The following is a 56,265-nucleotide window of genomic DNA, read 5'->3' as shown; positions in this document are numbered from 1 at the left end:
GCGCACACGTCGGCGTTGTCACCACCGACGTCGGGAGAACGCCCTCGAGTTGGGCGGGCGTGGTCAACGGTCGGTCGTCGATCCTGTTCGCCGTCCTCGCCGGCATCTCGGTGGCCCTGCTGTCCGGACGCACCGTGCCGATCACCGGCGACGACCTGGTCCGTGCCCGGATCCGGATCCTCGTCCGGGCGGCTTGGCTGTTCGCCATCGGCGGCGTCCTCGAGGCGCTGGGCACCGACATCGACGTCATCCTCGGCGTGTACGCCCTCCTGTTCGTGCTCGCCCTGCCGTTCCTCCGATGGCCGCCCGGCCGGCTCCTCCTGCTGGCCGGTGCTCTCGCGCTGGTCACCCCTCCGATCGACCTCCTGCTGGCCCAGTTCTCCGAGGCCAACGACGCCTACGAGGCCCCGTTCGTCTGGCTGGCGGTGACCGGTTCCTACCCGGCGCTGATCTGATGGACGTTCATCCTCGTCGGGCTCGCCGTGGGCCGCTGCGACCTCACCGCCGCCCGGATGCGGTTGAGAATGGCGGCCGCCGGCGCGGGCCTGGCCGCCCTCGGCTATGGCGGCGGCTGGCTCACCACCCAGTGGTGGGCCGCAGGGCAACCGATCGAGGGGCCGGAGGGTTTCTCCTCGCGCCCCGATCAGTGGGACCCGGTCTGGCTCATCGGTGCCACCCCGCACAGCGGCACCCCGTTCGAGATCGTCGGCTCGGTCGGCGTCGCCCTGGTCGTCATCGCGGCGTGCCTGGTGCTGGCCGACTGCCTGCCGCGTGCAACCGCGCCCTTCGCAGCGGTCGGGTCGATGGCCCTCACCGCCTACGTCGGCGGCATCGTCGCCATGTGGGTCACCGGCACCCTCGACTACGACACCAACCGGCCCTGGCTGGTCTACGTCCTGATCACCACCGCCGCCGCCACACTGTGGCGGCTGTTCCTCGGCCGGGGCCCCCTGGAACGCCTGGTGACGTGGAGTTCCCTGCAAGCAGCCAGCGGTAGGGGGTCTCCGGAACGACGCGGACGGAGCCCAGCCCACACAGCCCCTGAGCTGCCCCGCGAGTCGGTTGAGTTCGCCAACGTGCAAGGGGATGCACGGTGTCCAGCGCGTCCGAAGACGTGAATGGAACAACTGTCGCTCGGTCGGAAGGTGGTGGTGAGAGTGAGCCTGCTGACGCTTGCCTTCGTGGTGGTGCTAGCAAGCCTGCTCCTGGTTCTCGGGTTCATGTACTGGCGGGAGAGCAGGCGGCCGGAGGCCCGCCGCCGACGGCAACCCGACGTCACGCAGCGGTCCGATCAACCGGCGCTCGGCGACCAGGCGGGTCGAGGAGGTCCGCCGCCACCTGCCTGACCCGGTAGCCGACCGGATCGGCGACTCGGAGCCACGTGCGGCCGGCGGCCGTGACCTGTGCCCCGCGGCGATCGCCTTCGCGGCGGCCCGCAGGTGCCGACTTCACTGAAGGACGACTGGAGACTGCGTCTGCGCTTCACGCTTCGGCCCCGCCCCGGCGGTCGTGGATCGAGGCCAGCAGGCCTTGCTGGTCGTACAGGGACGCGGCGGAGCCTGTCCTCGGGGTGCCGCCGACGAGGAGTCAGGCTCGCTGCGCGGGATCATGGGTGTCCTCGTAGTCGGCTTCTTCGATCCGCTCACCCACGAAGAACGTCGGGTAGATCTCCATCCCGATCCGGTCCATCCACGCTCGGGTACCCGCCTCCGGCGACGCCAGGAAGGCCTTCGCGTCCTCGAGGCTGGCCAACTCCATCACCATCATGACCTCGTTGGGATCATCCGAGCCGCGGTAGACCCAGTGGCGGGTGACCCCGTGCCGCCGCCGCCTCTCCGTTCCCCGGGCCAACTCGGTCTGCCACAGGTCGTAGTCCGGTACGGGGAAGATGGACACCAGGTAGACCATCGCTGCTCGTTCCCTCTGTCGTGGTGGGTGCTGCCGCCTCGCTCTCGCATTCCTGTGGGAGCCTCCCCCTGCCGCGAGGCCCGTGCTCGACGTCGAGCAGGGCCCGGACGTGGACCACGCACTTGCCGCAGTCCCGGCTCGCTCCGCATGCCTCGGCCACCTGCTTGACCGTGCGGGCGCCCTCGGCGATGGCCGCTCGCACGTCAGTGCTGCTGACGGCGCGGCAGATGCAGACGAACATCAGCGCACCTCCGCGGTCGCGGTGCAGCGGCGGGGTCGCCGCCCGGCCCTTCCCAGCACGCAGCCGGACGCTACTCACGCCGACCGTGCCTCGCTACGGACCAGCCGAGGGCGTTCGGCCCCATCCCCAGGCCACGTGGTCACACGAGTGCACCGGCCCTGTCGACGTCACCGGGTGACACATCCGTCGCTGAGGAGTGCACGCGTCGGCTCAGGCGTCGCCGGCGTCCGCGACCGAGTGGGTGAGTGTGCGCAACAGATCCGCCAACTGCATCCGCTCGTCGACCGCGAGTCCGGCGAGCAGTCGGTTCTCCAGGGCCACGTGCTCCTCGTAGAGCGCGTCGATCCGCGCCAGACCGGCTGGCGTCAGCTCGGCGTACACGACCCGCCGGTCCTCGTCCGACCGGACCCGGCGCACCAGGCCGTCGGCCTCCAGTCGGTCGATGCGCAACGTCGTGGCGGCTGACGTGAGCAGGGTGGCCTCGGCGAGCTCCCCGGTCGTGCGGCGGTGCGGGGGATCGGCGCGGCGCAACTGGGACAGCAGGTCGAACGCGGCCGAGTTGATGCCGTGCTGGTTGTGCAGGCGGCGGACCGCGGCCCGCCGCATCAGGTCCAGCCGGGCGATCCGGCCGAACACGCCGATGCTGGCCGGGTCGACGTCGGGCCGGACCGCCGCCCACCGGTCGACGACGTCGTCGACCTCGTCCGCCCGGTGGGCCTCGCCGGCCATGTCGCCTCCCCAGGGTCTCGCATCGAGAGCTTGCCTCCACTGTACGTAAGAGCTAAGAATATAAGAACTTACACATCTACCGGCGGCCACGTCGCCGGAGCGCATCGAGGGGTTCTCCATGAGCGCACCGCAGGTTGTCGGGATCGTCGGGGGAGGAGTCGGCGGGACGTGTGCGGCCATCGCGCTGCGCCAACTCGGGCGGGAGGTCGTCGTCTTCGAGCAGGCCGCCCGCCTCGGACGGGTCGGCGCGGACATCAACCTCACGCCCAACGCCGTGCTCGCGCTCGACGGGCTGGGGGTGGGGGAGGCGCTGCGCGCGACGGCCGCGCGGCCCTCGCACCGGATCAGTCGCACGTGGGACACCGGCGAGGAGACCTCGCGCCTGGAGATGGGGTCCGCCGCCGAGGAGCGCTACGGATCGCCGCAGCTCACCATCCACCGCGCCGATCTGCTCGACGCGCTCGTCGGCGCCCTGCCGGCGGGGTCCCTCCGTCTCGGGTGCGAGCTCGCGGCCCTGCGTGAAGACGGCGACCGCACCGTGCTCGAGTTCGTCGACGGCAGCTCCGAGACCGTCGACGTGCTCGTCGGCGCTGACGGCATCCACTCCCTCGTGCGGGAGGCTCTGTGGGGTCCCGAGCAGCCGGAGTTCACCGGGGTCGTCGCCTATCGCGCTGTCGTTCCCGCGGCGCGGCTCGACGTGCCCAACCTCGGGGCGTTCACCAAGTGGTGGGGGCCTGACTCGGCGACCCAGATCGTCACGTTCCCGCTCAACCGGGGGAGGGACGTCTTCGTCTTCGCCACCCGCCCGCAGGAGTCGTGGCGGGAGGAGTCGTGGACCTCGCCGGGGGACGTCGAGGAGCTCCGGCGCGCCTACGCCACGTTCCACCCGGAGGCGCGGGCGCTGCTGGACGCCTGCGGCTCGGTCATGAAGTCCGCGCTGTACGTCCGCGACCCGCTGCCGCGCTGGTCGATCGGGTCCCGGACGCTGCTGGGCGACGCCTGCCACCCGATGATGCCGTTCATGGCGCAGGGCGCCGGGATGGCGATAGAGGACGCCGTCGTCCTGGCGCGGTCGCTGGCCGCGCACCGTCCTGGGGACGCCGCCGCGGGGCTGCAGACCTATGAGCGGGCGCGGCAGGCGCGCACCGCGGACGTGCAGATCGGCTCTCGTGGCAACGACTGGCTGCGCACCGCCGGCAACGCAGACTGGGTCTACGCGTATGACGCCTGGACCGTGCCGCTCGGCTGATCCGAGCTGCCGGACGAACCCGCGCTGGGGCTCGTTCTCGTCGGCGCCGCGCTGCACCTGTCCGGGGACAGTGGGGGAGATGCAACCCTCGGCGCGGGCGCCGCCATGCGGTTGGGTGGGATGCCGGTGGGGGACCTGCTCGTCGTCTTCGCGGTCCTGGCCCCGGCCATCGCCGCAGCCTGCTCCGGCGGGCTGGCGTTGCAGACGTCCAGGGGCGCACGCCGTCGAGTCGCGACGTCCGTCATCACGACGCTGGGGCTGGTGCTGGGCGTCCTGGCGTTCCACCGCGTGCTGGTCGACTGGCTGGCTCTCCTCGCCGAGATCGGCCCACCGATCGCCGTGTCCTTTCGGTTCGAAGCCGCCCGGCAGCGCCGGGGACTCCCGCCCGGCTGATCCCCACAGGGATCTGGCTGCCTCCGGCGATCGCCGGCGGAGTGCTCATGGCGACCGGCGTTCCGGCGGCCCGCTGCTGGCGCTCACGGCCGCTCTCGTCGTCGCCGGCGTGTGGGGACCGGCCGGACGACGAACCGCGCTCGTGGCTGCCGGCCCGGGCGCGCTGGCGGATCCAGGGAACGTCCGGGGGCTCTGACGTGGGCGCGGCGCTCACGGTCGGTGGGCTCGTGTTGGCCCCTGGTTAATAACCAAGAATCTTTGCGCTCAACTATTGACTACTCGCGGAATTGCCCGGGACTATCTCTCCACGGATGTGGCCCACACCACTGTGGCGCGCACCACCACCACCAGGAGGGAGAACCCGGGTGAAACTCCTGCACGAGCCGCTCAGCGGTCGATCGCAGGCGGTCCTCGGCATCGTCGGTACGGTCGGCGCCGCGGCAGTCTGGGAGGGGGTCATCCGGTCGGGCCTCCTCGACGTGCCTGGCCTGCCGCTCCCCAGTGGCGTCATCGCCGGAGTCGCCGACCTGGTGCCGGACGGCACCTTCTGGGACCAGGTCCTCTTCACTCTGGGCGAGTGGATGCTCGGGCTGGTGATCGCCACCGTCGCCGGCGTGCTGGTCGGCGGCCTGATGGGTGCCTTCAGCAGCGTCTTCCTCGCCCTCGAGTGGCCGGTGGAGGCGTTCCGCGTCCTGCCTTCGGTCGCTGTCGGGCCGATCCTGGTGCTGCTCATCGGCCAGGGGATGTTGCCGCTGTCCCTCACCGTGGCGCTGTCCTGCGTCTGGCCCATCCTGCTCAACACGATGTACGGCGTCCGGGCCACCGACACCACAGCGGTGATGACCGCCAAGACCTTCGGCAACGGCGAGCTGGCGGTGCTGCGCAAGGTCAAGATCCCCAGCGCTCTGCCGTTCGCCTTCACGGGGGTGCGGATCGCTGCCTCGATCGGCCTGCTGGTCGCCGTCAGCGCCGAGCTGCTGATCGGGGGCGGGAACGGCATCGGCGGCTACATCCTCGAGAACAGCGCCAACGCCACCAACCTCGACCTCGTCTATGCCGCCACGCTGGTGGCCGGCCTGCTCGGAGTCCTGGTCAACCTCGTGATGGCCAAGCTCGACGACGTCGTGTTCGGCTGGAAGAAGGGGCTGGCCCAGTGACGACCCAGCAGCACAGCACCGATCAGCCGCACGTCCCGCTCAGCGCCCCCGAGTCCGAGGCGGTCGAGGAGCGCGACGCTCAGCCGGCCCCGTCGACCCGCCGGGAGCGGGCCGGCCTCTCCTGGCCGGTCAAGGTCGCCCTGCGGCTGGTGGTGCCCGCGGCCATCCTGCTCGTCTGGTGGCTGGTGTCGACCTCGCAGCGGATGGGTCTGTACGTCGTCGACCCGCTCACGGCGTTCGACCGCTTCGTCACCGACTTCCTGTCCGCCGACCCCTCGCGCTTCTTCCTCGGCGACGCGACCTACGACCACCTGTTCCCCAGCGTGGGCCGGGCTCTGGCCGGCCTGGCGATCGCCATCGTCGTCGGGGTCGTCGTCGGGATCGTCCTGGGCATCTCGCCGGTGCTCACCGGGCTGTTCCAGCCGATGGTCCACCTCGGGCGCTCCCTGCCGTCACCGGCGCTGCTCGGCGTCTTCTTCTTCATGTTCGGCACGGGCGACTTGCCGAAGATCTTCCTGATCGCCTTCAGCATCGTGTGGCCGATCCTGCTCAACACGATCGACGGCGTCAGCTCGATCGGTCAGGTGCGTGCGCAAGCGGCGCAGGTCTTCCGCATCCCCGGCAGGGACGTGCTGTTCCACATCGTCCTGCCCGGCGCCGCACCGAAGATCTTCGCCGGGATCCGGACGTCCCTGTCCCTGTCCCTCATCCTCATGATCATCTCGGAGCTGCAGAAGTCCGAGAACGGCCTGGGCTACCAGCTGATCCAGTCACAGCGGAACTTCGACTACGCCGGCTTCTGGTCCGTGCTGATCGTGCTGGTGATCCTCGGCGTGGCCTTCAACCTCATCTTCAAGTTCGTCGAGCGACGCGCGCTCGCCTGGCACCGAGGAGCGACCCAGCAGAATGACTGAGACCAGCGCGGCTACGGCCGGTACGAGCGCCGAGCTCCTGCTCGACGCAGTCTCCAAGAGCTACGGGGACAACCTCGCGGTGCGCAGCATCAGCGCCGAGGTGCCCGCCTCCAAGATCAGCGTCATCGTCGGCCCGTCCGGCTGTGGCAAGTCGACCCTGCTGCGGATCATCTCCGGGCTGGACAACCCCACCTCGGGACAGGTCCGGTTCGAGGGCGACCCCGTCGACGGGGTGCCCGAGGGGCTGGCGATGGTCTTCCAGGACTACTCGCGGTCGCTCTACCCGTGGATGCGCGTGGACAAGAACGTGGAGTTCCCGATCAAGCACCTGCCCGCGAAGGAGCGGGCGGAGCGGGTGCGCTTCGCGATCGAGGAGGTCGGGCTCACCCACAAGGAGAAGCTCTACCCCTGGCAGATGTCGGGCGGCATGCAGCAGCGCGTCGCCATCGCGCGTGCGCTGGCCTCCCATCCCAAGCTGCTCCTGATGGACGAGCCCTACGCCTCGGTCGACGCGCAGACCCGTGCCGACCTCGAGGACCTGCTCATGCGGATCCAGGCCGAGCTCGGCATCACCGTCCTGGTGGTCACGCACGACATCGACGAGAGCGTCTACCTGGCCGATCGGATCATCGTGCTGTCCTCGCCGCCCAGCGTCGTCGCCGAGGTCATCGACGTGGACCTTCCGCGGCCCCGGGATCACATCGCCACCAAGACCGACCAGCGGTTCGTGGAGATCCGCAGCCACGTCACCCGGCTGCTCCGGAGCAAGGAGCCGGCGGCCACCGCCTGATCCGCAGCCGGGGGACCAGCCGAGTCCGCCCACGGACGGTGCGGGTCCGTCCCGGTCGCGCGCTCGAACCGCTCACTGCTCAATTTCTGACTCCGGAGGTAACGACATGAAACTTCGTGGTGCGATCGCGGGTGCGACGGCGCTCGCCGTGCTGGGTCTGGCCGCGTGCGGCTCGGACGACGACAGCGCTGCCGGCGGCAGCGGCGGCTCGGCGGACGGGGGGCTCGAGACCACCGAGATCACCGTCGGTGCACTGCCGCTGGCCGACTACTCCGCCCTGTACTGGGCGCAGGAGAAGGGCTTCTTCGAGAAGGAGGGGCTCACGGTGACCCTCGAACCGGTGCAGGGTGGCCCGCAGGCCGCCCAGAGCGTGGCCGCCGGTGAGCTGGACGTGAGCTTCTCCAACACCATCTCGACGTCGATCGCCACGCAGCGGGGACTGCCGATCAAGACGGTCGTGCTCACCAGCGCCCTGGGGCCGGGCGGCCTGTCGGTCTACGTCAAGCCCGACTCGCCGATCCAGACCCTGGAGGACCTCGACGGCGCGACGGTCGGCATCAACGCCACCAACAACATCGGTGACGTCACCCTGCGGAACCTCCTCAACTCGGAGGGCCTGGAGGACGTCGAGCCCACCTTCGTCGAGGTGCCCTTCCCCGAGATGGCCGCTGGTGTCGAGGCCGGGTCGATCGACGCCGGCTACTCGCCGGAGCCCTTCTCCTCGGCCGCCCTCGCCGCTGGGATGCGGGAGGTCGTCGACCTGACCGACCCGGCGGGGCCGAACGTCGGGCTCGCGGTCTCGAACTTCATCGCCAGCGACCAGTACATCCAGGAGAACCCGAACACGGTCGCTGCGTTCGCCCGGGCGATGTACGCCGCCGGCCAGGACATCGAGGCCAACGAGGGTGAGTTCCGCGCCTGGCTGCCGAGCATCGCCAAGCTGCCCGAGGACGTCGCGCAGAACATGGCGCTGCCGGACTTCCTGCCCGAGACCGACGTGGACGAGATCCAGCGGGTCGTCGACGTCCTCGTCGAGCAGGAGCTGCTCGAGGAGGGCTACGACCCGGCCGAGTTCACGTACGTCCCAGAGGGCTGAGCGACCGGATGACGCACACCCCTGCCGATGACCTGGCCGGGATCCCCGGTCCGGCCGGCTCCGCGCACCCCGGCCCCCGCGCCGGTGGTCCGGGGGCCGGGCCCCGGGTGGCCGTACTGGGCTACGGGGCCATCGGCAGGGTCGTGGCCCGAGAACTCCTCGCGGGAGCGGTGCACGGCGCCACCCTGGTGTGCGTCGTCAACCGTTCGCCCGTGCCGGACCCGCCCGTGCCGCAGCTGTCCCTGACGGAGGCCATCGAGATCGCCGACGTCGTCGTGGAGTGCGCCGGCTCGGCCGCCCTGCTCGAGGCGATCCAGCCGGTGCTCTCCGCGGGCCTCGACCTGGTCGTGAGCTCCGTCGCGGGTCTGCTGCACCCGCGGCTGGCCGGCCGGCTGGACACGCTGGGGCCCGGCCGCCTGCGCTGTACCCACGGGGCGCTGGGCGGGCTCGATCTGCTCGCGTCCGCGGCCGCCGTGGGCGGCCTGGACCGGGCGGTCCTGCGGACCACCAAGAAGCCGATCGCCCTCATCCAGCCCTGGATGGACGAGCAGGAGGCGCGCCGGGTCCGGGGGGCGGGGGAGGACGTGCTCGTCTTCGCCGGCCCCCCGGCCGAGGCGGCCCGTCTGTTCCCCCAGTCGCTGAACGTGGCCGCTGCCCTCTCGCTCGCCGTCGGCGATCCCGACGTCGTCCGCGTGGAGCTGCACGCCGATCCCGCGGCCGATCTCACCACCCACCGCATCGAGGCGTCGGGACCGCAGGGCTCCTACGTCTTCGAGGTCCAGAACCGCCCGAGCCCGGACAACCCGCGCACCAGCGCGGTGGTGCCCTACTCGATCCTGCGCACGCTCAGCGGGCTGACCGCCCGGCCTCCGCTCATCGCCTGAAGTCGTCCGGTCCCACCCCTTGACCGTGTCGGGGGCCACACCTACATTCAAAGAGACATCTGAGCGCTAAGAAGATGAGTACTCAGATGAACGCCAGCAGAGGAGACACCATGACCGACCGGCTGGAACTCCGGCGGGACCTGCCCAACGCTGCCGCCACCACGCGGTCCTGCTCCCAGACGGACCTGCAGGCGTCGCTCCGGGACGAGATCCCCGTGGCTGGTCGCTGGCAGCGGGGGAGTGGCGACCTGATCGAGTCGGTCGACCCGGCCACCGGCAAGGTCTTCGCCACGCTCCACGGCGCCACGGTCGGCGACGTCGACCGCGCGGTCCGCGGCGGGTTGCAGGCCGCCGCCGAGTCGGGGTGGACGGCGATGCTGCCGCACGAGCGAGCCCGCGTCCTGTACCGCATCGGCGAGGCGCTGGAGCGCGATGCCGACACCGTCTCCGCGCTCCAGACGCTCGACACGGGCAAGACCCGCAGCGAGACGAAGGCGCTGTGCCTGAGCGCGGCCAACACCTTCCGTTACATGGCGTCGGCGCTGGAGACGATGGTCGGCGACGTCACCCCCTCCCGCGGCCCGTACCTGACACTCGCCACCTGGGAGCCGATGGGAGTCGTCGGCGCGATCACCCCCTGGAACTCCCCGATCGCCAGCGACGCCCAGAAGATCGCCCCCGCGCTGGCCGCCGGCAACGCCGTCGTCTCCAAGCCGCCCGTCTGGGCGCCCTGGGTGACGCTGCACCTGGCCCGCCTCGCGGAGGAGGCCGGACTGCCCGCCGGCCTGCTGTCGGTGCTCCCCGGCCCCGGCCGCACCGTGGGGGAGGCGCTGGTGGCCCACCCCGAGATCGGCAAGATCAGCTTCACCGGCGGCACGACCACCGGCAAGCACCTCGGCGAGGTGGCAGCTCGCAAGGTCATGCCGGTCACCCTCGAACTCGGGGGCAAGTCGCCCACGATCGTCTTCCCCGACGCCGACCTCGACCAGGCCGTGGCCGGGGTGGTCTACGGGATCTTCTCCTCGACCGGCCAGAGCTGCATCGCCGGCTCCCGGGTGTTCGTGCACCGGGATGTCGAGGAGGAGTTCGTGGCCCGGCTCGTCGCCGCCACCCAGCGCCTCGTGGTCGGCCCCGGGGACGACCCCCGCACGCACGTCGGGCCGATGATCACGCATTCCCACCGGGACGGCGTGGCCCGGATGGTCGACGCGGCCGTCGCCGCCGGCGCCACCGTCCTCACCGGCGGCCGGGCCCCTGAGGACGAGAGCCTGGCCGACGGGGCGTACTACCTGCCGACCATCCTCACCGGCGTCGTCAACGAGGACCGGATCTGCCAGGAGGAGGTCTTCGGTCCGGTCGCGGTGCTGCTGACCTTCGACGACGAGGACGACCTGGTCGCCCGGGCCAACGACACCGTCTACGGCCTCGCCGCCGGTATCTGGACCCGCGACTTCCCCCGCGCCTGGCGGATCGCCCGCGCCGTCAAGGCCGGGACGGTCTGGGTGAACACCTACAAGCAGTTCAGCATCTCGACCCCGTTCACCGGGCTCAAGGAGAGCGGCATCGGCCTGGAGAAGGGCCGCGACGGGATCCGCTCGTACATGCACCAGAAGTCCGTCTACGTCGACATCAGCGGCCGTCCCATCGCGTGGGGCGCCCCGGGAGGGTTCGAGCGATGAGCACGAGCACACAGATCAGCGGCGCACACCCCTACAGCCCGGCCTTCGCCGTCGGCGACCTGGCGTTCGTGTCGGGCGCGCTCTCGGTGGACACCGACGGCGTCGCCGTCCCCGGCCGCACCGAGGCCCTCGAGGCCGCGACCGCCCGCCTCGCCGAGCGGTTGGCCACGGTGGGCATGGGCCTGGAGGACGTCGTCAAGACGACGTACTTCGTCACCGACGTCAGCCTCCGCGCGGAGGCCAACGTGCACTACCAGCAGGTGTTCGCCGAGCCCCGGCCGGCACGCAGCTTCGTCGAGGTGGCGGGGCTGCCCTACGGGGCCACCGTCGAGATCGAGGCGATCGCCCACCGCGGCCGCGCCCACTGAGGGCCCCGCACGCCGACCCACCGAGCTCCCCCACCACGACGCACGGGACGACACCGAGTCCCGGCAGAACAGGAGAACCGCAGTGACCACGGAGAAGACCACCGAGCAGACGACCACGGCGCAGGGCAGCGACCTCGAGTCGCTCATCGACTCGTGCATCGCCAGCGCCGACAGCCGGTACGAGGACTGGGACACCCTCGGCTTCCAGGCGGAGAAGGGCGGCGACCGCTTCAAGCGCGCCCAGATCCGCTACATCGGTTCCGGCGCCACCGGGGACCACTCGGCCGACAGCCGGACCCTGCCGGCGGAGCACTTCACCTTCTCCAACATGCGGCTGCCCGCCGGCGCGGTCGGTCCGGAGCACACCCACCACGACGTGGAGGAGGTCTTCTACGTCCTGGAGGGCACGCTCGAGGTGTCGGTGCACGACGTCGAGGACGGCACCAAGAAGGCGACCCGCAGGCTGGGCTACCGGGACCTGATCCGCGTGCCGGCCGGAGTGCCCCGCTCCCTGGAGAACGTCGGTGACACCGACGCGCTGATGTGCGTGATCATCGGCACCCAGAAGCCGCAGCTGCCGACCTACCCGCCCACGTCGGAGATGTACGGCGTCACCCGCTGAGCCGGACCGCCACCATCCACAGGCACTGAACCAGGAGTCCGAGCATGGAGAGGAACCTCGCGGGCGAGGCCGGTCAGCACGTGCTGCGTGTCCAGCGGAAGGCCTGGGAGGCCGACGGGATCACGAGCGTGACGCTGGTCGACCCGTCCGGTGCGCCGCTGCCGACCTGGAAGCCCGGGGCGCACGTCGCCCTGCACCTGCCGAACGGCCTCGTCCGCGAGTACTCGCTGTGCTCGGACCCGTATGACTCGACGCAGTGGACCGTGGCCGTGCTGCACACCGCCGACTCCCGGGGCGGGAGCGCCTACATCCACGAGTCGCTGCCGGTGGGAGCGCACATCCCGGTGGACGGCCCACGGAACGCGTTCCACCTCGACGAAGGACCCAAGCACTTCCTCATCGCCGGCGGGATCGGGATCACCCCGATCCTGCCGATGGTCCGGGAGCTCCAGGCCCGGGGAGCGGAGTGGTCGCTGCTCTACACCGGGCGCAGCCGGCAGACGATGGCCTTCCTCCCGGCGGTGGAGCAACTGCCGCGGGAACGGCTCCACGTCCACGTCGACGAGGAGAACGGCCGGTACCCCGATCTCAAGGCCATCCTGCACAGCCAGGACCCACGCACGCTGGTGTACTGCTGCGGCCCGACGGCACTGATGGACGCGGTCGCCGAGGGCATGGAGGACCCGAGCCTCCTGCGGCTCGAGCGCTTCAAGGCCCCCGAGCGTGCCCTTCCTCCGGGCGAGACCGACCAGGCCTTCGACGTGGTCCTCCACTCCTCGGGCGAGCGCATCGCCGTCGGACCCGACGAGTCCGTGCTCGACGCGCTGGAGGCCGCCGGCGTCCCGGTCGAGTCCTCCTGCACGGAGGGGATCTGCGGCACCTGCGAGACCAAGGTCATCAGCGGCGACGTCGACCATCGCGACTTCCTGCTCACGCCGGAGGAGCACGAGGCCGCCGGAACGATGATGGTCTGCGTCTCCCGTTGCCGCGGTCGCGAGCTCGTCCTCGACCTATGACCGCCGGTGTGGCGCAACCCGCCGCCCATCCCGAACGAGGAGAAGCCATGCACTACGCCGACACACCCGTGGTCCGGCTCCGTGGTCTGCGCTCGGTCACCCTGGGGGTGCCCGACCCGGTCACCTCGAAGGACTTCTACAACGAGGTCTGGGGGCTCGGCCTCACCGAGGCCGACACCGACCGGTTCTGGCTGCGCGGCACCAGCGAGGAGCACCACATCCTCAAGCTGGAGAGCGCCGCGCAGAACTCACTGGGCGGGGTCACCTTCGCCGTCGCCACCCCGCGGGAGATCGATGACGCCGCCCGCGCACTGGAGCGCCTCGGCATCCCGCTGCTGCGTGAACCCGGTCGCTCCGACGACGCCGCCGGTGGCTACAGCATGGCGCTGGTGGACCCCGAGGGGCGGGTCGTGGAGTTGGCGGCCGACGTGCACGCCGTCGTGCGGCGGGACGAGGGCGGCTACGAGGCGCTGCCGCGCAAGCTGGCGCACGTCGTCCTCAACACCGTCGACATCGACCGGGCCACCGCCTTCTACACGCAGGTGCTCGGCATGCGGCTGTCCGACTGGTCGGAGCACCAGATGTCGTTCCTGCGGTGCAACCCCGAGCACCACGTGATCGCCTTCAACCAGGCCCCGTGGGCCTCGGTCAACCACGTCGCCTACGAGATGACGTCGGTCGACCACTTCATGAGGGGCATCGGCAGCCTCAAGGTGCACGGCATCAGCCCACAGTGGGGCCCGGGGCGGCACGGGCCGGGGGACAACACGTTCTCCTACTACACCGACCCGGCGCAGCTGGTCTGCGAGTACACCTCCGAGGTGATCCAGGTCGACGAGGACGCATGGCTGTGCCGGACCTGGAAGCGGACGCCGGAGCTGTCCGACCAGTGGCGCACCGCCGGCCCACCGACGACCACGGTCCGCTCGGCGATGGCCGGCATCCCGGACCCCGGGGCGCGGGGGCTCGTCGACGTCAAGCCCGAGTACTTCCTGCCCGTCGAGGCGGACAACGGGGCGGGACTCGGCGTCGGGGTCGAGGCCTAGACATGGCGGTCTCGTCGTCCTCAGCCACGCGCCGCCACGTCGCCGGCGGCCTGTCCCTCACCGACGAGGGGGAGGGGCCTGCCGTGCTGCTGCTCCACGGCATCGGCGGCAACGCGCGCTCCTGCACGGCCCTCGGCTCCGTCCTCGCCGGACGAGGGGTGCGCGCCCTGGCCTGGGACGCACCCGGGTACGGGGAGTCCGCCGACCCGGCCGGCGCCGACGACGTCGACCACGTCGCCCGGGTGCTCGCCGTCCTCGACGAGCTGGACCTGGACCGGGTCGACCTGGTGGGCACCTCCTGGGGCGGGGTCGTCGCCACAGTGGTCGCCGCCCGGCACCCGGACCGCGTGCGCACGCTCGTGCTGGCCGACTCCACCCGGGGCTCGGGGACCAGCCCGGCCAAGGCCGCGACCATGCGGGCACGCGTCGCCGACCTCGTCGCGCAGGGACCGGAGGCGTTCGCCGCAGCCCGGGCTCCGAAGCTGGTGGCGCCGGGCTGCGACCCCGCCGTCGCGGAGGCCGTCCGTGCCGAGATGGCCCGGGTGCGGCCGGCCGGTTACGAGGGGGCCGCGGAGTTCATGGCGGCCACCGACACCAGTTCCCTACTGCCGTCGATCACCGTCCCGACGCTGGTGCTGGTCGGCGAGCACGACACGGTCACCGGCGTCGAGGAGTCCCGACTGCTGGCCGACCGCATCCCCGGAGCTCGGTTCGTCCTGGTCCCGGACGCCGGACACGCAGCGGTCACCGAGCGGCCGGCCGAGGTGGCCGCCGCGGTGCTCGACTTCTGGAGGACCGTCGCATGACCCGCCTCAGCGTCGTCACGGGTGCCGCCCGCGGGCTGGGCCGGGTCATCGCCGAGACCCTCCTCGCCGAGGGGGACCGGCTGCTGCTGGCCGACATCCGCGGTGAGCTGCTGGAGAAGACCGCCGCCGAGCTCCGCGCCGAAGGGCACGACGTCACCGCCGTGGAGGTCGACATCGCCGAGCCCGACTCGGTGTACGCATTGGCCGAGGCCGCCGCGGGACTGGGCGGCGTGGACGCGCTGGTCAACAACGCGGCACTGGCCGACGGCGTCGGTGGAGACACCTTCTGGGAGCTCGACGCCCAGGCCTTCGCCCGGGTGATGACCGTCAACGCTCTCGGCACCTGGCAGGTGTCCGCCCGGTTGGTGCCCCAGATGCTGGCCAAGGGGAAGGGGGCGGTGGTCAACGTCGCCTCCGACACGGCGATCTACGGCTCCCCGCGCCTGGTCCACTACGTGGGCTCGAAGGGTGCCGTCATGTCGATGACCCGCACCATGGCCCGCGACGCCGGTCCGCACGGGATCCGGGTGAACGCCGTTGCACCGGGCCTGATCAGGGTCGAGGCGACCGAGACCGTGCCGCCCGAGCGGTACCAGCTCTACGCCGACAACCGGGTGCTGCCGCGCGAGCAGACCCCGCAGGACGTCGCCGATCTCGTCGCCTACCTGCTGTCGGACCGAGCCGGGTTCATCACCGGACAGGTCGTGGCCGTCGACGGCGGCTTCGTGATGCCCCAGTGAGCGGACAGGGGCGGAAGCCCGACAGCGAGGAACGAGCGAGGAGCGGAGCGCCCCGCGGGAGCGAACCAGACAGCGCAGTGACCGTGCGAGCGAACTCATCGAAGTGCAAGGGGAGGAGTTGACATGGACCTGCAACTGGGCGGCCGCGTCGTCGTCGTCACCGGAGCCAGCTCGGGGGTGGGTCTGGCCACCACCCGCTACTTGAAGGCAGAGGGCGCCCGGGTGGTCGCGTCGGCCCGTGACCTGGACCGCCTCCGGCGGGCTGTCGGTGACCTGCCGGGCCCCGGCCAGGTGCACGCCGCCGCCTGTGACGTGGTCGATCGCGATTCGGTCGAAGCCATGGTCGCCGAGGGCGTCGCGGCCTTCGGCGGTGTGGACGGCGTCGTGTGCAACGCCGGCCGATCGCTGATGGCCCCGATCGGCGACACCACCGACGAGCAGATCCGCGAGGAGCTCGAGCTCAAGGTGTTCGGAGCCTGGAACGTCATCCGGGCGGCGCGCAAGCACCTGGCCGCCTCCGACGCGGCCTCGGTGGTCAACGTCAACGCGATCCTGGCCCGCCAGCCGGAGACCCGCCTGGCGGTCACCTCTGCGGCCAGGGCGGCGCTGCTCAACCTGACCCGCACGCTGTCCCAGGATCTGGGCGCGGACGGCATCCGTGTCAACACGGTCGCCCTCGGGCTGATCGACACCGGGCAGTGGCGGCGCCGTTACGAGTCTGCCGGGACGGCGCAGAGCTACGAGGAGTGGGCCGCTGCGATCGCCGCTGACCGCGGCATCGCGCTGGGCCGGTTCGGCCGGGCCGAGGAGGTCGCCTTCCCGATCGTCAGCTTCCTCTCGCCGCTGTCGAGCTACTGCACCGGCGCCACCATCGACGTCGGTGGCGGCGTCTCCCGATACATCTGACCCGACTGCGACAGGACCACGGCCCATGACCACCATCCCTCGCCAGCCCACCGGCGGTGACGTCCTCGTCGCCGTCATGAAGCGGCACGGCATCGACACGGCCTTCGGCGTCATCAGCGTGCACAACCTGCCACTGGTCGAGGCCGTCTCCCGCGAGCTGCGCTTCGTCGAGATGCGCCACGAAGCCGCCGTCGTCAACGCTGCCGACGGCTACTCCCGCGCCACCGGCCGCATCGGCGTGGCGCTCACGAGCACGGGCACGGGCGCCGGCAACGCCGCCGGCTCGATGGTCGAGGCCCTGACCGCGGGCAGCCGGGTCCTGCACATCACCGGCCAGATCGACTCCGAGCACTATGACGCGTCAGCGCCCGGCCCCTCCCGAGGCGTGATCCACGAGTTCCCGGGCCAACTGCAGATGCTCGAGGCGATCTCGGTGTTCGCGGCGACCGTGCCGTCGGCCGACCGCGCCGAGGCGGTCCTCGAGGAGGCGCTGGCCGCGATCACCGGAATCCCCGGCGGGCCGGCGAGCGTGGAGTGGCCCTCGGACCTCCAGTACCTCGCGCGGCCCGACGAGCAGCAGCCCCACGCCGTCGAGCCGGGCTCCGCGCCGCGGCCGGACGGGGACGCACTGGACGCCGCCGCGGCGCTCCTGGCCACCGCGGAGCGGCCGCTCCTCTGGGTGGGCGGCGGTGCGGCAGGAGCCCGCGCGGAACTGACCGCGCTCGCGCACCGGCTCGGCGCCGGGGTGCTCACGAGCAACTCCGGACGGGCGATCATCCCGGAGGACGACGACCTGGTGGTCGGCAACTTCGCCAGCACCCCCGCCGTCGCGCCGCTGCTGGCCGAGGCCGACCTGATGCTCAGCATCGGCACCCACTTCCGGTCCAACGAGACCAAGAGCTACCACCTGGAGCTGCCCAAGCGGCACGTCCAGATCGACGTCGACCCGGCGGCCGTCGGACGGGTCTACCCCGCCGAGATCGGCCTGGTCGGTGACGCCTCCGCCGTGCTGGCCGCCCTGCTGGAGCGGCTGCCGGAGACCACTACCGACGCCGGCTGGCCGCAGCGGGTCCGCGCTGTCCGGGAGGGGGTCCGAGCCGACCTGTACGGGTACATCGGCGGCTACGCCGACATCTGCCGGGGGTTGCGCACCGTCCTGCCCCGCGAAGCGGTCGTGGCGCGAGACGTGACCATCCCGTCGAGCCAGTGGGGTAACCGGCTCCTGGAGTTCTACGACCGCAGCTCCAACATCTTCCCGCTGGGCGGCGGCATCGGGCAGGGGCTGGCCATGGGCATCGGCGCGGCCGTCGGCCGGCCGGAGGTGCCCACGGTGGTCATCGCCGGAGACGGCGGCCTGGCCGTGCACCTGGGGGAGCTGGCCTCGCTCTGCGGGACCGGTGCATGGGTCGTCGTCCTGGTGTTCAACGACGGCGGCTACGGAGTGCTGCGCAACATGCAGCAGGCCAACGGACTCGACGTCACCGGCGTAGACCTGTTCACCCCCGACTTCGGGCTCCTGGCACGGTCGATGGACATGCCCTACTGGCTGGTCCGCGACGCCAGCACCTTCGAGCCGGTGCTGCGCGAGGCGGTGGCCGCGCGGCGTCCTGTGTTCATCGAGGTGGACGTGACGGCGCTGGAACCCAAGCCCGGCGCCTTCACCCCGCCTGTCCACATCCCCACCCCCACCGGAAGGGCCTGAGCATGCAACTCGAACAGCCCACCGCCCAGGAACACGACGGCCTGGCCGGCGGCATCCTGTGCCTCCGCTCGGGTACCGAGCCCGCCGACTGGTTCCTCGACCAGGTCCACGCCCTGGGAGCCATCGAGTGGGCGCCCGACGGGGAACCCGATGACGAGGCCTGGCTGGCCCAGGCGGACGTCGCCATCAGCGACGACTTCGACGGCCGCCCCGTCCACGTGATCGCCGCCGGGGCGGCAGTGCCGCGGGCACTGCTCCTGGCCGCCCGCCGTCCCGATCAGGTGATCAGCATCCTGGCCGGGGACCCGGAGGTCGACGAGTCCAACCCCGCCTACTGGGAGCTGCTGCGCCAGGTGCACACGCCGACGCTGGTCGTCGTCGCCGCACCTCGACCGGACGCCGACACCTCCCAGGCCCAGACCGTGGCCGGCGGCATCGACAACGGCGTCATGGTGATCATCGACGGCACGACGGCGCCGGTGCACCGCAGCAATCCCCGCTCCTTCGCCGAGTGGATCAGCGCGTTCATGTCCATCGCCGAGGGTCTGCAGACCCTCGCGCCCCAGCCCAGGGAGGAAACGCATGCCTGAGCAGTACCTGGAAGAGCACCAGACGCACCCGGAGCCGATCAGCCCGTACGAGCAGAAGCTCTCCGGCGCCATCATGGAGGTCTTCGGTCGCGGGGTGCACGACCTGCCCGGCCTGGTCGAGGGTCTCAACGGCCTGGGCCTCAACGCCCCCGACGGGGGTCCCTGGAACGAGGACAACTTCCGCGCCGAGATGCGCCGACTGGGAGACTGAGATGACCGACGTCAGCACCAAGCCCGCCGCCCCGTCCCGTCCCCGGCCGATCAAGACGCCCAAGGTCGTGGGCACCCGCCGAGCTCTGTCCGCCGAGGAGATCGCGGCCACCGGTCTGCGTGACCGCTGGTACCCGATCCTGCCCTCGCGCTTCGTCGCCGCCGGCGAGATGGTCAAGGTCCAGCGTCTGGGCGTCGACTGGCTGCTGTTCCGCGACGCCCGCGGCAAGCTCTCCATGCTCGAGGACCGTTGCCCGCACCGCAGCGCCCCGCTGTCGGTGGGGCAGCACCTGGGCGACCGGGTGGCCTGCAAGTACCACGGCGTCCAGGTCGACGGCACGGGCACGGTCGTGTCCGTGCCCGGCATGCCCGGCTGCGCCCTGGAGGGGAAGAAGGCCACCGTGTCGCTGGACGTGGCCGAGGCCGCGGACACGATCTTCGCCTTCATACCGCTCACCGAGGACTCGCAGCCGACCGAGTTCGTGTTGCCCGACCGGCTGCAGGACCCCGCCGTGTCGTGGTTCCCCAACTACGCCGAGTGGGCGGGACCGTGGCGGTTCTACATGGACAACGTCCTCGACCCGATGCACGGCGCGTTCCTGCACCGGGACTCGCACTCCATGTTCGGAGGCGACACGTCGGCCCGGTTCCGCATCCGCGAGACCGACCGCGGCTTCTTCTTCGAGAAGACCGACCAGCGCGGGGTCAACTTCGACTGGGTGGAGTTCTGCCGGGGTTCGATGGACTACGTCGACCTCGAGATCCCCTACGCCCAGAACGCCGGCCCCGGCGGGGTGTTCGGCATCGTCGGCATGGCGACGCCGATCGACGAGAACAACTCCGCCATCTTCCACTGGCGCACCCGCCGCGTGGACGGCTGGGAGCGTGAGGTGTGGCGGTTCCTGTACCGCACGCAGCTCGAGGCCAGGCACTGGGGAGTCCTGGAGCAGGACCGGGTGGTGCTCGAGGCGCTGGCCGCCGACGCCGACGTCGACGAGCACCTCTACCAGCACGACCTCGGCGTCTCGCGGATCCGGCGCATGTACCGGGCCGACGCCCAGGCGCAGGCGAAGCAACTGGTGGGCGCGGCGAGTGTCTGACGCCGCTTCGGCGGTGGCCGGGTCTGCGGACCCGGCCGCCGCCGAGGAGACGATGCTGCTGACCATCTTCCTGCGGCACGACCAGACACAGGACCTGGTGCAGCAGCGGGACAGGCTGGACGCCGTCGACTGGTGGAACGGCTTCCCGCCCGAGGGGTGTGAGGTCGTCTCCTGGGTGGTCGCGATGGGTGTCGGCCAGATCGTCACGCTGCGGCTGCCGCCTCGACTGCTGCAGGTGGTGAACGTCGAGCTGGAGCGCCGCGCGTGGGGCGTCTTCCAGACCGACTTCTACCCCACCTACGACTTCTGGGAGACCCGGCAGCGCCTCGTCCGCGAGGCGAACGAGCGGACGGGACGCGGATGAGGATCGGCGCGGACTCGGTACCCGAGCCGCCCCGTCCGGGGATGTTCAGCAACGCCCGGGTGTACGGCGACCACTTCTTCCTGTCCGGCATGCACGCCGGTGCAGCTGAAGGCCCCGTGGGCGGGGACGACACCTACGCCCAGGCGACGGAGACCTTCCGCCGGGTCCGGGAGCTCACAGAGGCCTGCGGAGCGCGGGTGGACGACATCCTCGTCCTGCGCGTGTACCTGACCGACATCAACGACAAGGGCGCCGTCGGGAAGGCCAGGTCCGAGGTGTTCAGCGGGGACTTCCCCTGCTCGACGCTGGTGGAGGTCTCGGCGCTCGTGGATCCGGGGCTCAAGGTGGAGATCGAGGCCCAGGGCGTCATCGGGAGCGCATCCGGTTCTTGATCGGACGCGTCGCCACGGGGGCGGGTCGACTCGGGTCGACCCGCCCCGTGCTGCTGCTGGGAGCCGGCGAGCCGGTCGCGCGGCGTCAGAGGATGCCGATCATCACGGCTCACCATTCTCGTCGATTCCCGGGCCGAGCCCGGGGGCCGTCTCCTGCAGGGACTCGTACAGTCGGCCGAGCAGGTGCGCCAGGCTCGTGCGCTCGTCGCTCGTGAGCTTCCCCAGCATGCGGTTCATGTTCTCGAAGTGCGCATCTGCGACCCGGTCGACGAGTTCGCGGCCGGAGTCGGTGAGTTCGACGTACACCATGCGGTTGTCTTCGGGGTCACGTTCCCGGCGCACGTAGCCCTCCCGCTCCAGCCGCCTGACCCGCAGAGTCAGTCCGCCAGTGGTCACAAGGGTCCGACGAGCGAGTTCCCCGGCACTGAGCCGGTGCTCCGGCCCAGCCCTGCGCAGGGCCGCCAGAACGTCGAAACCCGGCTCGTTCGTGCCCGCCTCGGCGAAGCCCTCCGCGATCCCCAATCGGTAGAGCAGGAAACTGCGGTGCAGCCGTCCGAACACCTCCATGGCGGAGACGTCCAGCTTCGGGCGGACCCGGGCCCACTGACCGATGATGTCGTCGACCACATCTCGGGTGCGGGTAACGCCGTCGGTCGCGGTCATGCGTCTCCTCGTGCAGTGCGGGCCGGTCGCAACCATTTTGGCACTTAGAATCTTAGATGCGCTGTGATCTGGTTCACACCCAGGCGCCCGGGCGCGATCAGGCTGGAGTCGCGGTCACGCCGGGCAGGTGAGCCCCTCGATGAGGGTCGCCGGTACCCGAGGTGTCGGGGCAACACTCAGAGCCACGTCGCGGAGATGGGTGTGCGGGTGGACGTCGGTCACGCCGGCCTGCGCGGCGCGGGTGTGCAGCACGTCGGGGGTCATCGGGCCGCGCTGGCCGAGGAGCAGCAGCGGTGAACGCGCGTGCGGGTGCAACGCCCGCACCCGCAGATAGCGGTCGACGGCCTGGGCGGTCTTCGCGCCGAACGGCACCACCCCGGGGCGGGAGCCCTTGCCGGTGACGTAGGCCAGCTCCCGGTCCAGGTCGACATCGGTGAGTGCGAGCCCGCACAGCTCGGACACCCGCACGCCGGTGTCCAGCAGCAACCGCAGCACCACCTCGTCGCGGCGGCCGAGGAAGACGGCGCGGTCGAAGACGCCCGGGCGCCGCGGCCGACCGCGCAGGCCTTGAGCAGGGCGGCGATCTCGTCGTCGGTGAGGATCGGCACCGGCTTGTCGGGCGGGCTGGGGATCTCGATGCCGTCGGTGGGGGCCTTCTCCAGTTCTCCGGTGACCAGCCAGCGGCAGAACCGGCGCATCCCGCGCAGCCGGGTGCCGACGGTGGAGGGCTCGCACGTCTCGGCCGGCTCCGCCAGCCAGGCGCTGATCGCGTGGCGGGTCAGCTCGTCCAGCGTGGCCGGTCGGTCGTGCTCGGTCAGCCAGCGGCCGAAGTAGCGGACCGACTGGCTGTACAGCTCGATCGTCCGCGGCGCCTTGGCGGCGCGGCTCGGCCGGCCGCTTCCACCTACCACGTCGGGCGGCTTGCGTCGCGCCCGCGCGGACCGCAGCGCCAGCCGGGCGATGTGGCCGGCCGAGCGTGCTCGGCTCGCCGTGCCCGCTGGGCCGGTGACAGCTGCATCCCGGCCGTGTCGCTGTGGCGCCCTCGAGCAGCGTGGCCTCTACCGACACCAGGATCCCCGATGAGCAACAGCCGCCGCCGTGTCCGGTCCGCGTGGCCGAGAACCGCGGTCAGCTGCCGGCTGCGGTCTGCGCTCGACGTCCAGGCACCGTCTGCAGGCCGAACGCTCAGCACCTCCGGAGGTCCGGCTTGCTGATCGCCCCATCCGACTCGACGATGCGTTCGCCACCGGCTCGGCCCGCTGCCGGGAGGGCTGGGCCTGAGGGGCGAGCGCGCTCCTCCCGGGCGGCGCCTCTCGTTGCTGGTGTTGCTACGCCAGCAGTGACACCGCCGCCATGCGTTGCAGGTGCCCGACGTAGGTCTCGAACGTCCAGCCCCACGTGCCGACCAGGCGCCGGTAGAGCGTCGGATCGATCAAGACGTCGGCGATGGCGGCAGCCTGTTCGGAACCGAGTCCGGGCGGAAGCCCGCCGAGGTCGGCGAGGCGGCCGACGACATCTCGGGCGCCCTCGGCCCGCTGGTCGTCGGTCATGGCGAGGAGGGCTGCAGCCTCGGGGTCGGCGTCGGCTGCCACGACGAGGACGTGGTGGAGCGTGGCGAGCCGCTGGTTGATGGCGGCGTTCATCGCCATCCATGCGCCAAGCAGTTCGGCAGGATCCTCGCCCCGCATCATCCGCCGCACCTCCGGCCGGTCCGCGATGGCCACCGGTTCCTCGTCGCCGGCCAGCGTCCAGTCGAAGGCGAGCTTCAGTACGGCGGCCTTCGCGCCGACCGAGGTGAAGACGGTCCTGCGGCTGACCCCTGCACGCTCCGCGATGGCGTCGATCGTGGTCGGGACATAGCCGCTCGCTACGAACAGCGCGGCTCCGGCGTCGACGATCCGTCGGCGCGTGGCCCGCGACTGCTCGTCGCGCAGGGCGGAGCGGTACGGGCGGCCGCCGGCCGTCATGCCCGCAGCCCCGACAGCCGCGTCGATCGACTTGACAGCACTGTTAGTGTAATCAACACCTTGTCAGTGTAATGGGTGGTGGATCCATGGACGTTGTCATCGTTGGCGCCGGGCCCACGGGCCTGACCCTCGGCGCGGTCCTCGCCCGGCGCGGCCATCGGGTCGTGGCCGTCGACAGGGACCCCGGCCCTTCACCTGACGGCTCCTGGCGGCGCCGGGGCGTGATGCAGTTCCAGCAGGCGCACGGATTTCGCCCGCAGGTGCGCGACTTGCTGCTCGTCGAGTGGCCCGAGGCGTGGCACGCGTGGCTCGACCTCGGTGCGGAACCGATCGACCTGCCCGCCCCCGGTGCCTCGGCTCCAGCGGTCGGGGTGCGGTCCCGTCGCGTCACCTACGAGCGAGCCCTCCGCCGAGCAGCAGCAGCGGCCGACGGGCTGACCGTCGCGGTCGGTCACGTAGACGGCCTCGTCGAGCGGGGCGGTCGGGTCGTGGGCGCAGTCGTCGACGGATCGACTGTGCGCGCCGACCTGGTCGTCGACGCGAGCGGTCGCCTCTCCCGGTTGACGCCCCCGGTGATTCGCGGGGACGTCGGCATGGCGTATGTATCCCGGACCTACCGTCGGCACCCAGGCGCGACGCCGGGTGCCCTGACCACGCCGTTCGCGTGGAGCGCCCGGTTCCACGGGTACGACGGCTACGCCTTCCCTCACGAACACGGCCACGTCTCGATCGTGATCATCCGACCCAGCGCCGACGCCGGGCTGGGCGCCCTCCGTCACCCGCGCGCCTTTGAGGCCGCCTGCCGGGCGATTCCCGGGCTGGTCGAGTGGACCGACGCCCGCGTCGCCACGCCCACCAGCGGCGTCATCGTCGGTGGCGGATTGCTCAACACCTACCGGCGGCAGCTCGGTCGGCCCGGTCTGGTGGCCGTCGGTGACGCCGTCGCGACCACGGCCCCCACGGCGGGCCGAGGGCTGGCCATGGCCAGCATGCAGATCGGCGCACTCCTGCAGTTGCTCGACGCCGGCGCCGACCCTGCCACGATCGCAGCTCCGTTCGGCGCCTGGTGCGACACGTGGATCCTCCCTTGGGTCGAGGACCACCTCGCCTTCGACGCCGAGGCGGTACGCCGCTGGCAAGGCCACGACCTCGACCTCTCGCAGCCCCTGACCTCGGCCGCCATCGTCGCGGCTGCTCAAGCCGATCCCCGGATCGAAGCCCACGTCGCCGGCTTCATGGCGATGGCCGCGTTGCCGAGGTCGCTGGCTGCCGCCGAGCCGCTCGCCCGCGCCGTCTACGGGACCGGCTGGCGTCAGCCGACGGCTGAGGGCCCCACGCGCGACGAACTCGTCTCGATCGCCGAGTGGGCGCGAGCCAGCTCGGTCACCAGGCCCGAGACGGCGGTGGCGCCGATCTCCAGCTACCTCGAGCGGAGCGCATCATGAACGGCCGCCGTCCTCCGATCGCGACGTTGTCGGCGGTCGAGGCGGTGTAGGCGGGCGACGACGCCTGGATCATTCGTTTCCGCTGGCGAGACGCTTGGCGCGGCTGGGCTGCACGCGCATCGGCTCGCCCGGCATCTTCGGGGAGCGAAACCCGAAAGCGCTGTTCAGAGCGGTGAAACCGCAGGTCGCGGATGAGTGAAAGTGGGGGAGTTGTCGGGCGAGTTCTCCCGCCTCGGATCCGCGTAGAAAGCCGTCTCCCGTGTCGCCGGAAGAACCGTCCACGGTAGTAGGGCTCACTGCGGTGTGACGCTCAGACGGGCTCGTCCTCTGTAGACGCGGGAACGGGACCGCGAGGCACTCACGTGAAGTCGTGCGCGTCGCGTCGGTCGATGGCCTGTGCGTTCTGGTGATCTTCGCAGGAGTGGACGACGGGGGCCGGTCTACTGCGGCTGATCCTCGCCCGGGCGGTTCGGCCGGCCGCTTCCGTCTGCCACGTCGGGCGGCTTGCGTCGTGCCTGCGCGGACCGCAGCGCGAGGCGGGCGCAGTGGGCCTTGCGAGCGTGCCCCGCTCGGCGTGCCCGCTCGGCCGGGGACAGCACTCCGTCGGGGTCGACCTGGCGCTCGAAGCGATCCAGCATGGCGCGACGTGCCGGCGCGGTCCGCGCACTCGGGTCGGTGGTGTTGGCCCACGACTCGTGCGCGGCGAGCCGCGCGATCAGCGAGCGGTCGGCCGTCATGGGAATGAGGCTGCTGACCGTTCTCCAGTTCATCTTGCAGCGAGCGGCCTGTGCGCGGACTTGCTGGACAGCAGGAGAACAGGAGGACTTCTCCTGCTGTCCAGCGGCGTGACCCGCGAGCATGTGGTTGTGGGGGGTCACTGAGCCGCTGTCCTCCGGTGGTCGTCTGCACTGCAGGACGACTGGAGATTGCGGTTCGACCGCAGGGTGCAGGCACCGCCGCAGGGCCGAGCGTCGACGGCGTGCACCGGCCCGGTTCTCACCACAGGGGAGCGGACCCTCGTCCGAAGCTGCGGTCTCGCACGTACGGGCGTCGGCTGTAGGCCTCGAGGACGATCGTCAGCGCCGCGGCCAGTGCAGCGAGGTCGCGGTCGTAGACACGGCCGTCCTCCACCTGGTGGGCAACTCGTTGAGAAGCGGCGCCCAGTCCCGTCGCGTGGGCGTGACCGGCACGCGCGCCTCGACCCGGCGCTCGACCACTTCCACAACTGACCGCCCGCAGGTCGCCGCACGGCCCTGCTCCCAGGCGCGGCGTCGGCAGCCGACCGAGCACCACTTCGGGATGGGCCCCCGAGAACGTGGCGTGATGACACCGCCGCACCAGGCGCAGGACACAGCGGCTGCCCGCCGGGCACCCCCCATCAGCGGATGTGTGCGCCGGTGCGTCCGCCTCCGCGGACTGGTCGGTGGTACCTCGCCGGGCGGTCCGCTCTCGACGTTGTCGTTCGGCTTCACGTCGGCGGGCTCGGTCGTCGGCGCTCCTTCCAACTGCCATGCCCTCAGCGTCCGGGGCGACCTCCTGGAACCCGTCCGACGAGTTCCACGGCCTGAGGTGCATGAGGTGTGATCGATCGCGATCTTGATCGCCGCCCTTGGCGATGAGAATGCTCGTGGGGTCCGGCGGCGTCGACACACAGTGGTCCGGGAGAGCCCACAGCGGTGCATGACGCGGGGTCCCTCGGGTGTCCCCTTGATTGCGGCTGCGAGGGCGTGGGTCTGTCTCCAGGCGGAGGACCCTCCGGGTGACCCTCATCCGGGTCGACCGGACGAGGGGTCCCGAAGTGGAAGTTGTGTACGAGTGGGTCGCCGGGCTCCATGTCGGCAAGGCGGCGCCGACCGTCTGTGCGCGCACGCCGAGTCCGCGGTGACGGACGAGAGCTCGGTGCCGACTGGCTACGCCGGCGCAACGACGAGGCGCACACCCGCCGGCTGGTCGCCCAACTCGATCGCCTCGGCCACACCGTCGTCCTCGACCCGGCCGCCTGACTCAACTGGAGAAGAACTGGAGGACGGCCTCGGCCCGCCCCGCGCTGACGCGCGCCTGCAGCATCCCTGTTGACGGGTCTGTGGGCCTCTTGATCTTGTGCGTTCTCCAGTGGCATCCGTGTCTCGCCGGGACGAGGGGCGACCTACGGGATTGCCCAACCGGTCCGCATGAGGGCGTTGAGTGCCAGTGGCGAGGACTCGTCGGCCATGGCGGCACTGCGCACCCAGCTCGTGGCGAGCACGCTCAGGAACAGGTCCCTGCCGCGCACTTCGGGGCGGGCGCCGCCGTCACGTTGAGCGGCGGTGAGGAACTCGTCGGTGATGGTGATGTACCCCTGACACGTCAGGGCCAGCGGCGATGTGTCCTCGGTCAGCGCCATCCTCAGGGGCTCGGGCAGTCCCTCGAAGGCAGTGGACCACCGACCCAGCGCCTCCAGCCACTGGGCCAGAGCCTCGGTGGAGTCGCGCACCTCCCGCCGAATGGCGTCGTGACGGGACACCAGCTCGTCCTCTCGCGCCTTGAGCAGCGCGGCGAGCAACGCCTCCCGGTTCGGGAAGTGCCGGTAGAGGGTGCCCGGACCTATGCCGGCCTGTTTGGCGATGGCGTCCAGCGACCCGGTGATCCCGTGCTCGGAGAAGTACTGCTCGGCGACGTCGAGGATGTGCGTTCGGTTCCGTTGCGCGTCCGTCCGTGGCCTGCGCGCGCGAGCGCCTGTCGTATCAGACACGTCCGACCTCCCCTCGTTGACAATCCGGAGACCGTCTCCGTATGTTGGTGGTGCCAAAACGGAGACTATCTCCTTATCTAGCCACCTGGCTACCGCCGTCCTGTCCCTGGCAGCCCGGGGGAGTGGCGTCCGGATCGCCCACCAGTCGAAGGACATGTCGTGACCAGCCCGCAGATGCTCCTGGCCATCCAGATCGCCAACGGCTACGGGGCCCAGCCCGGAGCCTGGCGCATGCCTGGTGTCGACCCGTCCAGCTACACCGACATGGACCAGTTCGTGCGGTACGCGCAGGCCGCGGAGCGGGGGAAGATCCAGCTGGTATTCCTGGCCGACACCCCCGCGCTCGACGTCGACCTCGAGCGCGAGGCTCCGCACCACGCCATCGACCCGCTGGTTGTCCTGACGTCGATGGCGCGGGGCACCGAGCGGATCGGGCTGGTGGCCACCAGCTCCACGACGTTGAACGAGCCCTTCACGATCGCCCGCCAGTTCAAGGCCCTGGACGTGGTCAGTCACGGCCGGGCCGGCTGGAACGCCGTCCCGACCTCCCACCGGGCCGCAGCGGCGAACTACGGCATGACACTGCCCGCCCGGGCGGAGAAGTACGAGCGCGCCCACGAGGTCGTCCAGGTGGTCCAGGCCCTGTGGGGCAGCTGGGAGCGCGACGCCTGGGTCCGCGACGTCGCCGGCAAGCGGTTTGCCGACATGAGCAAGATCCGCCCGATCGACCTGCAGGGTCGGCACGTCGCCTCGCGGGGGCCCTTGGCGATCCCGCCGTCCGAGCAGGGGCAACCGGTCGTCTTCCAGGCCGGCGGCGGGGCGAACGGGCTGGAGCTGGCCGCGCGCTACGCCAGCGGCGTGTACGCCAATCCCTTTACCATCGAGGAGGGCCGGGCGCACCGGACGGCGTTGCGGGCGGCCGCTGAGCGCGTCGGCCGGGACCCCGACGAGGTGAAGCTGTTCGCCGGGTTCATGCCCAGCATCGCGCCGACCCGGCGGGCCGCCCTGGACCGGCGACGCCGGCTGGACGAGTCGGTCGACCTGGATCAGCGGGTGACCTACCTCGGCGCGATGCTCGGCCTGCACCTGGCCCCCGGCCGGCTGGACGAGCCACTCAACGCTCGGGAGCTCGCCGCCGTCCGCCCCAGCCCTGCGGACCCTCGGTCAGCTCGTGCGCTGGAGGTGGCCCGGGAGGGCTGGTCGCTGCGGGACGTGCTGGCCCACGGGGTCATCGACTACCACCCGGTCGTGCCCGGCACGGCCGCCGACGTCGCCGACCACATGCAGGAGTGGTTCCAAGCCGGTGCCTGCGACGGCTTCTCCCTGGCCATCGACGTCTACTCCGACGGCATCGACGCCTTCGTGGACCAGGTGGTCCCGCTGCTGCAGGAGCGCGGCCTGTTCCACCGCGACTACGAGGAAGCCACCCTGCGCGGCCATCTCGGCGCGCCCGCCCAGTACGGACTCGACCCGCGCCTCGCCGGGGCGGCGCGCACGTCGAACTGACCCCTCCCACCCGACTCATCCCCTCACACAGAGAGCATTCACATGACCATCCAGGACACCCTGGCCCCGGACGTCGCAGCGCCCGAATCTCAGACCCTCCCCAGTGACCGGCTGGCGCCAGGCAGCGCCCTGGTCATCGGGTTGCTGATGGTCTCGGCGTTCATCGTCCTGCTGAACGAGATGCTGCTGGGGGTCGCGCTCCCCACGCTGATCGTCGACCTCGGCATCACCCCGACCACCGGGCAGTGGCTGACGACCGGCTACCTGCTGACGTTGGCGGTGCTGATCCCGGCCACCGGGTTCGTGATGCGGCGGTTCCACCTGCGCACGATCTTCCTGGGCGCGATGTCACTGTTCCTCGTCGGGACGGCGATCGCCGCCCTCGCGCCGGGCTTCGGCGTCCTGTTCGCCGGCCGCATCGTCCAGGCCGCCGGGACTGCCGTCTTCATGCCGCTGCTGATGACCACGGCCATGCGCCTGATCCCCGCCGCCCGACGTGGACAGATGATGGCCGTGGTCACGGCGGTGCCGGCCGTGGCGCCGGCGGTCGGCCCCGCGCTGTCCGGAGTCGTGCTCTCCGCGCTGTCCTGGCGCTGGCTGTTCCTCCTCATGCTGCCGATCGCCGCGGCCGCCCTGGTGCTGGGCGCGGGAAAGCTCCGCAACATCACCACGCCGGAGCCGGTGACGCTCGACGTGCTGTCGCTGGTGCTGTCCGCCGTCGGGTTCGGCGCGCTGGTCTACGGGCTGGCCTCGATCGGTGAGTCGGTGTCGGGGCACGCGCCGATCCCGCCCTACCTCCCGATCGCGGTGGGGCTGGCCGGGCTCGGGGTGTTCGTCTACCGCCAGATCGCTCTGCAGCGTTCCGACAACGCGTTCCTCGACATGAGGATCTTCCGCACCAGGTCGTTCACGGTGCCGCTGCTGGTGATGGTCATCGTCGCGATGAACGGCTTCGGCACGCTGATCGTGCTACCCCTGGTCCTGGCGAACGTCGTCGGACTGAGCACCTTCGCGCTCGGCCTGTTCCTGGTGCCCGGCGGTGCGGTGATCTCGATCGTCTCCGCCCTGGGCGGCCGGGTGTACGACCGCTTCGGCCCGCGGCCCCTGGCGATCCCCGGCGCGATCGTCTGGACGGCGTCCCTCTGGTTCCTCAGCACGGTCGACGAAGGCACGGGCGTGGTCACGATCTTGGTGGCCTACCTCGTCATGTCGGCCTCGCAGGCCCTGATGTGGGCCCCGATGACGACGACCGCCTTCGCGTCCCTGCGCGCCGACCTCTATCCGCACGGAACCGCGGCCTTCACCACCGTTCAGCAACTGGCCGGCGCCGCCGGTGGGGCGGTGCTCATCTCGGCGTACACCATCGGATCCGACGCCTCGGACGCGGGCGCGCTCAGCATGGCTCAGTCAGTCTCGGCAGGGCAGGCCGCCTTCACGGCCGCCGGGGTCATCGCCGTCGGCGCCGTTCTCGGCACCTTGTTCGTGCGCAAGGCATCGGGTGGTGCTCAGACGGCTGCTCCGCGCCCGTGAGCGTGGGGATCCGCCCAGACGACGTCGGCCCCCGGACTCCGGCAGCGCGGTAGCCGGGCAGGTTCCGTCGCGCGACGGGACCAGATCACACGATCAGGAGGAAAGACAGCATGCAGATCGGCATCCTCGGCGTCGGCAACATCGGCGCCATCCTGACCCGACGACTCAGCGCGGCAGGGCACGACGTGAAGGCGGCGAACTCCCGCGGTCCGGAGACCATCCCGGCCGACGTGCTGTCCTCGGGCGGGCGGGCGGTCCACGCCCGAGACGTCGTCACCGACGTCGACGCCCTGATCGTCGCCGTCCCGCTCCACCGCATCCCGGCTGTCAAGCCGCTGGTCGACGACCTGCCGGGCGGCGCGATCGTCCTCGACACGTCGAACTACTATCCCCAGTGGAACGGCAGGATCGCAGCGCTCGACGACGGTCAGGCCGAGAGCCTGTGGGTCGCCAAGCAGCTCGGCCGCCCGGTCGTCAAGGCGTGGAACACCATCACCTCCGGTTCGTTCGCCGCTCACAACACACCTGCCGGCAGTCCGGACCGCATCGCCATCCCCGTCGCGGCCGACGAGGGCACGGACCGTGCTCTGGGCATGTCCCTGGTCGAGGACACCGGTCTCGACGCAGTTGACGCCGGGACCCTGGCCGAGTCGTGGCGGCAGGAGCCCGGCGCGCCCTGCTACGTCACCGACCTCACCCAGCAGGAGCTGCCCGGCGCCCTGGCGGCAGCAGATGCGACACGGTCGCCCAAGCGAAGGGACCTGGTGATGACCGTCATCCACGAGCTGATGGGCGACCCCACGGCCGAATTGAGCCCGGACTTCCTGGTCCGGCTCAGCCGGTTGCTCTACAGGTGACCCGATGTTCCACAGGAATTGTTTGTTGACTAGCTAGCATCCCGATGGGATGGTCTTGGCGCCCCTGATCGACGGGGGGAACGAGGTCGTGGTGCCCCTGACCCCCTGGATCGCGCTGCCGTCAGTGGTGCGACGCACAGCACACGACGAGGGCAGCGAGCCGGCAGCACCGGGCTGCGGCGCGAAACGTCAGGTGGTTGACATGGGCACGGGAACGGTGGAGTCCTCCTCGATCGGCGGCTTCGTGGAGGCGGGATTCGAAGCGGTCCGCGACGCCTTCGCCGCCGCCGCCGCTCAACCAGGTGGAGCAGCCTTCGCCGCCTACAAGGACGGGCAGCTCGTGGTCGACCTCTGGCTGGGCGAGGCCGCACCGGGGCGGCCGTGGCAGGAGGACACCCCGGCCGTCATCATGTCGGCCACCAAGGGGATAGCCGCCCTGGCGGGGCACATCCTGGTCGACCGTGGACTGCTCGACCTCGATGAGCCCGTCGCGACGTACTGGCCGGAGTTCGCCGCTGCCGGGAAGACCGCCGTCCTCGTCCGGCACGTCTTCGCACACACCTCGGGGGTGATCACGGTCCCCGGCTATGTGGACTTCATGCGCCCGGACGGAACAGGCTGGGACCAGGAGGACGAGATCGTACGCCGGATCGCGGGTGCCACCCCGCTCTGGGAGCCAGGTACCAAGGCCACCTACCACGCCCTCACCTACGGCTGGATGATGGACGAGCTGATCCGACGGATCACGGGGAAGTCGGTGCGGGACGTGATCCGCGATGAGATCACCACACCGCTGGGCATCGACATCAGCATCGGCGCCGAAGAGGGGAGCTCGCTCGGCGAGCGCCGAGCTCACGTCATCAGTCCTCCGAGGGCGACCGAGCAGCAGCCCGATCGGTTCGCGTTCGAGCAGGCTTTCACCTCGCCGGACACTCCGCTGGGCCAGTCCGTGCTGGCCGACGGGACCTCCAATGTCGTGCTCGAGCTAGAGCGGTTCATGAACGACGGGCCGGGCATCACCGTCCCCCTCTCCGGAACCGACGGCATCTCCACCGCCCGTGACCTGGCGCGCATGTACCAGCTCCTGGCGCAAGGCGGCGAGCTCGACGGCGTCCGCTTGTTGTCGCAGGAGGCGGTGCAGAAGGCCGGGAGTGTGCAGTTCGACGGACCCGACGAGATCTGGGGAATGCCGACGCGCTGGGCGCTGGGATTCCAGCTCTCGGGCGCGATGGGAATGCGCTTCGGCCTGGCGGACTCCGGGTTCGGGCATCCTGGCCAGGGAGGCCAGTACGGCTGGGCAGACCCGGACCGCGGGCTGTCGTTCGCCTTCGTGCGGTCCTACCTCGGCCTGGAGTTCGACCTGGCGGCCATGGACGCGCTCTACGAGGCGATCCGCTAGGACGTGAGGGCTCATCGGCTCGGCCCCTGGGACGAGCCAGGGGGCGATGCCGTCGCAGCCGCCCGAGAAACTGCTTGCTGCCGTCAGCGTCCGCCGGGACGGCCGGACCCCCGACCCGGCGCCCGTTCTGCTGCACGGCATGGACGACGGCGCAAGGCCGGTGCTCCGGGTACGCCGTGCAGCGGAAGCTGGAGTCCCGGATCGACATGGAGGACACCCTCCTGCACCCGGACGGCAGTCCCGCGCCCGGAAACGCCGACCTGGTCGCCGCGGCTCGAGCTCTGGGTGCAGTGTGACTCCACCAACCGTTCCCAGGGTGCCGTGGTCCACCGTCGACTTCACTGCACACCGACAGCCGGTTCTGCACCCGCCGACTCACGGAGGAGAGCCACGGTGGCCTACTACTTCGAGGACTTCCAGCCCGGTCAGGTGTTCCTGAGCCAGGGGCGCACCATCACCGAGTCGGACATCGTGTCGTTCGCCGGCTGGAGCTGGGACACCAATCCGGTGCACACGGACGCGCAGTCGGCAGAACACGGACGGTTCGGTGACCGAATCGCGCACGGACTCCTCGGGCTGCCCGTGGCCATGGGGCTGGCCTCCCGGCTCGGTGTGTTCGAATCCTGCTCGATCGCCCTGCTGGGTATCGACGGCTGGCAGTTCCGGCGCCCGCTGTGGGTAGGCGACACGGTGCGGTGCCGGGGGGAGATCCTGGCCACCCGGCTGACCAGCAAGGAAGATGCGGGGATCCTCCGACGTCGATTCACGCTGCTCAACCAGCGCGAGGAGGTTCAGGCAGGGGAGATCGGGTTGATGGTGAGCCGCCGTCCAGGTGCCTGAGCCACCGGCACCGGCGCCGGACGACGCCGCGCCCACCGCATGGTGAGGACGACGCCTGCCCGTGCCGCAAGCGCGTCGGCTCCCGGACGTTCCCGGTCGGCAAGGCGCTCATCGGGACGCCGTCCCCTCGCGGACGCGGAGAAGAACCCTTCCTGCCGCTCGGCGCTGGTCGATCTCCTCGATCGCTGCTGCAGCCTGGTCCAGAGCGAACACCGAACCGATCGGTGGGTCTATCGCGCCGGACTCCATCAGAGGCATGAGGTCGCGCCACTGCTGGCCGACATATCCCGGCTCGGTCCGCCAGAACTCCATGGAGGCCGCTCCCATCACCGTGGTGTTGGTCAGCAGCAGCCGATTGACCTTGACCGTGGGGATGTCGCGGCCGGTGAAGCCGAGGACCACGAGCCGGCCGTCGCGGGCAAGAGAGCGCAGAGAGTCGGTGAACCTGTCACCGCCGACGGGGTCCACGACGACGTCCACACCCCGGCCGTCGGTGAGCCGGCGGACCTCGTCGCGGAAGCCCTCGACCGGCACGACCTCGTGCGCTCCCGCGGCTCGGGCGACCTCGCCCTTCTCCGGGGAGGACACCACCGCGATCACCCGTGCGCCGTACGCGGCGGCCAGCTGACAGGCGGCGGTACCGACCCCACCTGCGGCGCCGTGCACCAGAACGGTCTCACCTGCCCTCAACTGTGCGCGGTGCAGGAGCGCGAAATGCATGGTCAGGTAGTTCAGGGGCACGGCCGCACCCTTGTCGAACGGGACGCCGTCGGGCAGCGGGAAGACCATGTCCGCATCGATCGCGACGGTTTCGGCGAAGCCGCCGATGACCGGCATGGCCGCAACGCGGTCCCCGGCCTTGAACCCGCCGGCGTCCTCGCGCACCACTCCTGCGACCTCCCACCCCGGGCTGAAGGGCACCTCGGGACGCAGCTGGTACTCCCCGCGGGTCTGCAGCACGTCAGGGAAGACGACGCCCGCGAACTCCACGTCGACCAACACCTGACCCTGCTCCGCCACGGGGTCGGGGACGTCGCGGACCTCGACAGCGTCCGGGCCGGTCAGGGCAGTGATGACTGCTGCGCGCACGGGACTTTCCTCCGATGTCGTGGGTGGTCAGGACACCACGGCTCCCGGCGCGTAGAACACCGCCTGGTGGTCGAGGGCGCCGCCGGATCGCCGTCCGCGATCCACACATCCGTGGCAAGGGTGACCCGTCGCGCATCGAGACCATGACATCTCGCTCGAAACGGAAACCCATGCCCGACTCCACCGTTCGCCAGCGGTCGCGTGACCCGCGTAGCCCGGTCTCGTCGGCGACAGCCTGCCCGTCGGAGTGCCGTCGGCACAAGAGTTGCTTGTTGACTAGTTACCCCATCGATGGAATGTTCGGTCGGCGGTCGCGCTGCTCCGTCGCCCCGAGGGCCGAGCCGCTCAGGACCCGACCGAACGAGAGCGGTGAGCCGTGGCCTTTGTCGTCACCACCGGTTGCTGCAACGACGCCTCCTGCGTCGACGTCTGCCCGGTCGACTGCATCCGGCCGCATCCCGAGGACCCGGCGTTCCGGACGGCCGAGCAGCTCTACATCGACCCGGACGCGTGCATCGGCTGCTCGGCCTGCATGTACGCCTGCCCGGTCTCGGCCATCCATGACGAGCTGGACCCCCCGGCTCACCTGACTGACTTCGTCGCGCTCAACCGCGACTACTTCGTCGACCAGCCGCTGGCCCCACGATTTCTGCCCGCGCCGGCACGATCCGCGACCGCCCCGCTCCGGGGGAAAGTGGCGGTGATCGGGACCGGCCCGTCAGGGTGCTACGCGATCGAGGCGCTGAGCGCGGTGCGCGGTATCGAGGTCACGGTGTTCGATCGCCAGCCCACGCCGTTCGGTCTCGTCCGGTTCGGTGTAGCGCCCGACCACCCCGACACCAAGCTCGTCAGCGACCACTTCCAGTCCGTGCTCGAGCGGCCGAACGTGACCTGCTACCTGAACGTGGAGGTGGGCACCGACATCACGCTCGCCGATCTCCGCGCGAGCCACCACGCCGTGATCCATGCCGGCGGTGCGGCTGACGACAGGAAGCTCGGGATCGACGGCGAGGCGCTGCCCGGCTGCCACTCCGCCCGCGAGTTCGTGTCCTGGTACAACGGGCACCCCGACTTCGCCGACAGGACCTTCGACCTGAGCGGTGACACGGCAGTCGTGCTGGGCAACGGGAACGTCGCCCTGGACGTCGCCCGCGTGCTCACCCGCCCAGCTGAGCTGCTGGCCACGACGGACATGGCCGAGCACGCCGTCGAGGCGTTTCGTTCCAGCAACATCCGCGAGGTCGTGATCGCCGGAAGACGCGGCCCGGCCGACGCCGCCTGCACGTTTCCGGAGCTGCTGGAGCTGAGCCGGATGCGGGGGGTCGACGTGCGGGTGCTGCACGACGACGTCGCACGCGACCAGGGCCGGTCCATGTCAGCGAGCCGACGACGCAAGCTGGACTTGTTCCGTCAACTGGCGCGCGATGACGCACCGCGACACCCGGATGCCCGCCGCATCACGTTCCGGTTCGGCGTCCAGCCGGTCCAGATCTCGGGGACGGCCGCGGTCGACTCGCTCCGCCTGCGCCCGACGGGCTCGGCCGACGCGCCCCTCGAGGTGATCCGCACCGGTCTGGTGCTCCGCGCGGTGGGCTACGAGGTCGCACCTGTCGCCGGCCTCCCGTACGACCACTCGACCAGGACTCTCGCGCACGTGGAGGGACGGCTGGTGGAGGAGGGCACCGACCGGGTGGTTCCGGGCCTCTACTGCGTCGGTTGGGCCAAGCGAGGGCCGTCCGGGGTCATCGGGACCAACAAGGTCTGCTCGAGGGAGACGGTCGACGCGGTGGTCGCCGACCTGCGAGCCGGTCGACTGGCCACTCCGGCGGTCTCGAGCGACGCCCTGGACGCCACGATCCGTGCGCGCCAGCCGCGCGTCGTCGGTCTCACTGGCTGGCGAGCCATCGACGACCGGGAGCGGGAGGAGGGTCGCTCGGCCGTCCCGCCCCGGCCGCGGCGCAAACTGGTCCGGGTCGAGACGATGCTCAGCGCCGCCGGCCTCGCGGACGCCGCCGCGACAGACGAGTCGCTCCTCGCCCCCGTTCCGGCATCCAGGGTCTGAGGACACATGGCCGAGTCCCCGCTGCCGCCCCCGTCCCAACTGCCCGAAGCGCGGAACTCCCTCCTGCGCGCGCGGACGACGTCGACGTCCACCTATTGCCGGATATGCGAGGCGTGCTGCGGACTCATCGCCGAGTTGAATGGCGACCGCCTCGTGCGCGTCCGCCCCAACTCCGAGCACGTCCATTCGCGAGGGTTCTCGTGCAACAAACCCCAGGGGCTCGTGGAGCTCACCTACGACCCTGACCGGATCACCGCACCGATGGTGCGGACCGGACCACCGGGAGAGTTCTCCCCGATCAGCTGGGACGAAGCGCTCGACCTGTGCACAGCCCGCCTGTCCGCAGTGCGGGACGAGCACGGCCCCGAGGCCATAGCCATGCTCCGAGGCAACCCGCCGTTCTTCGACTCGGGCGGCGTCCTGTGGGGTCGAGGATTCTCCGCAGCGCTGGGTATCAGCCGCACCTACACGATCAACGCCGAGGACGGCGCCGCCCGGCTGACGGCGAACGAGGCGCTGTACGGCGACGTCAGCCGGTTCCCCCGGCCCGACCTGTGGCACACGGATCTGGCCCTGATCATCGGCGCCAACCCGTTGCAAGCGCGCAGTACGAGGGTGAGCGAACCCCAGACCCGCGAGGCCTTCGATGCGATCATCGCCCGTGGCGGTCGCGTGCTCGTCGTCGACCCACGTCGCACCGTCACCGCGGACCGCTACGAGCACATCGGTATTCGCCCCGGCACCGATCCCTGGTTCCTCATGGGTGTCTGCAAGGTCATCTGCGAGAGCGACGAAGCAACTGCGCTGTCCGAGCGCGGGGCACCGGTCTCGGGCCGTCGAGAATTCGCCGCTCTGGCAGCGAGCTTCGATCTCGATGACTGTGCGGACAGGTGCGGCACCGACCGTGAGACGCTGGTCCAGGTGGGCCGGGCGTTCATCGCGGCGGGCTCGGCGATCGTCTACGGGGGAACGGGCACCTGCGCCCAGCGATTCGGCACCCTGACCAACGTCCTGCAGGACACCATCCTGGCGCTCACCGGGAACATCGACCGGGTCGGCGGACTACTGGCCGGCTGGGCGGCCATCGACCTGACTCCCGCGACTCCCGGCCCGAGGTCCGGCAGCCGGCGAAGCCGGGTCGAGGGGCGGCCGGAGGTCGCCGGCGGCCTGCCGAGTGCTGGTCTGGCCGCCGACATCACTTGTCCGGGGGAGGACCGGATCAGGGCGCTCGTCGTCTACGGCAACAACTCGGTCCTGACCAGCGGCGGTGGAGGCGGTCGGTTGGAGGCTGCGCTGCAGGAGCTGGACTTCAGCATGGCCCTGGACCTCTACATGAACGAGACGAACCGCTTCGCGCACGTCCTGCTTCCCGCGACGACCATGTACGAGCGCAGCGACTATCCGGTCACCACCGGGAACATGCAACTGCGTCCGACGGCGTACGCGACGCGCGCGGTCATCCCGCCCGTGGGCCAGGCCCGAGACTCGTGGTGGGTCTTCGACGAGGTCTCTCGCCGGATGGGGCTGGGAGGATCCTGCCCCGACAAGGAGCTCGAAGCCGCTGCCCATGCCCGGGGAGCACGGCCGACACCGGTCGAGCTCATCGATCGGCTGCTCGCGAACGGTCCCGTGGACGCGCTCACGTTCGAGGACCTCGTGACCGACCATCCCAACGGGATCGCGCTTCGGGACACCGTGCCGGTCGGCAGACTCACCGGTGGTCTACCGACACGGGACGGGTGCGTGCAGCTGTTCTCGGATCAGCTCCGGTCGGAGGTCGCGACCCTGCGTCACTACGCGGAGCCGGACGACGAATGGCCGCTGCGCCTGATCGGACGTCGGGAAAAGGGATCGCAGAACACGTGGATGCACAATGCGAGCCTCATCTATCCCGATGAGTACCGGTTCGCGGCTCACGTACACGCGACTGACGCAGCAACCTGTGGGGTGCGCGATGGCGCCGACGTCCGACTCGTGTCCAGGTCGGGATCCATCGTGGTGCCGATCGCCGTCGTCGACACCATCAGACCGGGCGTGGTGAGCGTGCCCAATGGTTGGGGGCACAAGGGTGGCTCATGGACGCGCTCGAACTCATTCGGGGGCGTCAACAGCAATGATCTCGTGAGCCCCGACGACGTCGAGGCCATCGCGGGGATGTCCATCCTCAACGGGGTCCCCGTCCGCATGGAGAAGCTCGATCCGTGAGCCAGTAGCCAGCACCTGCCACGTCACCTTCCGGCCCGTCGCCGGAGGACGTCGTCATCGCACGGAACGGAGAGGGGAGGACCCATGGAGAAGGTGACGACGTTTGGCGCGTGGCAGGTCGAACGGGCGTGGACGCCTGAGCTCGCTGCCGAACTCGAGGCGGCCGGCTACGGGATCCTCTGGATCGGTGGTTCGAGGGACAGCCATCTCCGTGTCGCTGAGGAGATGCTCACGGCCACGGAGGCGGTCGCGGTGGCGATCGGGATCGTCAACGTGTGGAGCACCGATGCCGATGTCGTCGCGCGATCGTTCCATCGGCTCGAGGAGCGCATTCCGGGCAGGTTCCTGCTCGGCGTCGGCGCCGGGCATCGTGAGAGCTTCCGGGATCGCTACGCCAAGCCGTGCACCGCGGTGAACCAGTATCTGGACCTGCTCGACGCGCATCACGTGCCGGTCGACCGCAGAGTTCTGGCCGGGCTGGGGGACCGGATGTTGCTTCTCGCGGCGACAAGGGCACGTGGGGCGCATCCCTACCTCACCACCCCGGCTCACACAGCCCACGCTCGAGATCTCATGGGCGCGGATGCCTTCCTCGCAGCCGAGCACAAGGTCGTCCTCAGTGCCGATCCCGAATCGGCGCGCTCGATCGGGCGCCCCGTCGTCGATGAGCCATACCTGCATCGACAGGACTATCTGAACAGCCTCAAGGCGCTGGGGTACTCGGACCAGGACATGGCTGACGGAGGTAGCGACCGGCTCATCGACGACCTCGTCCTGCACGGCAGCGGTGCCGACGTCGCGACCCGCCTCGCGGAGCATCACGCCCGCGGTGCCGATCACGTCGCTGTCCAAGTCCTGTCACGGCCCGGCCGTGCACTCATCGACGAGTACCGGGAGCTCGGACGGGCGTTGGAGCTGACGGGCGGGGTCGCATGAAGCCCCCGGCGCGGACCCGGAGCTCTGCACAGCCTGCCGCCCTTCCGTCGACCGGAGGCGTCGGTCTCGCTAGGGCGGAGCCTGCGCCGCCGCTCGGGCCTTGGGGCATCCTCCGGATCAGGCCCTTCCTGGTGCTCTACGTCAGTGCCGCCGTCGTGTTCCTCGGCGTGATGGCGCAGACGGTCGCTCGTGGGTGGCTGGCATTCGAGCTGACCGGGTCCAACGCCGCCCTCGGCGGCGTCCTGCTCGCGTTCGGCGTGACGATGCTGGTGGCCACGCCCTGGGGCGGGGTGGCGGCCGACCGGCTGCCGAAGCGGCTGGTTCTGCAGGTCGCCCTGTCCCTCCTCGCGGTCAGCAGCGCGGGGGTCGGGCTCGCGGTCGCAGTTCATGTCGTCGAGTACTGGATGCTGCTGGTCGCGAGTGCGCTGCAGGCCGTCGGCTTCGCTCTGTTCAACCCCGCGCGGATGGCCTTCCTCGCCGAACTGGTCCCCCGCGGGTCCATCCCCGTGGCGGTCTCGCTGCTGCTCGTCAACGCCGAGGTCAACAGGGTCGTCGGACCCGCGATCGCGGGGCTGGTCATCGGCTCACTGAGCTTCGGCACCGCGGCGGTGTTCCTCGCCACCGGGATGCTCTCGTCCGTCGGCCTGCTGCTCACCGCGGCGCTGCCGCCCGGACGGCGGGTGGGAGAGGCGTCGGATCGCTCGCCGCTGACCGAGCTGGCTGACGGCCTCCGTTACGTCCGCAGGCGCCCCGACCTCCTGGCCCCGCTCCTGTGCGGCCTCGGCGTGGCGCTCGTCGGGCTGCCCTACCTGGCCTTCCTGCCCACCGTTGCGAGCGACCTGTTCGGCCTCGGGTCGGCCGGCTACGGCATCCTGTCGGCCGCATCGGCCGTCGGCGCCGTGGTCACCGGGCTCCTGCTCGGCCGGCGGTCGTACCGACGCTCCGAGACGCGCGTCATGATCGTCGCCGGCGCGACGTGCGGGGTGGCGCTTGGCGCGCTCGCGGTCGCACAGCTGTTCGCGGTAGCGGTCGGCGCTCTGCTCGTCGTCGGCGGAGCGATGCTGGCGTTCCAGACCACCGATCAGTCCGTGCTGATCGCACGGTCGGCCATGGAGTACCACGGGCGCATCCAGGGGCTCATCATGCTGAGCTGGGGTGCCTTCGGGATCGCCGCGCTCCCCCTGGGAGTGCTGGCCGACGCGGTGGGCCTGCGCTGGACTCTGGGCGGCATGGGTCTCGCCGTCGTACTGGTGACGGGGGTGTTCGCGGTGGTCAGCCGCCGCGGGCAGGCCTCGAGTGACCGGCTGCGCGACCTCGGCTGAGGCCGGCGCCGAGTCCGGTGGGCCGCCGGGCAGGCCGGTGACGAACGGTGCGTCGTTGAGCTGCCGTCTAGACATTGTTAGCCAATCAACTAGGATTGGCGAGGTCGGACGGCTGCCGCACAGCGGGGCGGTGACATACGTGGACGACCTCATCTCAAGCTGCGCCGTTGTTCATCTCCGGAAGGACGCTCATGGCACTGGACGCCTGCATCGTCGGCGTCGGCACCAGTCGAGCCGTCGGGCTCGACCTCGGGAGGACACCGCTGGGGCTGCAGTCCGAGGCGTTCCAGGCGGCCCTGGACGACGCGGGGCTCGACAAGGGCGCGGTGGACGGGATCGTCACGGCGCGGGGCGCGCCGTACGGCGTCGACTACGACGAGTTCGTCATCGCGGCCGGGCTGGACGTGCGGTGGGTCAGCCAACTGTGGTCGCACGGCCGGTGGACCGCCTCGGCCGTGGCCCAGGCGGCGCTCGCGGTGTCCGGGGGAGTGGCCGACTGCGTCGCCGTGGCCAATGCCCACGTCTCGGAGCGCGGCTACGGCCGGCACTTCGCCGCCATCAACAACCGCCTCGACGAGAGTTTCCGCGACGGCGGCGGCCCGTACGGCGGGTGGAGCGTGCACGGCAGCCCTGGCGCCGGTACCGGGGCGGCCATGGTCGCCCAGCAGTACCTGGACCACTACGGCGCGAGCGCTGCCGACCTCGCGGCCGTCGCGGTCGGCCACCGTCGGCACGCCGCGCGGAACCCGCTCGCGCTCCTGCGCGACACGCCGCTCACCACGGAGGAGTACCTGGTCGAGCCCCCGGTCATGGGACCACTGCGCGTTCCCGACATCTGCACGATGATGGACGGGGCGACCACGCTCCTCGTCACGACGTCCGAGCGCGCGGCCGACCTCGACGTGCCCTTCGTCCGCATCGCGGGGATCGAGGGGATACACGCCAGCCGGGACAACTACGTCTTCTTCTCCCGCCCCGGGCTCGGCTCGGGGGTGAGCCCCGTCTACGACTACGTGGCGCCCCCGACGTCACCGGTCTACGGCATGGCGGGCATCAGCCGCGACGACATCGACGCGCTCTACCTGTACGACCCCTTCGCCCACATGGTGTGGATGGCCCTCGAGCGGTGGGGCTTCTGCGGCCCGGGGGAGGCGGCAGCACTCGTCCGCGAGCGGGGCATGGACATCGATTCGCCGCTGCCGATCAACACCAACGGGGGTCTGCTGGCCGAGGGCCACCTGTTCGGCTACGGGCACATCATCGAGATGACCCGTCAGCTCCGCGGTGCCGCCGGCGACCGACAGGTCGACGGTGCGGCCGCCCTGCAGTGGGCCAACGGCTGGGGCGACTCGCTGATCCTCACGAACGAGAGGGTTTGACCATGTCGACGCACACGGGCGCGACCGGACTCATCCCGCTGGCGGGTCGTGGCCGCGGGCTCGCGCCGCTGGTGCATCCGGAGATCGAACCGTTCTGGAGCTCCATCGCCGCCGGTGAGCTGTCCCTGCAGCGCTGCGGCGGGTGCCGGACGCTGCGGTTTCCGGTGGCCCCCGTGTGCCACTCCTGCCTAAGCCCCGAGTTCGCCTGGGAGGCGATCGACACGCGGGGGAGCGTCAACGTGGTCGTCGAGAACGCCCGTCCGACCGAGGGCATGCCCCGGATCGGGCTCGAGCCACCGTGGCTGGAGCTGACGCCGTACCTCACGGGCGCCGTGGACCTGGACTGTGGCCTTCGTCTGCCGGGGAGGATCGTCTGCGACTGCGGCGCGGCCCGCTCACCCGGCACCAGGGTCCGCGGGGTCAGCCTGGAGACGACGAGCACCACCCGCGTCCACGGGTTCGCGCACGCCTGCGTCGTCGGCCCGTTCGAGTAGGTCTGCCGTCTCAGCGGCCGGGTGTGCCGCCGGCCTCCCCGGCGACCGCGCGGAGGAGCGGCTCGACGCTGCCCGCGGTCGGGAGCCCGGCGACCTCCGCCACGATGCGGTCGGCCGCGTTCGCACCCACCACGGGGTCGACGAGCGAGTGGAACTTGGTGACCAGCGAGACCCAGCGCCGGTCCAACTGGCCCGCGGGGGTCGGCCGGTTGACGTCGACCTCCGCGACGCGCTCGGTCCCGTCCGTGCAGGTCACCCGAACGATGGAGGACCGGCTGTCGCTGTCGGTGCGGGCGCTGACCCGGACGCGGTCGCGCAGCGCCACGACGACCGGGTCCGCGAGCGAGGCCGGGGTGAAGGCCTGCTCGGTCAGGTCGCCGGTCACGAGCGCCATGGCGGTGGTGAAGCGCAGGCTGAACTTGCCCTCGAGCGGGGTCGAGGGCTCCGCGATGTCGCACACCCGGAGATGCCCGGCCGGCACCAGCACGTCGACGGACTCCACGTGCTCCGGCGTCACGCCGGCGGAACGCATGGACAGTCCGCCCTCGATGGCCGAGTGCGTCAGGTAGCACGCGGCGTGGTACTTGAACAGGACGTCGGTGACGGCCGGCCCGGTCCAGCCCCACGCCGCCGGAGTGCCGCCGGCGTCGGACTGCGTGTCCCGGAAGCCCTGAGCCGTCCCGAGGACGTCGGGATGTGCCGTGACCCCCCGGGCAGCCAAGGTGGCTGCCCGAAGCCCGTTCTCCGCCGCGACCCCGACCTGCAGGGGCTTGGACATCGTGCCGAACATCGACTTGAGGCCGGCAGCGCGCGATCCGGCGATCCCGAAGGCGTGCGCCCACGCGCGCTCGTCCAGCCCGAGCACGTGCGCTCCGGCTGCCGCCGCTCCGAAGGCGCCGACGGTCGCCGTCGCGTGGAAACCGCGGGCGTAGTGCGAAGGGGACATCAGTCGACCGACCAACGCCTCGGTCTCGAACCCCGCCACGAATGCGCCCACGAGCTGCTCGCCGGTGGTGCCGGCTCCCTCGGCGACCGCCAGGAGTGCGGGCAGGAGGGGTGCCGAGGGGTGGCCCTCCATGAGGGCGCTGACGTCGTCGAAGTCGAGGGCGTGCGCGGCGGTGCCGTTCACCAGGGCCGCCTGCGGCCGGGACACCCGCTCGCCGGTGCCCCACAGTGTCGCGCGCGGCGCGCCGCCCTCGTCGAGCGCCTCGGCCCGCACGTTCGTGGTCACCGGCTCGTGCACACCGCCGATCGCGACGCCGAGGGTGTCGAGGATGCAGTGGAGCGCACTCGTGACGACGTCCTCGCGGCGGTGGTCGATGCTCCGGACGCGCGCGATGACCTGACTCGTGAGCGTCCGCTCGGGCGACGTGCTCGCCTCGTCCCGACCGTCGACGCCACTGGACGACCCGCTCATCGTGAGTGCCTCCTCCGCACCGCGGCCCGGCGCGTCTTCCTCGAGTCGCTGTTGGTACGGCAGGGCAATCAGGAGCAGCGACGCCGCACGAGGGTCGACCGCTCGCCCTCGAAGACCACGACGCCGTCGTGCCTGCGCCCCCAGTGCCGGAACACCACCGTCCCCGGGTCGCGGTCGTCGCTGCCGGGTTCGACCGAGACGACCTCGGTGAAGGCCTCGATGGTGTCGCCGTGGTGCACCGGTGCGCGGAATCGCAGCCGTGACCACCCGAGCTCGGCCACGGCGTGCTCGGCGGTGTCCTGTGAGGCCAGGCCGTAGACGAGGGAGGCCGTGGCGAGGCCGAACACGAGGCGCTCGTCGCCGAGGGGTGACCCGGTCAGGAAGTGGTCGTTGAAGTGGGCCTGCGCGGTGTTCATCACCTGTTTGGCCGGCCCGCTGCCCTCGACCTCGCCCACCGTGGCCGCACGGGAGTGGCGCATCTGCTGGCCCGGGTAGAAGTCCTCGAACCAGCCCCAGGGGCCCAGCACCGAGTCGTGGTCAACCGGCATCGTCGTTCCCGTCGGCTCGTGGGGCAGCATCGTGGGGGAGACCCGAGGCCGCCCACTCGTCCAGGAGGGGCCCCACGGCGTCCTCGCCGAGCTTGGGACCTCGTCCCCTCACCCGGGACGGGGTGGCGCTGAACTTGATCGGGGAGCCGGCGATCGTCACCGGCGTGTCGGAGCCGGGCTGCTCCACCTCGACCAGCATCTCCCGGAGGTGGACGTGCTCGTCGGAGAAGATGTCGGCCGCGTCGTTGACCGGCCCGATCGGCACCCTGCCGCCGAGGGCTGCAACCACGGCCGCGGTGGGCTGTCCGGCGAGCCAGCCGCCGAGGATCCGGCGCACCTCGCCGACGTGTGCCACCCGCGACCCGTTGTCGATGAAGCGGGGGTCGTCGACGAGGTCGGGTCGGTCCATGGCCTCGGCGAGGATCCGCCAGTGGTTGTTGCTGGGGGCGGCGACGGCGATCCAGCCGTCGAGGGTCTGCATGATGTCGAACGGAGCCAGCAGCGGGTGTCCGTTGCCCATGGGCCGCGGGACGACGCCGAGGTAGGAGTGCTGGTAGACGATGCGCTCGCACAGGGCGAGCACCGCGTCGTACATCGCGACGTCGACGAACTGCCCCTCGCCGGTCCGTTCCGCGTGCCGTACGGCGGCCAGGACGGCCAACGCGAGCAGCGTGCCGGGGAAGATGTCCCCGATCCCCGGACCAGCCTTCGAGGGAGGCCCCCCCACGGGGCCGGTGATGCCAGCGAAGCCGCCCATGGCCTGGGCGACGACATCGAAGGCGGGCCAGGTCTCGTAGGGGCTCTTCCCCGACCGGGCGTCGCCGAAGCCCCGGAGGGCCGCGTAGACCAGACGGGGGTTCACCAGGGCGAGCTCCTCGTAGCTCAGGCCCAGGCGCTCCATGACGCCGGAGGAGAAGTTCTCGACGACGACGTCGGCGACCCGGACCAGTTGTCGGAACTCGGCCGCTCCTGCCTCGCTCTTCAGGTCCAGAACCACGCTGCGCTTGCCCCGGTTGACCGACTGGAAGTACCCGCCCAGCGCCTGCTCGGGGTCGTCGCCTTCACGGAGCGGGCCGAGTGCGCGAGTCCGATCACCCGACGGGGGCTCCACCTTCACCACGTCTGCGCCGAGATCGGCCAGCAGCATGGTCGTGAAGGGGCCGGCGAGCATCGACGTCAGGTCGAGCACCTTGATCCCGTTCAGGGGGCCGGAGGCGGCGGGCACCGTCATGCGACACCGCAGAGGCGGGCCCGTTCCAGGACCCCGTCGAAGATGCGCGCGGTGGCGGCGTCGATCATCTGGCCCTGGAAGGAGGCTGCGCCGAGGCCGGCGTTCTCGGCTTCTTGGACGGCGCGGACGGCCGCGGTGGCGCGCTCGATCTCCTTCTGCGTCGGCGCGAAGACCTGGTTGGCGATCGGGATCTGGCTGGGGTGGATGGCCCACTTGCCGACGCTGCCCAGCGTGGCCGCCCAGTTCGCCTCGCGCTCGTAGCCCACCGGGTTGTTGATCGCGCCGTACGGTCCGTCAACCGCGTCCAGGCCGTTCGCCCGCGCAGCCCCGATCATGCGGTTGCGCGCGTAGTGCCAGACGTCGCCGGGGTACCCGTAACCGTCCTCGGCGCCACCGCCGATGTGGCCCAGACGGATCCCCTGGCTCGCCGAGAGGTCACCGACCCCGAGGATGAGCGCCTCCAGACGCGGAGAGCACGACGCGATCTCCTCGACGCGGGCGAGGGCCTTGGTCTCCTCGATCAGCACCTCGAGGCCGATGCCGCCGACCTCCAGGCCGAGCCGGGTCTCCAGCTGGGTCAGCAGGTCGTCGACGAACCAGACGTCCCGGGGCCCGTAGACCTTGGGCACGATCACGACGTCGAGGTTCTCGCCGGCCTCGGAGACGACCTCGATCAGGTCGCCGTGGCACCACTCCGTGCTGACGGGGTTGATGCGACAGGCACGCGTCTTCTTCCCCCAGTCGAGACCGTTGAGGCCGTCGATGATGTTGCGCCGCGCCGCCTCCTTCTCCGACGCCACGACGGAGTCCTCGAGGTCGAGGAAGACCAGGTCCGCGTCGCTCGCAGCCGCCTTCGCGATCATCTTGGGGCTGACGCCCGGGGTCGAGAGCTCACTGCGTCGGAGCCGGCTGCTAGGCAAGGTCTTTCCTCCCGTTGGGGTTGGATGGGGCGTCGCCACGTGCGGCGACCAGGTTGGTGCGGACGAGCTCCACCACTGGTTCGCCGTGCTGGTTGGACGCTGTGGTGTGCCAGGTGACGATGCCGACCCCGGGTTTGCTCGCGGAGGTCCGCATCGCGACGACGCGCGACCTGGCCGTGATGGTGTCCCCGGGGTAGACCGGACGCAGGAACACGCAGTCGTCGATGCCGAGGAAGGGTCCGCCGCTCTCGCTGAGGTCCTCGACCGAGAGCCCGACGGCAGTGCACAGCACCAGCATGGGGTTGACCACCATGTCCCGGTGCCCCTGTGAGCGCGCGTACTCGACGTTGAGGTGCAGCGGCAGCCAGGCGCAGGTGGCGGTCGAGAAGGCCACGTTGTCCGCCTGGGTCAGCGTCCGGCCCCAGTGGTGGGCCATCGTCTGGTCGAGCGTGAAGTCCTCGTACTTCTTGCCCTTCGCGATCACGGGGAAGGAATCGAGATCGGGCGTGTCCTTCTCGTTCACGAGCCGTACCTCCTCGACCGCCCCGGCTGTCCACCCGAGGATGGCCGACGTCGGCAACCTCGTCCGACCGGGGGAAAGTCCATGCGCTCCATGATGGGGCCACATTGATGTTTGTCAACCAGCTAATTTCGGGAGAGGCCGCCTCGGTGAGGGGTCACCGCCGAACCCCCGCGCCCGCCAGTGGAGTCCGGGTGGCCCCCTTGACGAAATTACTAGTTGGCTGTCTAGTTAGCTCGTCGCCGTGTGATGGCAGCCACGCCGAGACGAGGTCTGTGCCAGGACATCACAGCGCCGACGCCCGTCCCCGCCGAGAGGAGACCCGAGCCGTGCAGCTGAACGCCTGCGTCGTGGGCCTGGGCACCAGCGACGTCATCGGCAAGGACCCGGGCCGCAGTCCCTTGCGCCTGCAGTTCGAGTCCTTCCGTGCCGCCCTGCGGGACGCGAATCTGGACAAGGCGGACGTCGACGGCCTCGTGACGGCCTGGGGGTCCCCGCGAGGGGTCGACTACGACGAGTTCGTCGTGGCCGCCGGCCTCGAGCTGACCTGGGTCAGCCAGCTGTGGACCCACGGCCGCTGGACCGCGACGGCGATCCAGCAGGCGGCCATGGCCGTGACCACGGGGGTCGCCGAGGTGGTCGCCGTGGTCAACAGCCACGTGGCCGCCCAGGGCTATGCCCGCAAGCTGCCTCAGATGCCGACCTCGCTCGGCGCGGTCGACGAGGCGTTGCGCGACGGCGGCGGCCCATACGGCAACTGGACGATCCACGGCACGCCGGGCGCGGGCGCAGGTGCCGCTCTGGCCGCGCAGCAGTACATGGACCGCTACGGGGCGACGGCGGCAGATCTCGCCCGGATCCCCGTCACCCTGCGCGCCTTCGCGCACGACAACCCCATGGCGGTGCTGAGGGACCGCGAACTCAGCGTCGAGCAGTACCTCGCGGAGCCCGAGCTGATGGGGCCCCTGCGCCAGTCCGACATCTGCGAGATGGTCGACGCCTCGACCTGCCTGCTCGTGACGACGGCGGAACGCGCTGCAGACGTGGGCCGGCCCGTCGTGCACATCGCAGGCATGCAGGGCATCCAGTCCGGACGCGACAACTACGTGTTCTTCTCCCGCCCCGGCCTCGGCGCCGGCGTGAGCCCGAGCTACGACTACGTGGCCCCCAAGACCTTCCCGGTGCTGGAGAGGGCGGGCATCGCCCGCGACGACCTCGACGGCTTCTACACCTACGACCCCTTCTCGCCGCAGATCTGGATGGCACTGGAACGCTGGGGGTTCTGTGCCGCCGGTGAAGCGGCCGCCTACTGCCGGGACAAGGGCATCGGCCTGGACTCGCCGCTGCCGATGAACACCTCCGGCGGGAGCCTCGCCGAGGGCCACCTGTACGGCTACGGGCACATGCTCGAGATGGTCCGGCAGCTGCGGGGCGAAGCCGGCCCGCGGCAGATCACCGGCGCCCGGGCGCTGCAGTGGGGCACCCCGTGGGGCGACGCGCTCGTCTTCACCAACGAGCAGGTGCGCTGAGATGACGATCGACGGCGGAGCGCCAGACCCGTTCGCCCTGGAGCGCGTCGACGCGGCGCCGGGCCCGGCGCCGCACGTCCACCCTGACATCGCCGGCTTCTGGGACTCGCTGCGCGAGGGCCACCTGTCCCTGCAGCGGTGCAGCGAGTGCCGCACCCTCCGGTTCCCCCTCTCGACCCACTGTCACGTGTGCCTGAGCGGCGAGTACGCCTGGGAGCCGATCGACCCGCGGGGAACCGTGAACGTGGCGATCCGGGCGCACGAGGCGGTCTCGGACCTGCCCGCCAGTGGGGTCAGCCTGCCCGAGCCCTGGCGCGGCATGACGCCGTACCTGACCGGCGCCGTCGACATGCCGGCGGGCGTGCGGCTGCCCGGCCGGATCGTCTGCACCTGCGGGCGCGCCCTGAGGCCGGGCACACCGGTGCGAGCGGTGCTGCTGGAGGCGGCCGACGGGGCCACCACGTACGGATTTGCCCACGCCTGCCCATGACGATGACAAGGAGAACGTGATGAGTGTCAGCGAGGTGTCGTCATCGGCATCAAGGGGATTCTCGGTCGGGATCGACGTGGGCGGCACGTTCACCGACCTCGCCTGCGGTGACGGTGAGTCGTTGTGGCGGGCCAAGTCGCCGACCGATCCGCAGAACTTCGGGCGCGGCGTGCTCGGGGCGTGCCAGCTCGTGGCCGACCAGATCGGCCTCGAGCTCGGGGACTTCCTCGACAAGGTCGAGCGCTTCGGGCTGGGGACGACGGCGGTGACCAACGCCCTGGTCGAGAAGCACGGGGTCCGGGCCGGTCTCCTCACCACAGCGGGCTTCGAGGACACGATCGCCATGGCGCGCTCTCGTCGCGTGTCGATCGACGGCTACCTCGTCCCGCCGTGGAGCCCGATCGAGCGGTCGTCCGTCGTCGGCGTCCACGAGCGGGTGGACCGCGACGGGAAGGTCCTCGTCCCCGTCGACCTCGACGCGGTCCGCGCCGCGGTGACCGATCTCGTCGAGACGCACCGGATCGAGGCCCTCGCCGTCTCCTTCCTGTGGTCGTTCAAGAACTCGCAGAACGAGCTCTCCGTCGTCGAGTTCCTCCGCCGCGAGTTCCCCGATCTGCCGGTGTTCAGCGGCGTCGAGATGCACCCGAGCATCCGCGAGTACGAGCGGACCCTGGTCGCCGTCCTGAACGCCGTCACGAGCACGACGCTGGACGGTATCGAGGCCCTCGCGCAGCAGCTCGCCGACACCGGTCTGCGCGTCCCACTCCTGCTGCTGCAGACCAGCGGCGGGACGGTCACCCTCGCCGAGGCCCGCCGGTCGCCCGTCGTCCTGGTGGCGTCCGGGCCCGCGGCCGGCGTGATGGCGGCGGCCGAGGTGTGCTCCGACGAGGGCATCACCGACGCGATCTGCGGCGACATGGGCGGGACCAGCTTCGACCTCGCCGTGATCGCCGACTCCCAGCCCCAGCGCTCGGAGCGCGGCGAACTGCACGGGATGATCGTCGCCCAGCCACGGGTCGACACGCTGTCCATCGGCTCGGGCGGTGGGTCCATCGGGTGGGTCGACGGTCGCGGGCTCCTGCGGGTGGGCCCCCGTTCGGCACGGGCATGGCCGGGGCCGGCGTGCTACGGCAACGGCGGGCAGGAGGCGACGATCACCGACGCCCTCGTGGTGCTCGGTTACATCGATCCGACCAGCTTCCTCGGGGGAACGATGACCCTCGACCGCGAGGCGGCCGTGCGCGTGTGCGCCACGCTGGGCGAGTCCCTGGGCCTCTCCGCCGAGGAGACCGCATGGGGCATCCGGGAGATCGCCCTCGCCGAGATGACGAAGGCGACCCGTCTGCACGCCGGTTCCAGTGGCCTCGACCCCCGCCGGCTCGCGCTGATCTCCTACGGCGGCAGCGGAGGACTCTTCACGTCGAGCATCGCGGCGGAGACGAACATCCCGCGGGTGGTCGTGCCGCCGGCGGCATCCGTCCTGTCCGCCTTCGGTGCCGCCTCGGCCGACGTGCGGCGGCAGCGGATCAAGTCCGCAGCCGTGTTGCTCGACAAGGCCGATGCGGAGGAGATCAGTGCCGAGTTGAAGCGGCTCGGCGCGACTGTCTTCCAGGACGTGGGGGACGACGGGGTGCCCGAGGGTGATCGCGCCGTGACGCACGACATCGGGGTCCGGTTCTTCCGGCAGACCTCCGAGGTGGCGGTAGCACTGGACGGTACGAGCTTCGACCCGGAGGCGATCCGCGCCGCCTTCCTCCGCCAGTACGCGGCCCGCTACGGAGTGGGCGCCATCGCCAGGCATGCACAGCTGGAGATCACGTTCCTCCGTGCCGTCGGAACCGGGCGTCTGCCCCGGGCGACGTTCCCGCTCGCTGCGGCGTCCAGGACCGACGGGGTCCCCCAGCCGTCGTCACACCGCACGGTGTTCCTGGACCGGAACGGCAGCGAGCAGGTCCCGTGCTACCGGACGCCCGAGTTGGTCCCGGGCGACCGGATCCACGGCCCGGCCCTCGCGGACGACGTCGACACCACCGTCTTCATTCCCCGCGAAGCCGTACTCACGGTCGGTGAGCGCGGCTCCCTTCGATTGGATGTGCGTCCCCATGCAGCTTGACAACATCGCGCTCGAGGTCCTTCGCCACCAGCTCGACGCGATCTGTGGCGAGGGCGCCGCGACCATCAAGCGCACAGCAGTGAGCCCGTTGGTGGTCGAGGGGGGCGACTACTCCTGCACCCTGCTCGACGGCAAGGGGCTGCTGGTGACCGGCGGCGGGCACATCGCCTACCACTTCTACGCGGCGACCAACGCGATCGCGGGCGTCTTCACCGAGCACGGTGACGACATCCAGGACGGCGACGTGTTCCTGGCCAACGACCCCCACCGCGGGGGTGGGCTCCACGCGCAGGACGTGTTCATCATGCGGCCGGTGTTCGCCGAGGAGCGCCTCGTCGCCTGGATGGCCAACTCGGCGCACGTCGTGGACGTCGGAGGCATGCAGCCGGGGTCCTTCGCGCCCAGCGCCACCGACTGCTTCTCGGAGGCCATCCGGCTGCCGGCGGTGAAGATCACCGCAGCGGGAGTGGAACGCCGCGATCCGTGGAACATCCTGCTCAACAACGTCCGCATGCCTCATCTCGTGGAGATGGACATCCGCGGGTTGGCGGCCGGCGTCGACGTCGGAGCGGCCAAGCTCCAACAGCTGGCGGACCAGATCGGTGTCGACGCGCTCCAGAAGGGCTTCGACGAGCTCAACCGGCGGACGGAAGCAGCGGTCCGACGCGAGATCGCGCTCATCGAGGACGGCGTCTACCGGTCGACCAGCTGGGCGGAGTGGAACGACGAACGATTCCGCATCCCGTGCACCACCACGGTCGACGGCGACTCCATCCGGTTCGACTTCACCGGCACGGCGCCCCAGACCACCCACTTCTTCAACTCGAAGGAGTACATCGTCAAGGGCAAGATCGGCGTCGAGCTCCAGCGCTTCATCGGTCGGGACGTCCCCCTCAACCAGGGCTTCTACGAGGCCCTCGAGGTCCACTGCCCCGTGGGCAGCTTGCTGAACTGCACGCACCCCGCACCGGTCGGCGCCGCGCACATCATCGCCTCGCACGACGCCAGCGAGGCGGCGCAGCGGACGTTCCACCAGGCCGTCGCCGCATCGCCGGCGAGCCTGAGCCGGCCCTTCCTGTCCAGCTCGCAGACGATGTCGGCGAACCAGGTCGTCACCTTCTCCGGCCAGGGCCTCACCGGCGCCACGGACTCGTGGATCATGATCGACGGCACGGCCGTCGGCTCGCCCGCCGGCAACGACCGCGACGGCACGGACTTCAACTTCTACCTGGTCGGTCAGCAGGCGGCCATCCAGACCAACGACGTCGAGGTCAGCGAATCCTGGTATCCGCTCCGCTTCGAGTACCGGCGGCGCTCCTCCGGCGTCTCCGGTGCCGGGCGGTACCGGGGAGGCTGCGGCGTGGACCTCGCGTTCACCGTCGACGGGTCACCCCATGTGAGTGGGGCGGCCATCGGTGGTCACGGTCAGATCCCCCTGCCGGGCACCGCGGGGGGATCGCCCGGACGTGGCACGTCGATCGAACTGCACGGCCCCGAGGGCGAGGTCACCCCGATCGGGACGCTCACCCAGGGATTCAGCCTGCCGGAGGGGCACAGCTTCGCGGTGAAGGCGGCCGGCGGCGGAGGCTGGGGCGATCCCCTGGACCGCGAGGTCGCCGCCGTCCTGAACGACGTCGAGACGGGGCTGATCTCGGCCGACGAGGCCCGTGCCGTGTACGGCGTCGACGTCTCGGACGGGACGACGTCGCACCGCACCGCACTCCTGCAGGAACGGCTGGCCACGGCGCGGGCGGCCGCGACGGAGCCGGGTCAGGTGGACGCGGAACAGCTGGCGTCATCCCCGGCGCTCCCCATTGCGCCCGGTGTGGACCAGCGGGGCGGCGTCGCCGTGAGCGCCCGATCCGGCGCGGTCCTGGCGCACGCGCCTGCGCACTGGACCGACGGTTGCCCCGTCCTGGTGGAGGCGGTCGCCGACGGCGTCGAGACCCGTAGCTACCTCGATCCTGCCACCGGTCACATCCTGCACACCGAGGTCGCTCTGGCAGGGGAGCCGAGGAGCTTCGAGTCCAGTCCGCTCCGCTGGAGCACCTGGAACCGCTGAGCGGGCGCCGGGGACACGGCTGCCCGCCTCCACTCGACGACGACGCAAGCCGGGACATCCACCGGTCAGAGACAGATGCTCGCGATCGGCAAGGCGCTCAGCGATGCCCCCGCCTCCGAGGTGGGCCACGCCCGGCTGCACGCCGCCTACCTCGGCGAGCCGGTCGCGGAGACCCGTCGACGACGACCCCGGCACCGAACACGACCGACCAGAGGAGCCAGTGGTGAGAATCGGAGTCCTGGGCGCCGGCAGGATCGGTGGGACGATCGCCCGACGGTTGAGCGCCGACGGCCACGCGGTGACGCTGGCCAACTCGCGAGGTCCCGAAACGCTGCGCGATCTGGCCGAGGAGATCGGAGCGACGGCCGCGCACGCAGCTGAGGCCGCCGAGGACGCGCAGGTCGTCATCACCTCCGTCCCGTTTCCCCGAGTGCCCTCGCTGCGCGAGGTCATCAGCAGGGCCCCGCAGGACGTCATCGTCATCGACACGTCGAACTACTTCTCCTTCAAGGACGGGCTGATCCAGGCCGTCGAGGACGGGCGGGTCGAGAGCGAATGGGTCCAGGAACAACTGGGGCGACCCATCGTGAAGGCGTGGAACAACACCCTCGCCGGCAGCTTCATGACCAAGGCGAGTCCGCCCGGCGCACCAGGGCGGATCGCTCTCGCCGTGTCCGGCGACGATCCCCAGGCCAAGGCCACCGCGATGAGGTTCGTGGACACGACGGGTTTCGATCCCGTCGACGCAGGCCCGATCGCCGACTCATGGCGTCAGCAGCCGGGGACGCCGGCGTACTGCACCGACCTCACCGCCGATGAGTTGCGGAAGGCCCTCGCCGCGGCGGACCGGTCGACGATGACCGAGCGGCGCGACCGGATGGTAGCCGAGATGAGGCAGCACGAGGGGATGCCCGCCAACGAGGAGCTGCTGCGGCTGAGCCGCAAGCACTATCTCGAGCCGGGGACCGGCCCCTCTCGTCGCCTCGGTCGGTGACTGCCCATCGACAGGACGCCGGTGGTGCCGGGCACAAGGGACCAGACCACGAAGCGCAGGAGGACCACATGGACAAGAAGGTCATCGTCGTAGGAGGAGCGAGTGGGGTGGGCGCCGCCTGCGTCCGCTCGCTGGCTGCAGCAGGGGCGTCCGTCGTCTCGCTCGACCTCGCCGAGGAGACGGGTACGGCCGTAGCCGAGGCCGCCGGTCAACGATTCCTCCGGTGCGACACCACCGACCGCGATGAGGTGTTCTCAGTGGTCGACCAGGCCGCCGGCAACCTGGGGGGCCTGGACGCCCTGGTCCACGTCGCGGGCATCCTCGTGCAGGGACCGGCCGAGGAACTCACCGACGAGGACTGGGCGCGCGCGATGGACGTCAACGCCCGCGGGCCGATGCTGACGAACCAGGCGGCCTTCCCGCATCTCAAGAAGGGGGAGCGGAGCAGCATTGCGAACTTCGCGTCCTCGGCCGCACTGACGGCCTACCCCAACGGCGCTGCGTACGCAGCATCCAAGGGCGCCGTGACGGCGTGGACGCGCTCGATCGCGGTCGAGTGGGCACCGTTCGGCATCCGGGCCAACGTGATCCACCCGTCGGCGGCGACGCCGATGCTCGAGAAGCACCGCAACAAGCTGTCGGAGGAGGAGAAGGTGGCCTACGACGAGCTGATCCGCCAGAAGGTGCCGCTCGGCGGCACATTCGGCGATCCCGACCGCGACATCGCACCGGTCATCACGTTCCTGGTCAGCGACGGTGCACGGTTCATGACGGGTCAGAACATCGCCGTCAACGGCGGCTACTACATCTGACCGACGCGGCGATCTGCCGCCTGCAGTCCCCGGCCGCTGCCCGCAGCGTGCGACCGGATCGAAGCCCGCCTCCGAGGTGGACGACGACCTCCGGCCAGATGTGGTCGCCATGAGCCACGGCTGCGGAGCACGCGGGCCAGCTCCCTGCGCACGGGTCATGAGCCGCTCAGCTTCATGTCTGAGCTGTCCGGTGTGCCGGTGCGCGTGCGACGTCGGCAGCGCAGGCCTCATCGCCTCCGCACCGTGCTGGATGTCGACCTGGGGAACCCGACGACGAGATCCTGACGGCGGCGCGATCAGCG

General features: G+C 70.9%; 57 protein-coding genes and 1 pseudogene (1 of these 58 cut by a window edge). 42 read left to right on the top strand and 16 right to left on the bottom strand.

Translation table 11 applies throughout. From position 1 onward, the window contains the following. Both CRP39_RS09455 and CRP39_RS09450 read left to right on the top strand, forming a co-directional pair. Positions 1-455: the 3' portion of a heparan-alpha-glucosaminide N-acetyltransferase domain-containing protein gene (locus tag CRP39_RS09455; protein ID WP_097206119.1), read on the top strand. The gene continues 115 nt to the left of window position 1, outside the view; the window shows 455 of its 570 coding nt (coding positions 116-570); its start codon lies off the left edge, out of view; it ends in the stop codon at positions 453-455. A gap of 27 nt (positions 456-482) precedes the next feature. Next, complete coding sequence (locus CRP39_RS09450; RefSeq protein ID WP_143426596.1) at positions 483-1,118, top strand: DUF418 domain-containing protein; 636 nt, start codon at positions 483-485, stop codon at positions 1,116-1,118. 469 nt (positions 1,119-1,587) lie between these two features. On the opposite strand, the gene CRP39_RS28330 is transcribed toward CRP39_RS09450, so the two are convergent. The 3 genes from CRP39_RS28330 to CRP39_RS09435 all read right to left on the bottom strand — a co-directional run bounded on the left by CRP39_RS28330 (position 1,588) and on the right by CRP39_RS09435 (position 2,878). Then, positions 1,588-1,758, bottom strand: coding sequence for a hypothetical protein (locus CRP39_RS28330; protein ID WP_172442365.1), 171 nt, complete (start codon positions 1,756-1,758; stop codon positions 1,588-1,590). A gap of 22 nt (positions 1,759-1,780) precedes the next feature. Further along, entirely contained in the window at positions 1,781-2,149 is a 369-nt protein-coding gene (locus CRP39_RS28325; protein ID WP_097206116.1) for a (2Fe-2S)-binding protein, read from the bottom strand. A gap of 210 nt (positions 2,150-2,359) precedes the next feature. Then, positions 2,360-2,878, bottom strand: coding sequence for a MarR family winged helix-turn-helix transcriptional regulator (locus tag CRP39_RS09435; RefSeq protein WP_097206115.1), 519 nt, complete (start codon positions 2,876-2,878; stop codon positions 2,360-2,362). A 118-nt stretch (positions 2,879-2,996) separates the two neighbouring features. On the opposite strand from CRP39_RS09435, the gene CRP39_RS09430 reads away from it, so the two are divergent. The 21 genes from CRP39_RS09430 (at position 2,997) to CRP39_RS09330 (ending at position 20,902) form a co-directional block, all read left to right on the top strand. Then, entirely contained in the window at positions 2,997-4,127 is a 1,131-nt protein-coding gene (locus CRP39_RS09430) for an FAD-dependent monooxygenase (RefSeq protein ID WP_097206114.1), read from the top strand. A 120-nt stretch (positions 4,128-4,247) separates the two neighbouring features. Beyond that, positions 4,248-4,520: a hypothetical protein gene (locus tag CRP39_RS09425; protein ID WP_097206113.1), complete on the top strand. Its 273-nt coding sequence runs from the start codon at positions 4,248-4,250 to the stop codon at positions 4,518-4,520. A 365-nt stretch (positions 4,521-4,885) separates the two neighbouring features. Next, positions 4,886-5,677: an ABC transporter permease gene (locus tag CRP39_RS09420; RefSeq protein ID WP_216359672.1), complete on the top strand. Its 792-nt coding sequence runs from the start codon at positions 4,886-4,888 to the stop codon at positions 5,675-5,677. Continuing rightward, on the top strand, positions 5,674-6,591 hold the full coding sequence (locus tag CRP39_RS09415) for an ABC transporter permease (protein WP_216359671.1): 918 nt from the start codon (positions 5,674-5,676) through the stop codon (positions 6,589-6,591). The genes CRP39_RS09420 and CRP39_RS09415 overlap by 4 nt, the downstream gene beginning before the upstream one ends. After that, positions 6,584-7,381, top strand: coding sequence for an ABC transporter ATP-binding protein (locus CRP39_RS09410; RefSeq protein ID WP_097206111.1), 798 nt, complete (start codon positions 6,584-6,586; stop codon positions 7,379-7,381). Before CRP39_RS09415 ends, CRP39_RS09410 begins: the two co-directional genes overlap by 8 nt. Positions 7,382-7,487: 106 nt before the next feature. After that, positions 7,488-8,477 carry an ABC transporter substrate-binding protein gene (locus tag CRP39_RS09405; RefSeq protein ID WP_097206110.1) on the top strand — a complete coding sequence of 330 codons (990 nt, stop codon included), beginning with the start codon at positions 7,488-7,490 and terminating at the stop codon, positions 8,475-8,477. 8 nt (positions 8,478-8,485) lie between these two features. Beyond that, positions 8,486-9,361 (top strand): aspartate dehydrogenase domain-containing protein, encoded by an 876-nt coding sequence (locus CRP39_RS09400; RefSeq protein ID WP_097206109.1) that lies wholly within the window; start codon positions 8,486-8,488, stop codon positions 9,359-9,361. A 110-nt stretch (positions 9,362-9,471) separates the two neighbouring features. Beyond that, the gene (locus CRP39_RS09395) at positions 9,472-11,040 is read left to right on the top strand and encodes an aldehyde dehydrogenase (protein ID WP_097206108.1); all 1,569 of its coding nucleotides are present in this window, start codon (positions 9,472-9,474) and stop codon (positions 11,038-11,040) included. After that, the gene (locus CRP39_RS09390; protein ID WP_097206107.1) at positions 11,037-11,408 is read left to right on the top strand and encodes a RidA family protein; all 372 of its coding nucleotides are present in this window, start codon (positions 11,037-11,039) and stop codon (positions 11,406-11,408) included. The genes CRP39_RS09395 and CRP39_RS09390 overlap by 4 nt, the downstream gene beginning before the upstream one ends. A gap of 82 nt (positions 11,409-11,490) precedes the next feature. Further along, positions 11,491-12,030, top strand: a complete 540-nt coding sequence (locus tag CRP39_RS09385; protein ID WP_097206106.1) for a cupin domain-containing protein — start codon at positions 11,491-11,493, stop codon at positions 12,028-12,030. A gap of 44 nt (positions 12,031-12,074) precedes the next feature. Next, positions 12,075-13,046, top strand: a complete 972-nt coding sequence (locus CRP39_RS09380) for a PDR/VanB family oxidoreductase (protein ID WP_097206105.1) — start codon at positions 12,075-12,077, stop codon at positions 13,044-13,046. Between the two features lie 47 nt (positions 13,047-13,093). Beyond that, entirely contained in the window at positions 13,094-14,092 is a 999-nt protein-coding gene (locus CRP39_RS09375) for a VOC family protein (RefSeq protein WP_097206104.1), read from the top strand. Positions 14,093-14,094: 2 nt separating this feature from the next. Further along, complete coding sequence (locus tag CRP39_RS09370) at positions 14,095-14,898, top strand: alpha/beta fold hydrolase (protein ID WP_097206103.1); 804 nt, start codon at positions 14,095-14,097, stop codon at positions 14,896-14,898. Further along, on the top strand, positions 14,895-15,638 hold the full coding sequence (locus CRP39_RS09365; RefSeq protein WP_097206102.1) for an SDR family oxidoreductase: 744 nt from the start codon (positions 14,895-14,897) through the stop codon (positions 15,636-15,638). The genes CRP39_RS09370 and CRP39_RS09365 overlap by 4 nt, the downstream gene beginning before the upstream one ends. A gap of 123 nt (positions 15,639-15,761) precedes the next feature. Continuing rightward, positions 15,762-16,544, top strand: coding sequence for an SDR family oxidoreductase (locus CRP39_RS09360; RefSeq protein WP_097206101.1), 783 nt, complete (start codon positions 15,762-15,764; stop codon positions 16,542-16,544). Between the two features lie 25 nt (positions 16,545-16,569). Then, positions 16,570-18,246, top strand: a complete 1,677-nt coding sequence (locus tag CRP39_RS09355) for a thiamine pyrophosphate-binding protein (RefSeq protein WP_097206100.1) — start codon at positions 16,570-16,572, stop codon at positions 18,244-18,246. A gap of 2 nt (positions 18,247-18,248) precedes the next feature. Further along, a complete protein-coding gene (locus CRP39_RS09350) occupies positions 18,249-18,836 on the top strand; it encodes an alpha/beta fold hydrolase (RefSeq protein ID WP_097206099.1) in 588 nt (195 codons plus the stop codon). Then, positions 18,829-19,047: a recombinase-like helix-turn-helix domain-containing protein gene (locus tag CRP39_RS09345; protein WP_097206098.1), complete on the top strand. Its 219-nt coding sequence runs from the start codon at positions 18,829-18,831 to the stop codon at positions 19,045-19,047. Before CRP39_RS09350 ends, CRP39_RS09345 begins: the two co-directional genes overlap by 8 nt. 1 nt (position 19,048) lies before the next feature. Beyond that, entirely contained in the window at positions 19,049-20,146 is a 1,098-nt protein-coding gene (locus CRP39_RS09340) for a Rieske 2Fe-2S domain-containing protein (protein WP_097206097.1), read from the top strand. Positions 20,147-20,159: 13 nt separating this feature from the next. Continuing rightward, the gene (locus tag CRP39_RS09335; protein WP_216359670.1) at positions 20,160-20,510 is read left to right on the top strand and encodes a hypothetical protein; all 351 of its coding nucleotides are present in this window, start codon (positions 20,160-20,162) and stop codon (positions 20,508-20,510) included. 41 nt (positions 20,511-20,551) lie between these two features. Beyond that, complete coding sequence (locus tag CRP39_RS09330; RefSeq protein ID WP_097206302.1) at positions 20,552-20,902, top strand: RidA family protein; 351 nt, start codon at positions 20,552-20,554, stop codon at positions 20,900-20,902. A gap of 102 nt (positions 20,903-21,004) precedes the next feature. Here the strand turns inward: CRP39_RS09330 and CRP39_RS09325 are convergent, their stop codons facing one another. The 4 genes and pseudogenes from CRP39_RS09325 to CRP39_RS09315 form a co-directional block, all read right to left on the bottom strand. Further along, entirely contained in the window at positions 21,005-21,565 is a 561-nt protein-coding gene (locus CRP39_RS09325; protein WP_097206096.1) for a MarR family winged helix-turn-helix transcriptional regulator, read from the bottom strand. 114 nt (positions 21,566-21,679) lie between these two features. Next, complete coding sequence (locus tag CRP39_RS26750) at positions 21,680-22,063, bottom strand: tyrosine-type recombinase/integrase (protein ID WP_183358952.1); 384 nt, start codon at positions 22,061-22,063, stop codon at positions 21,680-21,682. 233 nt (positions 22,064-22,296) lie between these two features. Next, positions 22,297-22,476: pseudogene (locus tag CRP39_RS28320) on the bottom strand (hypothetical protein); the annotation flags it as partial. A 417-nt stretch (positions 22,477-22,893) separates the two neighbouring features. Beyond that, on the bottom strand, positions 22,894-23,532 hold the full coding sequence (locus tag CRP39_RS09315; RefSeq protein ID WP_097206094.1) for a TetR/AcrR family transcriptional regulator: 639 nt from the start codon (positions 23,530-23,532) through the stop codon (positions 22,894-22,896). A gap of 86 nt (positions 23,533-23,618) precedes the next feature. Here CRP39_RS09315 and CRP39_RS09310 point away from each other — a divergent pair, with 86 nt between their 5' ends. Next, a complete protein-coding gene (locus CRP39_RS09310) occupies positions 23,619-24,977 on the top strand; it encodes an FAD-dependent oxidoreductase (protein ID WP_097206093.1) in 1,359 nt (452 codons plus the stop codon). 440 nt (positions 24,978-25,417) lie between these two features. Here the strand turns inward: CRP39_RS09310 and CRP39_RS09305 are convergent, their stop codons facing one another. Beyond that, positions 25,418-25,714: a hypothetical protein gene (locus CRP39_RS09305; RefSeq protein ID WP_097206092.1), complete on the bottom strand. Its 297-nt coding sequence runs from the start codon at positions 25,712-25,714 to the stop codon at positions 25,418-25,420. Positions 25,715-25,973: 259 nt separating this feature from the next. Next, positions 25,974-26,108, bottom strand: coding sequence for a hypothetical protein (locus CRP39_RS27995; protein ID WP_260180386.1), 135 nt, complete (start codon positions 26,106-26,108; stop codon positions 25,974-25,976). Between the two features lie 728 nt (positions 26,109-26,836). Here CRP39_RS27995 and CRP39_RS26740 point away from each other — a divergent pair. Continuing rightward, the gene (locus tag CRP39_RS26740) at positions 26,837-26,980 is read left to right on the top strand and encodes a hypothetical protein (protein WP_172442343.1); all 144 of its coding nucleotides are present in this window, start codon (positions 26,837-26,839) and stop codon (positions 26,978-26,980) included. A gap of 143 nt (positions 26,981-27,123) precedes the next feature. Here CRP39_RS26740 and CRP39_RS09295 read toward each other — a convergent pair whose 3' ends face one another. Then, the gene (locus CRP39_RS09295; RefSeq protein WP_216359669.1) at positions 27,124-27,708 is read right to left on the bottom strand and encodes a TetR/AcrR family transcriptional regulator; all 585 of its coding nucleotides are present in this window, start codon (positions 27,706-27,708) and stop codon (positions 27,124-27,126) included. A gap of 159 nt (positions 27,709-27,867) precedes the next feature. Here CRP39_RS09295 and CRP39_RS09290 point away from each other — a divergent pair, with 159 nt between their 5' ends. The 5 genes from CRP39_RS09290 to CRP39_RS09270 all read left to right on the top strand — a co-directional run bounded on the left by CRP39_RS09290 (position 27,868) and on the right by CRP39_RS09270 (position 33,840). Beyond that, positions 27,868-29,214, top strand: coding sequence for an NtaA/DmoA family FMN-dependent monooxygenase (locus CRP39_RS09290; protein WP_216359668.1), 1,347 nt, complete (start codon positions 27,868-27,870; stop codon positions 29,212-29,214). A 42-nt stretch (positions 29,215-29,256) separates the two neighbouring features. Further along, the gene (locus CRP39_RS09285; protein ID WP_097206090.1) at positions 29,257-30,744 is read left to right on the top strand and encodes a DHA2 family efflux MFS transporter permease subunit; all 1,488 of its coding nucleotides are present in this window, start codon (positions 29,257-29,259) and stop codon (positions 30,742-30,744) included. 92 nt (positions 30,745-30,836) lie between these two features. Then, positions 30,837-31,601, top strand: a complete 765-nt coding sequence (locus tag CRP39_RS09280; RefSeq protein WP_281253766.1) for an NADPH-dependent F420 reductase — start codon at positions 30,837-30,839, stop codon at positions 31,599-31,601. A gap of 202 nt (positions 31,602-31,803) precedes the next feature. Next, positions 31,804-33,000, top strand: a complete 1,197-nt coding sequence (locus CRP39_RS09275; protein ID WP_172442363.1) for a serine hydrolase domain-containing protein — start codon at positions 31,804-31,806, stop codon at positions 32,998-33,000. A gap of 393 nt (positions 33,001-33,393) precedes the next feature. Continuing rightward, positions 33,394-33,840, top strand: coding sequence for a MaoC/PaaZ C-terminal domain-containing protein (locus CRP39_RS09270; RefSeq protein WP_097206087.1), 447 nt, complete (start codon positions 33,394-33,396; stop codon positions 33,838-33,840). Positions 33,841-33,948: 108 nt separating this feature from the next. Here the strand turns inward: CRP39_RS09270 and CRP39_RS09265 are convergent, their stop codons facing one another. Beyond that, positions 33,949-34,929: an NADPH:quinone oxidoreductase family protein gene (locus tag CRP39_RS09265; protein WP_097206086.1), complete on the bottom strand. Its 981-nt coding sequence runs from the start codon at positions 34,927-34,929 to the stop codon at positions 33,949-33,951. A gap of 376 nt (positions 34,930-35,305) precedes the next feature. Between CRP39_RS09265 and CRP39_RS09260 the strand changes: the two genes are divergently transcribed. From CRP39_RS09260 to CRP39_RS09235, 6 genes are all read left to right on the top strand, one after another. Further along, positions 35,306-36,991, top strand: a complete 1,686-nt coding sequence (locus tag CRP39_RS09260; RefSeq protein ID WP_097206085.1) for a 4Fe-4S binding protein — start codon at positions 35,306-35,308, stop codon at positions 36,989-36,991. Between the two features lie 6 nt (positions 36,992-36,997). Next, on the top strand, positions 36,998-39,196 hold the full coding sequence (locus tag CRP39_RS09255) for a molybdopterin-containing oxidoreductase family protein (protein WP_097206084.1): 2,199 nt from the start codon (positions 36,998-37,000) through the stop codon (positions 39,194-39,196). Between the two features lie 84 nt (positions 39,197-39,280). Next, positions 39,281-40,132, top strand: coding sequence for a TIGR03620 family F420-dependent LLM class oxidoreductase (locus tag CRP39_RS09250; RefSeq protein ID WP_097206083.1), 852 nt, complete (start codon positions 39,281-39,283; stop codon positions 40,130-40,132). Further along, complete coding sequence (locus CRP39_RS09245; RefSeq protein WP_097206082.1) at positions 40,129-41,454, top strand: MFS transporter; 1,326 nt, start codon at positions 40,129-40,131, stop codon at positions 41,452-41,454. The genes CRP39_RS09250 and CRP39_RS09245 overlap by 4 nt, the downstream gene beginning before the upstream one ends. 191 nt (positions 41,455-41,645) lie before the next feature. Continuing rightward, the gene (locus CRP39_RS09240; protein ID WP_097206081.1) at positions 41,646-42,833 is read left to right on the top strand and encodes a thiolase family protein; all 1,188 of its coding nucleotides are present in this window, start codon (positions 41,646-41,648) and stop codon (positions 42,831-42,833) included. A 2-nt stretch (positions 42,834-42,835) separates the two neighbouring features. After that, positions 42,836-43,327: a Zn-ribbon domain-containing OB-fold protein gene (locus tag CRP39_RS09235; RefSeq protein WP_097206080.1), complete on the top strand. Its 492-nt coding sequence runs from the start codon at positions 42,836-42,838 to the stop codon at positions 43,325-43,327. A 10-nt stretch (positions 43,328-43,337) separates the two neighbouring features. Here the strand turns inward: CRP39_RS09235 and CRP39_RS09230 are convergent, their stop codons facing one another. The 5 genes from CRP39_RS09230 to CRP39_RS09210 all read right to left on the bottom strand — a co-directional run bounded on the left by CRP39_RS09230 (position 43,338) and on the right by CRP39_RS09210 (position 47,966). Continuing rightward, complete coding sequence (locus CRP39_RS09230; RefSeq protein ID WP_097206079.1) at positions 43,338-44,744, bottom strand: MmgE/PrpD family protein; 1,407 nt, start codon at positions 44,742-44,744, stop codon at positions 43,338-43,340. Between the two features lie 68 nt (positions 44,745-44,812). Further along, positions 44,813-45,292, bottom strand: a complete 480-nt coding sequence (locus tag CRP39_RS09225) for a MaoC family dehydratase (RefSeq protein ID WP_097206078.1) — start codon at positions 45,290-45,292, stop codon at positions 44,813-44,815. Then, on the bottom strand, positions 45,282-46,523 hold the full coding sequence (locus CRP39_RS09220; RefSeq protein ID WP_097206077.1) for a CaiB/BaiF CoA transferase family protein: 1,242 nt from the start codon (positions 46,521-46,523) through the stop codon (positions 45,282-45,284). The genes CRP39_RS09225 and CRP39_RS09220 overlap by 11 nt, the downstream gene beginning before the upstream one ends. Next, positions 46,520-47,443: an HpcH/HpaI aldolase/citrate lyase family protein gene (locus CRP39_RS09215; RefSeq protein ID WP_097206076.1), complete on the bottom strand. Its 924-nt coding sequence runs from the start codon at positions 47,441-47,443 to the stop codon at positions 46,520-46,522. The genes CRP39_RS09220 and CRP39_RS09215 overlap by 4 nt, the downstream gene beginning before the upstream one ends. Continuing rightward, on the bottom strand, positions 47,436-47,966 hold the full coding sequence (locus CRP39_RS09210; RefSeq protein WP_216359667.1) for a MaoC family dehydratase: 531 nt from the start codon (positions 47,964-47,966) through the stop codon (positions 47,436-47,438). Before CRP39_RS09210 ends, CRP39_RS09215 begins: the two co-directional genes overlap by 8 nt. Positions 47,967-48,292: 326 nt before the next feature. Here CRP39_RS09210 and CRP39_RS09205 point away from each other — a divergent pair, with 326 nt between their 5' ends. From CRP39_RS09205 to CRP39_RS09180, 6 genes are all read left to right on the top strand, one after another. Next, positions 48,293-49,492: a thiolase C-terminal domain-containing protein gene (locus tag CRP39_RS09205; RefSeq protein WP_097206074.1), complete on the top strand. Its 1,200-nt coding sequence runs from the start codon at positions 48,293-48,295 to the stop codon at positions 49,490-49,492. A gap of 1 nt (position 49,493) precedes the next feature. Continuing rightward, entirely contained in the window at positions 49,494-49,982 is a 489-nt protein-coding gene (locus CRP39_RS09200) for a Zn-ribbon domain-containing OB-fold protein (protein ID WP_097206073.1), read from the top strand. 19 nt (positions 49,983-50,001) lie between these two features. After that, complete coding sequence (locus CRP39_RS09195; RefSeq protein WP_097206072.1) at positions 50,002-52,095, top strand: hydantoinase/oxoprolinase family protein; 2,094 nt, start codon at positions 50,002-50,004, stop codon at positions 52,093-52,095. After that, entirely contained in the window at positions 52,085-54,157 is a 2,073-nt protein-coding gene (locus tag CRP39_RS09190) for a hydantoinase B/oxoprolinase family protein (protein WP_172442361.1), read from the top strand. Before CRP39_RS09195 ends, CRP39_RS09190 begins: the two co-directional genes overlap by 11 nt. Positions 54,158-54,260: 103 nt before the next feature. Continuing rightward, positions 54,261-55,151 carry an NADPH-dependent F420 reductase gene (locus CRP39_RS09185; protein ID WP_097206070.1) on the top strand — a complete coding sequence of 297 codons (891 nt, stop codon included), beginning with the start codon at positions 54,261-54,263 and terminating at the stop codon, positions 55,149-55,151. 68 nt (positions 55,152-55,219) lie between these two features. Next, the gene (locus CRP39_RS09180; RefSeq protein WP_097206069.1) at positions 55,220-55,963 is read left to right on the top strand and encodes an SDR family NAD(P)-dependent oxidoreductase; all 744 of its coding nucleotides are present in this window, start codon (positions 55,220-55,222) and stop codon (positions 55,961-55,963) included. The last annotated feature ends 302 nt before the right edge of the window (positions 55,964-56,265 follow it).

It is taken from the genome of Geodermatophilus sabuli (assembly GCF_900215145.1).
GTDB classification, from domain to species: Bacteria; Actinomycetota; Actinomycetes; order Mycobacteriales; family Geodermatophilaceae; genus Geodermatophilus; species Geodermatophilus sabuli.
Note: the sequence above shows the minus strand (reverse complement) of the source record. Positions and strands in the feature narration are given on the sequence as shown.

Coding starts and splice junctions, on each gene's coding strand:
- CRP39_RS28330 (WP_172442365.1), bottom strand. CDS start 1,758: ATGGAGTTGGCCAGCCTCGAGGACGCGAAGGCCTTCCTGGCGTCGCCG.
- CRP39_RS28325 (WP_097206116.1), bottom strand. CDS start 2,149: ATGTTCGTCTGCATCTGCCGCGCCGTCAGCAGCACTGACGTGCGAGCG.
- CRP39_RS09435 (WP_097206115.1), bottom strand. CDS start 2,878: ATGGCCGGCGAGGCCCACCGGGCGGACGAGGTCGACGACGTCGTCGAC.
- CRP39_RS09430 (WP_097206114.1), top strand. CDS start 2,997: ATGAGCGCACCGCAGGTTGTCGGGATCGTCGGGGGAGGAGTCGGCGGG.
- CRP39_RS09425 (WP_097206113.1), top strand. CDS start 4,248: ATGCCGGTGGGGGACCTGCTCGTCGTCTTCGCGGTCCTGGCCCCGGCC.
- CRP39_RS09410 (WP_097206111.1), top strand. CDS start 6,584: ATGACTGAGACCAGCGCGGCTACGGCCGGTACGAGCGCCGAGCTCCTG.
- CRP39_RS09405 (WP_097206110.1), top strand. CDS start 7,488: ATGAAACTTCGTGGTGCGATCGCGGGTGCGACGGCGCTCGCCGTGCTG.
- CRP39_RS09400 (WP_097206109.1), top strand. CDS start 8,486: ATGACGCACACCCCTGCCGATGACCTGGCCGGGATCCCCGGTCCGGCC.
- CRP39_RS09395 (WP_097206108.1), top strand. CDS start 9,472: ATGACCGACCGGCTGGAACTCCGGCGGGACCTGCCCAACGCTGCCGCC.
- CRP39_RS09390 (WP_097206107.1), top strand. CDS start 11,037: ATGAGCACGAGCACACAGATCAGCGGCGCACACCCCTACAGCCCGGCC.
- CRP39_RS09380 (WP_097206105.1), top strand. CDS start 12,075: ATGGAGAGGAACCTCGCGGGCGAGGCCGGTCAGCACGTGCTGCGTGTC.
- CRP39_RS09375 (WP_097206104.1), top strand. CDS start 13,094: ATGCACTACGCCGACACACCCGTGGTCCGGCTCCGTGGTCTGCGCTCG.
- CRP39_RS09370 (WP_097206103.1), top strand. CDS start 14,095: ATGGCGGTCTCGTCGTCCTCAGCCACGCGCCGCCACGTCGCCGGCGGC.
- CRP39_RS09365 (WP_097206102.1), top strand. CDS start 14,895: ATGACCCGCCTCAGCGTCGTCACGGGTGCCGCCCGCGGGCTGGGCCGG.
- CRP39_RS09360 (WP_097206101.1), top strand. CDS start 15,762: ATGGACCTGCAACTGGGCGGCCGCGTCGTCGTCGTCACCGGAGCCAGC.
- CRP39_RS09355 (WP_097206100.1), top strand. CDS start 16,570: ATGACCACCATCCCTCGCCAGCCCACCGGCGGTGACGTCCTCGTCGCC.
- CRP39_RS09350 (WP_097206099.1), top strand. CDS start 18,249: ATGCAACTCGAACAGCCCACCGCCCAGGAACACGACGGCCTGGCCGGC.
- CRP39_RS09345 (WP_097206098.1), top strand. CDS start 18,829: ATGCCTGAGCAGTACCTGGAAGAGCACCAGACGCACCCGGAGCCGATC.
- CRP39_RS09340 (WP_097206097.1), top strand. CDS start 19,049: ATGACCGACGTCAGCACCAAGCCCGCCGCCCCGTCCCGTCCCCGGCCG.
- CRP39_RS09330 (WP_097206302.1), top strand. CDS start 20,552: ATGTTCAGCAACGCCCGGGTGTACGGCGACCACTTCTTCCTGTCCGGC.
- CRP39_RS09325 (WP_097206096.1), bottom strand. CDS start 21,565: ATGACCGCGACCGACGGCGTTACCCGCACCCGAGATGTGGTCGACGAC.
- CRP39_RS09315 (WP_097206094.1), bottom strand. CDS start 23,532: ATGACGGCCGGCGGCCGCCCGTACCGCTCCGCCCTGCGCGACGAGCAG.
- CRP39_RS09310 (WP_097206093.1), top strand. CDS start 23,619: ATGGACGTTGTCATCGTTGGCGCCGGGCCCACGGGCCTGACCCTCGGC.
- CRP39_RS09305 (WP_097206092.1), bottom strand. CDS start 25,714: ATGACGGCCGACCGCTCGCTGATCGCGCGGCTCGCCGCGCACGAGTCG.
- CRP39_RS09285 (WP_097206090.1), top strand. CDS start 29,257: ATGACCATCCAGGACACCCTGGCCCCGGACGTCGCAGCGCCCGAATCT.
- CRP39_RS09275 (WP_172442363.1), top strand. CDS start 31,804: ATGGGCACGGGAACGGTGGAGTCCTCCTCGATCGGCGGCTTCGTGGAG.
- CRP39_RS09255 (WP_097206084.1), top strand. CDS start 36,998: ATGGCCGAGTCCCCGCTGCCGCCCCCGTCCCAACTGCCCGAAGCGCGG.
- CRP39_RS09250 (WP_097206083.1), top strand. CDS start 39,281: ATGGAGAAGGTGACGACGTTTGGCGCGTGGCAGGTCGAACGGGCGTGG.
- CRP39_RS09245 (WP_097206082.1), top strand. CDS start 40,129: ATGAAGCCCCCGGCGCGGACCCGGAGCTCTGCACAGCCTGCCGCCCTT.
- CRP39_RS09240 (WP_097206081.1), top strand. CDS start 41,646: ATGGCACTGGACGCCTGCATCGTCGGCGTCGGCACCAGTCGAGCCGTC.
- CRP39_RS09235 (WP_097206080.1), top strand. CDS start 42,836: ATGTCGACGCACACGGGCGCGACCGGACTCATCCCGCTGGCGGGTCGT.
- CRP39_RS09230 (WP_097206079.1), bottom strand. CDS start 44,744: ATGAGCGGGTCGTCCAGTGGCGTCGACGGTCGGGACGAGGCGAGCACG.
- CRP39_RS09225 (WP_097206078.1), bottom strand. CDS start 45,292: ATGCCGGTTGACCACGACTCGGTGCTGGGCCCCTGGGGCTGGTTCGAG.
- CRP39_RS09220 (WP_097206077.1), bottom strand. CDS start 46,523: ATGACGGTGCCCGCCGCCTCCGGCCCCCTGAACGGGATCAAGGTGCTC.
- CRP39_RS09200 (WP_097206073.1), top strand. CDS start 49,494: ATGACGATCGACGGCGGAGCGCCAGACCCGTTCGCCCTGGAGCGCGTC.
- CRP39_RS09195 (WP_097206072.1), top strand. CDS start 50,002: ATGAGTGTCAGCGAGGTGTCGTCATCGGCATCAAGGGGATTCTCGGTC.
- CRP39_RS09190 (WP_172442361.1), top strand. CDS start 52,085: ATGCAGCTTGACAACATCGCGCTCGAGGTCCTTCGCCACCAGCTCGAC.
- CRP39_RS09185 (WP_097206070.1), top strand. CDS start 54,261: ATGCCCCCGCCTCCGAGGTGGGCCACGCCCGGCTGCACGCCGCCTACC.
- CRP39_RS09180 (WP_097206069.1), top strand. CDS start 55,220: ATGGACAAGAAGGTCATCGTCGTAGGAGGAGCGAGTGGGGTGGGCGCC.